The sequence below is a fragment of the Kribbella caucasensis genome (assembly GCF_004361855.1).
In the GTDB taxonomy this organism is placed as follows: domain Bacteria; phylum Actinomycetota; class Actinomycetes; order Propionibacteriales; family Kribbellaceae; genus Kribbella; species Kribbella caucasensis.
The window spans coordinates 1-57,671 of sequence record NZ_SNWQ01000021.1 but is presented as its reverse complement, the minus strand read 5'-3'; the positions used below and the strand labels follow the sequence as shown (position 1 = coordinate 57,671).

The 57,671-nt window shown below is 68.3% G+C and carries 49 protein-coding genes (1 of these 49 running past the window's edge); 23 read left to right on the top strand and 26 right to left on the bottom strand.

Translation table 11 applies throughout. The features are described 5' to 3' along the window. Positions 1–2,513 carry the 5' portion of a discoidin domain-containing protein gene (locus tag EV643_RS33715; RefSeq protein ID WP_133804248.1) on the bottom strand. Its footprint begins 1,075 nt before the window's first position, so 2,513 of the gene's 3,588 nt are visible here — the first part of the coding sequence; its start codon is at positions 2,511–2,513; its stop codon lies beyond the left edge, outside the window. A gap of 146 nt (positions 2,514–2,659) precedes the next feature. Further along, the gene (locus tag EV643_RS33710; RefSeq protein ID WP_133804247.1) at positions 2,660–3,091 is read right to left on the bottom strand and encodes a pyridoxamine 5'-phosphate oxidase family protein; all 432 of its coding nucleotides are present in this window, start codon (positions 3,089–3,091) and stop codon (positions 2,660–2,662) included. A gap of 59 nt (positions 3,092–3,150) precedes the next feature. Between EV643_RS33710 and EV643_RS33705 the strand changes: the two genes are divergently transcribed. After that, the gene (locus EV643_RS33705) at positions 3,151–3,801 is read left to right on the top strand and encodes a winged helix-turn-helix transcriptional regulator (protein ID WP_133804246.1); all 651 of its coding nucleotides are present in this window, start codon (positions 3,151–3,153) and stop codon (positions 3,799–3,801) included. A gap of 3 nt (positions 3,802–3,804) precedes the next feature. Here EV643_RS33705 and EV643_RS33700 read toward each other — a convergent pair whose 3' ends face one another. From EV643_RS33700 to EV643_RS33655, 10 genes are all read right to left on the bottom strand, one after another. Beyond that, positions 3,805–5,448: a monocarboxylic acid transporter gene (locus EV643_RS33700; RefSeq protein WP_133804348.1), complete on the bottom strand. Its 1,644-nt coding sequence runs from the start codon at positions 5,446–5,448 to the stop codon at positions 3,805–3,807. A 5-nt stretch (positions 5,449–5,453) separates the two neighbouring features. Continuing rightward, entirely contained in the window at positions 5,454–5,810 is a 357-nt protein-coding gene (locus EV643_RS33695) for a DUF485 domain-containing protein (protein ID WP_238165978.1), read from the bottom strand. A gap of 48 nt (positions 5,811–5,858) precedes the next feature. After that, positions 5,859–6,668: a class I SAM-dependent methyltransferase gene (locus EV643_RS33690; RefSeq protein WP_133804245.1), complete on the bottom strand. Its 810-nt coding sequence runs from the start codon at positions 6,666–6,668 to the stop codon at positions 5,859–5,861. 38 nt (positions 6,669–6,706) lie between these two features. Next, on the bottom strand, positions 6,707–7,438 hold the full coding sequence (locus tag EV643_RS33685) for a cytidylyltransferase domain-containing protein (RefSeq protein WP_133804244.1): 732 nt from the start codon (positions 7,436–7,438) through the stop codon (positions 6,707–6,709). Further along, entirely contained in the window at positions 7,435–8,271 is an 837-nt protein-coding gene (locus tag EV643_RS33680; RefSeq protein WP_133804243.1) for a hypothetical protein, read from the bottom strand. The genes EV643_RS33685 and EV643_RS33680 overlap by 4 nt, the downstream gene beginning before the upstream one ends. Then, complete coding sequence (locus tag EV643_RS33675) at positions 8,271–9,722, bottom strand: hypothetical protein (protein WP_238165977.1); 1,452 nt, start codon at positions 9,720–9,722, stop codon at positions 8,271–8,273. The genes EV643_RS33680 and EV643_RS33675 overlap by 1 nt, the downstream gene beginning before the upstream one ends. 37 nt (positions 9,723–9,759) lie before the next feature. Next, on the bottom strand, positions 9,760–10,884 hold the full coding sequence (gene pseC, locus EV643_RS33670; RefSeq protein WP_133804242.1) for a UDP-4-amino-4,6-dideoxy-N-acetyl-beta-L-altrosamine transaminase: 1,125 nt from the start codon (positions 10,882–10,884) through the stop codon (positions 9,760–9,762). Beyond that, entirely contained in the window at positions 10,884–11,867 is a 984-nt protein-coding gene (gene pseB, locus EV643_RS33665) for a UDP-N-acetylglucosamine 4,6-dehydratase (inverting) (RefSeq protein ID WP_133804241.1), read from the bottom strand. The genes pseC and pseB overlap by 1 nt, the downstream gene beginning before the upstream one ends. A 142-nt stretch (positions 11,868–12,009) precedes the next feature. Continuing rightward, a complete protein-coding gene (locus tag EV643_RS33660) occupies positions 12,010–12,411 on the bottom strand; it encodes a type II toxin-antitoxin system VapC family toxin (protein WP_238165976.1) in 402 nt (133 codons plus the stop codon). 4 nt (positions 12,412–12,415) lie between these two features. Beyond that, positions 12,416–12,643: an AbrB/MazE/SpoVT family DNA-binding domain-containing protein gene (locus tag EV643_RS33655; RefSeq protein ID WP_133804239.1), complete on the bottom strand. Its 228-nt coding sequence runs from the start codon at positions 12,641–12,643 to the stop codon at positions 12,416–12,418. 59 nt (positions 12,644–12,702) lie between these two features. Here EV643_RS33655 and EV643_RS33650 point away from each other — a divergent pair, with 59 nt between their 5' ends. Beyond that, on the top strand, positions 12,703–13,728 hold the full coding sequence (locus EV643_RS33650) for a PseG/SpsG family protein (RefSeq protein ID WP_238165975.1): 1,026 nt from the start codon (positions 12,703–12,705) through the stop codon (positions 13,726–13,728). Here the strand turns inward: EV643_RS33650 and EV643_RS33645 are convergent. Continuing rightward, on the bottom strand, positions 13,713–15,674 hold the full coding sequence (locus EV643_RS33645; protein WP_133804238.1) for a hypothetical protein: 1,962 nt from the start codon (positions 15,672–15,674) through the stop codon (positions 13,713–13,715). The genes EV643_RS33650 and EV643_RS33645 overlap by 16 nt on opposite strands. Before the next feature lie 56 nt (positions 15,675–15,730). Then, positions 15,731–18,064 carry a hypothetical protein gene (locus EV643_RS33640; protein WP_238165974.1) on the bottom strand — a complete coding sequence of 778 codons (2,334 nt, stop codon included), beginning with the start codon at positions 18,062–18,064 and terminating at the stop codon, positions 15,731–15,733. Positions 18,065–18,122: 58 nt separating this feature from the next. On the opposite strand from EV643_RS33640, the gene EV643_RS33635 reads away from it, so the two are divergent. The 6 genes from EV643_RS33635 (at position 18,123) to EV643_RS33610 (ending at position 26,172) form a co-directional block, all read left to right on the top strand. Beyond that, positions 18,123–19,118 carry a glycosyltransferase family 2 protein gene (locus EV643_RS33635; protein WP_133804237.1) on the top strand — a complete coding sequence of 332 codons (996 nt, stop codon included), beginning with the start codon at positions 18,123–18,125 and terminating at the stop codon, positions 19,116–19,118. A gap of 11 nt (positions 19,119–19,129) precedes the next feature. Beyond that, positions 19,130–20,275: a dTDP-4-amino-4,6-dideoxygalactose transaminase gene (gene rffA / locus EV643_RS33630; protein ID WP_133804236.1), complete on the top strand. Its 1,146-nt coding sequence runs from the start codon at positions 19,130–19,132 to the stop codon at positions 20,273–20,275. Position 20,276: 1 nt separating this feature from the next. Continuing rightward, on the top strand, positions 20,277–21,068 hold the full coding sequence (locus EV643_RS33625) for an N-acetyltransferase (protein ID WP_133804235.1): 792 nt from the start codon (positions 20,277–20,279) through the stop codon (positions 21,066–21,068). 172 nt (positions 21,069–21,240) lie between these two features. Beyond that, the gene (locus EV643_RS33620) at positions 21,241–23,574 is read left to right on the top strand and encodes a glycosyltransferase family 2 protein (RefSeq protein ID WP_166665675.1); all 2,334 of its coding nucleotides are present in this window, start codon (positions 21,241–21,243) and stop codon (positions 23,572–23,574) included. Beyond that, positions 23,574–24,404: a hypothetical protein gene (locus tag EV643_RS33615; protein ID WP_133804233.1), complete on the top strand. Its 831-nt coding sequence runs from the start codon at positions 23,574–23,576 to the stop codon at positions 24,402–24,404. The genes EV643_RS33620 and EV643_RS33615 overlap by 1 nt, the downstream gene beginning before the upstream one ends. Next, positions 24,397–26,172, top strand: a complete 1,776-nt coding sequence (locus EV643_RS33610) for a hypothetical protein (RefSeq protein WP_133804232.1) — start codon at positions 24,397–24,399, stop codon at positions 26,170–26,172. Before EV643_RS33615 ends, EV643_RS33610 begins: the two co-directional genes overlap by 8 nt. 3 nt (positions 26,173–26,175) lie before the next feature. On the opposite strand, the gene EV643_RS33605 is transcribed toward EV643_RS33610, so the two are convergent. Both EV643_RS33605 and EV643_RS33600 read right to left on the bottom strand, forming a co-directional pair. After that, on the bottom strand, positions 26,176–27,660 hold the full coding sequence (locus EV643_RS33605) for a class I SAM-dependent methyltransferase (RefSeq protein WP_133804231.1): 1,485 nt from the start codon (positions 27,658–27,660) through the stop codon (positions 26,176–26,178). A 6-nt stretch (positions 27,661–27,666) separates the two neighbouring features. Beyond that, positions 27,667–28,620, bottom strand: a complete 954-nt coding sequence (locus EV643_RS33600; RefSeq protein ID WP_133804230.1) for a glycosyltransferase family 2 protein — start codon at positions 28,618–28,620, stop codon at positions 27,667–27,669. 45 nt (positions 28,621–28,665) lie between these two features. On the opposite strand from EV643_RS33600, the gene EV643_RS33595 reads away from it, so the two are divergent. Continuing rightward, on the top strand, positions 28,666–29,130 hold the full coding sequence (locus tag EV643_RS33595) for a GtrA family protein (protein ID WP_133804229.1): 465 nt from the start codon (positions 28,666–28,668) through the stop codon (positions 29,128–29,130). 30 nt (positions 29,131–29,160) lie between these two features. Here EV643_RS33595 and pseI read toward each other — a convergent pair whose 3' ends face one another. Both pseI and EV643_RS33585 read right to left on the bottom strand, forming a co-directional pair. Then, positions 29,161–30,216 (bottom strand): pseudaminic acid synthase, encoded by a 1,056-nt coding sequence (pseI, locus tag EV643_RS33590; RefSeq protein ID WP_133804228.1) that lies wholly within the window; start codon positions 30,214–30,216, stop codon positions 29,161–29,163. A 3-nt stretch (positions 30,217–30,219) separates the two neighbouring features. Then, a complete protein-coding gene (locus tag EV643_RS33585; RefSeq protein ID WP_133804227.1) occupies positions 30,220–30,741 on the bottom strand; it encodes a peptide chain release factor 2 in 522 nt (173 codons plus the stop codon). A 185-nt stretch (positions 30,742–30,926) separates the two neighbouring features. On the opposite strand from EV643_RS33585, the gene EV643_RS33580 reads away from it, so the two are divergent. Beyond that, on the top strand, positions 30,927–32,489 hold the full coding sequence (locus EV643_RS33580) for a glycoside hydrolase family 10-like protein (RefSeq protein WP_133804226.1): 1,563 nt from the start codon (positions 30,927–30,929) through the stop codon (positions 32,487–32,489). On the opposite strand, the gene EV643_RS33575 is transcribed toward EV643_RS33580, so the two are convergent. After that, positions 32,486–34,732: a hypothetical protein gene (locus EV643_RS33575; RefSeq protein ID WP_133804225.1), complete on the bottom strand. Its 2,247-nt coding sequence runs from the start codon at positions 34,730–34,732 to the stop codon at positions 32,486–32,488. The genes EV643_RS33580 and EV643_RS33575 overlap by 4 nt on opposite strands. Positions 34,733–34,888: 156 nt before the next feature. Here EV643_RS33575 and EV643_RS44390 point away from each other — a divergent pair, with 156 nt between their 5' ends. The 9 genes from EV643_RS44390 to EV643_RS33535 all read left to right on the top strand — a co-directional run bounded on the left by EV643_RS44390 (position 34,889) and on the right by EV643_RS33535 (position 41,304). Next, positions 34,889–35,059 (top strand): hypothetical protein, encoded by a 171-nt coding sequence (locus EV643_RS44390; protein ID WP_166665674.1) that lies wholly within the window; start codon positions 34,889–34,891, stop codon positions 35,057–35,059. Further along, entirely contained in the window at positions 35,056–35,745 is a 690-nt protein-coding gene (locus tag EV643_RS33570) for a class I SAM-dependent methyltransferase (RefSeq protein WP_166665673.1), read from the top strand. The genes EV643_RS44390 and EV643_RS33570 overlap by 4 nt, the downstream gene beginning before the upstream one ends. A gap of 75 nt (positions 35,746–35,820) precedes the next feature. Further along, positions 35,821–36,072, top strand: a complete 252-nt coding sequence (locus EV643_RS33565; RefSeq protein WP_133804223.1) for a phosphopantetheine-binding protein — start codon at positions 35,821–35,823, stop codon at positions 36,070–36,072. Then, positions 36,069–37,325 carry an AMP-binding protein gene (locus tag EV643_RS33560; RefSeq protein ID WP_133804222.1) on the top strand — a complete coding sequence of 419 codons (1,257 nt, stop codon included), beginning with the start codon at positions 36,069–36,071 and terminating at the stop codon, positions 37,323–37,325. Before EV643_RS33565 ends, EV643_RS33560 begins: the two co-directional genes overlap by 4 nt. Beyond that, the gene (locus EV643_RS33555) at positions 37,318–38,064 is read left to right on the top strand and encodes an SDR family NAD(P)-dependent oxidoreductase (RefSeq protein ID WP_133804221.1); all 747 of its coding nucleotides are present in this window, start codon (positions 37,318–37,320) and stop codon (positions 38,062–38,064) included. Before EV643_RS33560 ends, EV643_RS33555 begins: the two co-directional genes overlap by 8 nt. After that, positions 38,045–38,458 carry a hypothetical protein gene (locus EV643_RS33550; RefSeq protein WP_133804220.1) on the top strand — a complete coding sequence of 138 codons (414 nt, stop codon included), beginning with the start codon at positions 38,045–38,047 and terminating at the stop codon, positions 38,456–38,458. The genes EV643_RS33555 and EV643_RS33550 overlap by 20 nt, the downstream gene beginning before the upstream one ends. Next, complete coding sequence (locus EV643_RS33545; protein ID WP_133804219.1) at positions 38,455–39,180, top strand: class I SAM-dependent methyltransferase; 726 nt, start codon at positions 38,455–38,457, stop codon at positions 39,178–39,180. The genes EV643_RS33550 and EV643_RS33545 overlap by 4 nt, the downstream gene beginning before the upstream one ends. Before the next feature lie 148 nt (positions 39,181–39,328). Further along, positions 39,329–40,345: a glycosyltransferase gene (locus EV643_RS33540; protein ID WP_202869877.1), complete on the top strand. Its 1,017-nt coding sequence runs from the start codon at positions 39,329–39,331 to the stop codon at positions 40,343–40,345. After that, positions 40,342–41,304 carry an NAD-dependent epimerase/dehydratase family protein gene (locus EV643_RS33535; RefSeq protein WP_133804218.1) on the top strand — a complete coding sequence of 321 codons (963 nt, stop codon included), beginning with the start codon at positions 40,342–40,344 and terminating at the stop codon, positions 41,302–41,304. The genes EV643_RS33540 and EV643_RS33535 overlap by 4 nt, the downstream gene beginning before the upstream one ends. Here EV643_RS33535 and EV643_RS33530 read toward each other — a convergent pair. The 4 genes from EV643_RS33530 to EV643_RS33515 all read right to left on the bottom strand — a co-directional run bounded on the left by EV643_RS33530 (position 41,297) and on the right by EV643_RS33515 (position 47,679). Beyond that, entirely contained in the window at positions 41,297–42,277 is a 981-nt protein-coding gene (locus EV643_RS33530) for a hypothetical protein (protein WP_133804217.1), read from the bottom strand. The genes EV643_RS33535 and EV643_RS33530 overlap by 8 nt on opposite strands. Beyond that, positions 42,277–43,593, bottom strand: coding sequence for a hypothetical protein (locus EV643_RS33525; RefSeq protein ID WP_133804216.1), 1,317 nt, complete (start codon positions 43,591–43,593; stop codon positions 42,277–42,279). Before EV643_RS33525 ends, EV643_RS33530 begins: the two co-directional genes overlap by 1 nt. Next, the gene (locus EV643_RS33520; RefSeq protein ID WP_238165973.1) at positions 43,590–45,281 is read right to left on the bottom strand and encodes a hypothetical protein; all 1,692 of its coding nucleotides are present in this window, start codon (positions 45,279–45,281) and stop codon (positions 43,590–43,592) included. Before EV643_RS33520 ends, EV643_RS33525 begins: the two co-directional genes overlap by 4 nt. Before the next feature lie 61 nt (positions 45,282–45,342). After that, positions 45,343–47,679 carry a hypothetical protein gene (locus tag EV643_RS33515; RefSeq protein ID WP_238165972.1) on the bottom strand — a complete coding sequence of 779 codons (2,337 nt, stop codon included), beginning with the start codon at positions 47,677–47,679 and terminating at the stop codon, positions 45,343–45,345. A 314-nt stretch (positions 47,680–47,993) separates the two neighbouring features. Between EV643_RS33515 and EV643_RS33510 the strand changes: the two genes are divergently transcribed. Then, positions 47,994–50,174: a hypothetical protein gene (locus EV643_RS33510; RefSeq protein WP_238165971.1), complete on the top strand. Its 2,181-nt coding sequence runs from the start codon at positions 47,994–47,996 to the stop codon at positions 50,172–50,174. A gap of 70 nt (positions 50,175–50,244) precedes the next feature. On the opposite strand, the gene EV643_RS33505 is transcribed toward EV643_RS33510, so the two are convergent. The 3 genes from EV643_RS33505 to EV643_RS33495 all read right to left on the bottom strand — a co-directional run bounded on the left by EV643_RS33505 (position 50,245) and on the right by EV643_RS33495 (position 53,520). Then, a complete protein-coding gene (locus EV643_RS33505) occupies positions 50,245–51,642 on the bottom strand; it encodes an FAD-binding oxidoreductase (RefSeq protein WP_133804214.1) in 1,398 nt (465 codons plus the stop codon). 99 nt (positions 51,643–51,741) lie between these two features. Continuing rightward, complete coding sequence (locus EV643_RS33500; protein ID WP_133804213.1) at positions 51,742–53,157, bottom strand: FAD-binding oxidoreductase; 1,416 nt, start codon at positions 53,155–53,157, stop codon at positions 51,742–51,744. Positions 53,158–53,232: 75 nt separating this feature from the next. Continuing rightward, positions 53,233–53,520 (bottom strand): hypothetical protein, encoded by a 288-nt coding sequence (locus EV643_RS33495; RefSeq protein ID WP_202869876.1) that lies wholly within the window; start codon positions 53,518–53,520, stop codon positions 53,233–53,235. Between the two features lie 122 nt (positions 53,521–53,642). Here EV643_RS33495 and EV643_RS33490 point away from each other — a divergent pair, with 122 nt between their 5' ends. The 3 genes from EV643_RS33490 (at position 53,643) to EV643_RS33480 (ending at position 57,442) form a co-directional block, all read left to right on the top strand. Next, positions 53,643–55,052, top strand: a complete 1,410-nt coding sequence (locus EV643_RS33490; RefSeq protein WP_133804212.1) for an MFS transporter — start codon at positions 53,643–53,645, stop codon at positions 55,050–55,052. Further along, on the top strand, positions 55,049–55,993 hold the full coding sequence (locus EV643_RS33485; RefSeq protein WP_133804211.1) for a sigma-70 family RNA polymerase sigma factor: 945 nt from the start codon (positions 55,049–55,051) through the stop codon (positions 55,991–55,993). Before EV643_RS33490 ends, EV643_RS33485 begins: the two co-directional genes overlap by 4 nt. A gap of 174 nt (positions 55,994–56,167) precedes the next feature. Next, on the top strand, positions 56,168–57,442 hold the full coding sequence (locus EV643_RS33480; RefSeq protein ID WP_133804210.1) for a DUF2786 domain-containing protein: 1,275 nt from the start codon (positions 56,168–56,170) through the stop codon (positions 57,440–57,442). The last annotated feature ends 229 nt before the right edge of the window (positions 57,443–57,671 follow it).

Sequence of the window (57,671 nt, the reverse complement as noted above, 5' to 3'; positions counted from 1 at the left end):
ACGCCCTGGAGCGAACTGTCCTGGCGGACCCGGTCGAGCGCGTTCTGCACGTCTTGGTGGGTGAAACCGGTCGGAGTCGTGAAACCCGCGCCCGGGTTGGCGATCGGCGTCGCCTCCTCGGTGTTGACGAAGTCGATCGCGTACGTCGTGTCGTTGCCGGGGTCCTTCTGCAGCTTGATCCTCGTCCCGATCGGGAAGGTCGAGTCGAGCATCAACTGAGCCTCGTCGTAGATGTGCCGGGCCGGTCCCGCACCCGGTGAGTTACCCGGACTCGCCTCCGCGCCGTACAGCCAGGCGTACTTCGATGTCAGCGGCAACGTCTTGTGGAAGGAGCCGTTCACGTAGACGTTGATCGACGAGGTGATCCCACCGCCGCCCGGAGCGTCCGGGATCGAGAAGCGCGTGACGAGCGTGTTCGTGCTCGCCGTCGTGGTGAACTCGACGAAAGCGCCGTTGCTGTTCAGCGTGACCGCGCGCCGGCCGGACGCCTCACCGGCGAGATCGCCGACGGTCCGGTTCGGGCCGATCACCTGGGCTCCGCCGCCGACCGCCGCGTCCTCGGCCTCGAGTTGGTCGTACGGCATGTTCGCGCCGCGACCGACGAAGAACGGCCGCTCGCTGGTGTTGTTGGTGCGCTTCACCGGCAGTTCGTTCGCGTCGTCGGCGAGGACCACGCGGACGGAGTACCGGCCGTTGACCGCGGTCCACGTGCCGAGGTTGACCGCCGGAGTGGTCGCGCCCGCGGCGATGGTTCCGGAGTACGAGCCGGTGAGAGTGCGGACGACCGTGCTTCCGTTGAGCACGGTGAGGGTGAGGTTGTGAGCGCCGGTGGCCGAGGCGACGCTGCCCTGGTTCTTGATCGCGACCGAGAACGTGACCGTGTTGCCGGCGGCCGGGTTGCCGGGGGTCCAGTTGACCGCCGAGGCGATCAGGTCGGAGCTGGCGACCGGGGTGACGACCAACGGGCCGGAGGCGTTGGCGGAGTTGTTCGCGTCGTTCTGCTCGATGACGGTGCCGGCCTCGTCGACCTTGGCGCTGAGCGAGTAGCTGCCGGCGTCACGGGTGCCGATCGTCGCCGTGACGGTGGTCGAGGCTCCCGCCGCGATCGCGCTGACAGCCGCCGTACCGACCTTGGTCTCGCCGAGGTAGAAGTTGACGTCGGTCGCCGTGGCGCCCGCGGTACCGGTGTTGTTGACCGTTGCGCGCAAGGTGATCGCATCGGTCTCGACCGGGGACGTCGGTGTCCAGGACACGTTGGACAGCGTGAGATCCGGGTTCGGCGCGGGGACGCCCATCACCTGGAACTCGGCGACCTGACCGGCCGGGGCGCCGGTGTTGGCGGTGAAGTTCAGCCGTACGTCGGCCACGCGCGCGCTGACCGGGATCGTCACCAGGTTGCCGGTCGACGGGCTGAACTCGTACGCCGCGGACCCGACGATGGTGCTGAATGTGGTCGCGCTTTGCTCACGGCCGAGGATCGAGAACGTCTGGGTGCGGTTGCCCCACGCGGCATCCGGGTTGAGCCGGATCACGATCGAGCTCAGGTCCGCGTTCGCGCCGAGCTGGGTGGTCAGCGTGGCGGGGTTGGCGTTGCCCTCCCAGTACGTCGTGACGTTGTCGTCGTTCGCGTTCGTCGCGACGTACGTGTGGACGTAACCGGATGCGGTGATCGGCTTGCCGAGGGCAAGGTTGTTGCCGGGACCGGAGCTGCCTCCTCGGGTGACGCTGTTGCTGTTCGGCGATTGGTTGCCAGCGGCATCCTTCGCGCGGACGAAGTACGTGACCGAGGTGCTGGCCGGCTGGGTGTCCGTAAACGTCGTGGCGGTGCCGGCGACGCTGGTCCTGAGTTGGTTGTTCGCGTAGATGTCGTACCCGGTGACGCCGACGTTGTCGGTCGAGGCGGTCCAGGTGAGCCGGATCTGGCCGGTGCCAGGTTCGGTGAAAGCCAGGTTGCCCGGGGCGGTGGGAGCCTGGGTGTCACCGGTGACCGGGCCGTAGACCTCGAGCTCGGACAGCTGACCCGCGGGCCAGCCGGTGTTGGCGGTGATCTGGATCCGGAGGTACCGCGCGGTGGCCGTGCCGTAGTCGATCGTCGCGGTGTTGGCCGGATTGTCGAAGGCCCGGGACGCCGAGGGGGACAGGTCGGTGAAGTTGGTGCCGTCGGTGCTGCCCTGGACGACGAGAGTCTGGTTACGCGAGCCCCAGCCCGCGGTCGGCAGCTTCAGCACGACCTGGTTGGTGCTCACGGACGAGCCGAGATCCACCTGCACCCACTGCGGGAACGCGTTGTTGGCGCTTTCCCAGTAGGTGGCCTGGTTGCCGTCGGTCACGTTGGCAGCGACGTAGTTCTGCGTGCTGCTGCTCGCGGAAGCGGACTTGCCCGCCGCAAGGTTGGGACCGGCGAGGACGGCGGCCGCGGCCTCCGTCGGCTGGTCGAACGGGGCTGCGGTCAGGGCCAGGCAGCTTGCGAGCACCGCGGCGAGCAGCCGCCACTTTCCAGATCTCGTTCTCATGGCATCCAGGGCCTCTCCTGTGGGCGGGGCGGCTGCCAAGAAGATTGCCGATGTGATCCAAAAATTGCTCAAGTTTGCCAACTTCTTGCGCAGCGCTGGCTCATTGTTACGACAGCGCCACCAGAGCGTCAACGGTTCAGGACCGGTCAGTCGGTGGCGGTGTTCGAGGTGAACCAGCGGGTCGGGCGGAAGGTGAGCAGCGTGACGATGTTGTCCGGATCGCCGAGCTCACCCTGAACGAAGCCCTGGGCGAACTCGTCCGGCATGTACCGCCGGGCGATCGCGAACATCTGGTCGTGGGTGGGCTTGCCGATCTCGACCAGCTCCGCCTCGACGGTGACGTAGGCCATCGGCAGCTCCTCGCGCTGGGCGACCAGGGTGATCCGGCCGGCCTGGCGAATCCGCTCGATCCGCTTCGGCTTCCGTCGCTGGGTGCCGGTGAACATGGTGATCTGCCCGCCCGGCTGGTACGCGTAGAACGTCGGCACGCTGGTCGGCGGCTCGCCGGGCTCGCCCGCGACACTCACCACGCCGACGTGGATGTCGGCCAGAAACTTCTCTCGCTCTTGCTCGCTCATTCGTCCCATGCAGTAAGCTTCATTTAAACAAGTAAACTCTGTCAAGTAGAGTAGGCTTCATGACGACAAAGTCCTATGGCCAGTACTGCGGGGTCGCGCGGGCGATGGAGCTCGTCGGGGAGCGGTGGGCCCTGCTGATCGTCCGGGACCTCCTGGTCGGTCCCAAGCGGTACACGGATCTCCGCGCGGGCCTGCCGAAGATCCCCACCAATGTGCTCGCGACCCGGCTGAAGGAGCTCGAGCAGGGCGGAGTGGTCGCCCGCCGGGTCGAGCCGAGTCCGTCCCGCGCGATCGTGTACGAACTCACGCCGTACGGCGCTGACCTGGACCAGGTCGTCCTCGCCCTCGGCCGGTGGGGTGCCCGGTCGCTCGGCGAACTCCGCCCGGGCGAGATCGTCACCACAGACATCCTGGTGATGGCGCTCCGGTCCACCTTCCGGCCGGACCGGGCGAAGAAGGTGCGGGCGCGAGTGAGCTACGAACTGCGGTTCGGCGACCTGGTCGTCCACGCGCTGGTCGACGACGAGTCCCTCGAGGTCGCCGCCGGCCCCATCGACAAGCCGAACGTGGTGATCGAGGCCCGCGGCCCACTCAGTCCGCTCCTCAACGGCGAGATCGACGGCGAAGCGGCCCTGAAGACCGGCCTGGTCACCACTGACGGCACCGCCGCCGACCTGAACCGCTTCGCCCAGTTCTTCCCGATCCAGTAAGGCTCAGTGCTTGCTAGCGCCCTCCGCGCCTGCGCCGGTCAACGCACGGACCGACAGCTCTTTGTACCGGTCCTCGCTCGACTTGTCCCGGCCCACGTACGTCCCGATCACGCCGAGCAGGAAGCCGAGCGGAATCGACACGATGCCCGGATTGGACAAGGGGAACCAGGAGAAGTCGGCGCCCTTGATCATCGAGTCCTTGGTGCCGGAGACCACCGGGGAGAAGAACACCAGCACCACCGCGGAGATCAGCCCGCCGTAGATGCTCCAGACCGCGCCTGACGTGTTGAACCGCTTCCAGAACAGGTTGAACAGCAGGGCCGGCAGGTTCGCCGAGGCCGCGACCGCGAAGGCGAGTGCGACCAGGAACGCGATGTTCAGCTTCTGCGCCGGGATCGCCAGCCCGATCGCGATCGCGCCGATCCCGATCGCGGCGAACCGGGCGACCCGGAGCTCGCTCTTCTCGTCCACGCGGCGCTTCGCCAGCACGTTCGCGTACAGGTCGTGGGCGAAGGAGGAGGCCGAGGTCAGCGTCAGGCCGGCGACCACGGCCAGGATGGTGGCGAAGGCAACGGCCGCGATCAGCGCGAGCAGGATCGAGCCGCCGACCGAATCGGGTCCACCGCCGACGATCTCGGCCAGCAGCGGCGAGGCCACGTTGCCCTTCGAATCCCGGACGGCACTGCCCTGGCCGGTGTCCAGCAGGGCGGCGGCGCCGAAGCCGAGGGCCAGCGTCATCAGGTAGAAGGCGCCGATCAGGCCGATCGCCCACTGCACGGATCGCCGGGCCGAGCGGGAGTCCGGCACGGTGTAGAAGCGGATCAGGATGTGCGGCAGACCCGCCGTACCGAGGACCAGGGCGAGTCCCAGGGACAGGAAGTCGATCTGGCCGGTCAGGTCCTTGCCGTACAGCAGACCGGGCTGCAGGAACGCCTCGCCCTGACCGGACTTCGACGCGGCCGCGCCGAGCAGCTTGGAGATGTTGAAGTCGAACTTCAGCAGCACCAGGAAGGTGATCAGCACGGTGCCGGACATCAGCAGCACCGCCTTGACGATCTGCACCCAGGTCGTGCCGCGCATCCCGCCGACCGTCACGTAGATGATCATCAGCGCGCCGACCAGGACGATCACGCCTGCCTTCAACTTCGAGTTGGTGACACCGAGCAGCAGGCCGACCAGTGAGCCCGCGCCGACCATCTGGGCGAGCAGGTAGAAGATCGACACGACGATGGTCGAGGTGGCAGCCGCCGTACGGACCGGCCGTTGCTTCATCCGGAACGCGAGCTGGTCGGCCATCGTGAACCGGCCGGAGTTGCGCAGCAGTTCGGCGACCAGCAGCAGCGCGACCAGCCAGGCGACCAGGAAGCCGATCGAGTAGAGGAAGCCGTCGTAGCCGAACAGCGCGATCTGGCCTGAGATACCAAGGAAGGATGCCGCCGACATGTAGTCGCCGGCCACGGCGAGACCGTTCTCCGCGCCGCTGAACGACCGGCCACCGGCGTAGTAGTCGGCCGCGGTCTTGTTCTGCCGGGACGCCCACCAGGTGATGTAGAGCGTCACGGCAACGACCGCGGTGAACAGTGAGATGGTGAGCGCCTGGTTGCCCGGCTCCGCGTCCGCCAGGGGGATCAGACCGGGGATGAGAATGGACGTCACCGGCGACGCTCCCTCTTGTACTTGGCGTTCAGCCCGCTCGCCAGCGGGTCCAGCTTGCGGTTCGCGAACCGGCCGTACAGGGCGGCGATCACGAAGGTGGAGACGAACTGGAGCAGCCCGAAGATCAGCGCCACGTTGATGTGGCCGGCCACCTTGTGACTCATGAAGTCACGCGCCCAGTTGTTGCAGGCGACGTACGCGAGGTACCAGGCCATGAACGCGATCGTCCACGGCACCACGAAGTTGCGGTACCGGCGCTTCAGTTCGGTGAAGTCAGCCGCCTGGTGCACCGCCTCGTACGCGCGGGACTCCCGCTGGCGCACCGGGTCCTCCCCCTCATCCGACACTGCCACACTGCACCCCTCAGGTCAGGAACGCGATCACGGTGCACGTTAGCGCTCTCACAGGGGCGGCGCGACCGGAGCGTCCAGGGCGCGCCGGTAGTTGGCCAGGTCGCTCGGCCTGGTTCGGTAACAGCTGGTGAAATACGGCATCCGCAACGGCTCGGGCGGTCGCGCCGTGCTCTCGTAGATCGCGTTGATCTGCTCCAGCACGGCCTCGCGCCGGGATTCGGTCATCACCGCGACCCGCGAGTGTGACTGGGCCAGCTGCCGAAGCCCGCCGCGGTCCAGGTCGTGCCAGTGCCGGAATCGGGTGGTCTCCGCAGGCGAGAACAGGCCCGACTGCTCCAGGATCGGCACCGGGTCGAACCCGTCGCCCTTCCCACCCAGGAAATCGTCGCCCATGATCGCCCGGTCCAGCCGCCGGACCCACGGCACCACCTTGTCCGCGTAGTTCCAGAGCAGCCCCAGTACGCCGTTCGACCGGAGTACCCGGGCGATCTCGGGCAGCGCGCGGGCGTGTTCGAACCAATGAAACGCCTGACCTACGATCACCGCGTCCACCGAGCCGTGCGCGAGCGGGATCGACTCGGCGGCGCCGACCATCGTGACGACGCCCGGCAACCGGCTGCACAGCGACAGCATCTCCTCGGACGGGTCGACCGCGACCACATCGTGCCCGAGGGCGGCGGCGACCGCGCTGAGCTTGCCCGTTCCGGCGCCCAGATCGAGGATCTGCAGCCGCCCCGGACCCAGGATCCAGGTCAGCGCCTCGGCCGGAAAGGTCGGCCGGGCCGCGTCGTACGCCGCCGCGACAGCGCCGAAGGACTTCGCGCGGGCCGTCTCGGAACCTGGCTCATCGGTGGTCATCACCGTAAATCATGCCGTAGGCACGCCTCGCAGCGCTGTTACTCGCCGAGCTTCTTCTGTTCGATGTGCTCGTTCAGCGCGTGCAGTTCGGGATGCTTCTCCATGATCGCGACCAGATCCGCGCAATTCAGCTCCGCCGCGCCGAAGTCCTCGATCAGCGTCGTGAGCAGATTCCGGTCGTCCTGTGTGTCCAGTGTGAGCCGGTACTTCGACGCGTCGCCGCCGTCGAACGGCAGGTTCAGCAGGCGCATGTCACCGGTCCGGTTCTGGTGCAGGTACGCCGTGACGTGCTCGCGGTCGACCGGCAGGGTCGCGTCCGCGTCGGCCTGCAGCAGCCGGGCGGCGGAGAAGATCTCGTAGTCCATCCCGCGCGGGAAGGTCCGCTCCAGGCAGTTCGACACGTAGAGGTTGTCGTCCGCCTCGGCGCGGAACCGGTCGACGCCCTCGGCAACGACCGCCGCGTCGATCAGCGGGCAGTCCGAGGTGACCCGGACGACGCCGTCCAGCTCGTTCTCGCGGATTGCGCCCGCGAACCGGGACAGCACGTCCAGCTCGCTGCCGCGGAACACCGCGACCCCGGCGGCGCCGGCCTGCTCGACGATCTGCTCGTCGGCCTCGTTCGTGGTGGTCGCCACGATCACCGGCAGCCCGGTCTGCGCCAACCGGTCCAGATGGTGCTGGAGGAACGTTTTACCGCCCGCGGTGAGCAGAACCTTGGCCGGCAACCGCGTGCTGGTCGCCCGGGCCTGGGTGATGATCCCGATCTTCATGAAGCCACCTTGATTGAGTTCCACCGGAACATCTCCCGGATTTCCGTCGGCCCGGCCACGTGCTCGACACCCAGCTCAGTGTCGGTGAACTCACGGGCCACGTCGAGCGGGACGTACGGTTCGTTCAGCTCCGGCCACAGCCGCCGGATCCGGGCCTGTCCGCCGAACGACGGGTGCTCGTTCTCCAGCAGCATCGGGTCGCCGTACACGCCCGGTTGCAAGCCCACCGACGCGCCGTACAGGACGGCGGAGCTGAGCCGGTTGGAGGCGACCCGCTTGTGCTTGCGGAGTTCGCGGAGCTGTTTGAGCAGGAAGTCGCCGTCGGTCTTGCGCCAGTGCAGACCGCGGTACCCGTGCGTGATCACCCGGAACCCGGCGTCGGTGTAGACCTTGCGGATCGCCTCGTTGTCGTACTCGTTCCAGTACAGGCAGACGGTGACCGGCCCGGTCTCGTGTTCGTTGATCGAGGCAACGATCCGGCCGTGGTCGCCGAGCACGTTCTGGCCTTCCCAGCCGTGGAACGGGTAGAAGATCGTGCCGGCCGCGTCGTCGGCGGGGGTGGCCAGCTCGGGGTACACCTTCAGCAGGTAGAGCCAGACGGAACCGATCACCGAGTAGTTGCGCAGGCCCATCGACCAGCCGCGGCGGCGGACGCTGTCCGACCAGACGAACTTCGGCATCCCGTCGACGAAGGCGGTGTTGTACGCGAACCCGTCCAGGATGTTCCAGCCGTGCTGGAGGTAGCCCCAGATCCGCGGCGGCTCGCCGTTGCCGAGCCCGGCGTACTTGGCCATCACGTTCGCGTGGCCGTAGAAGTGGTTGGCGTGGTGCATCAGCGAGTCACTCTGCGGACGCGTTTGACGACGACTCGGGCCGGGTTCAAAACGGCCTGGCCGATCCGGTACGGCCGGGACCGGCGGATCCCGTCCAGCTGGCTCTCGAACCAGGTCGCCTGCGTGTTCGCGTCGGCCAGCTCCTGCGAGAGCCGCGCGATCGTCGCCAGCTGTTCGGCCGCACCCACCGGCTGGGCGGGCTCGTTGCCGTCGGCAACTCCTGCCCAGAGCTCGTCGGTCACGGTGATCCCGGCCATCGACGCCAGCCGCGCGGTCAGGTCACGCAGGCTGCCACCGGCAGGCCATGGTTGCCGTGAGCCCGCTTCGAGTGACCGCCGGACGAACCGGGCCAGCTGCCCGACGAGCAGCGCGTCGCCCTCACCCTCGACCTTCGCGCCGTCACCGAACACCCGGTACGACGAACCGTCGGCGATCACGTTGTCCGCCGAGGCCACGGCCGCGATCGCCGGGTCCTGCGCCCGCAACCACTCGGCGAACGCGAGCACAGTACGACGTACCGCGGCGTGGTCGTCGATCCGCAGAGCGGCGAGCAACTGCTCCTCCAGGAGCACACCGGAGCCCGTCGGCACGGCACCGACTGGCAGAACGGAGGGCAACGAGGGGGCACCGGCGACGAAGTACCAGCCGGGCGCGAGCTCACGGCCCAGCCCCGAGGCGATGGCGTCCTGCGTCGTGCGGTACGGGTCGGTCAAGGTGGGACCGGTGAAACGGGCCGCGATCGAGCGCGCGACCACGGCGGCGGTGAACGGGCCACTGACCTCGGCCAACGCCACCTCGGCCTCGTCGAGGGACGGGTAGACCGCGAAGGTCGCCGTCAGCCCGGCGGACTCCACGACGGCCGAGACCGCCTTGAACCCGGCGGGCGGGGCCACGTCACCGGCGACGTCGCGCGCCCAGGCCTCGTCCCGCGGCACGGTGATCGTGGGGTCGGGCTGGACCAGACGCTCGATGCCGAAGCTGTTCTCGGCAGCCAGCAGTAGGCGGCCCGACGGGGCCAGCCGTGCCTTGAGCGCCGCCAATGCGTCGGTCCAGGTCAGCACCGGGGTATCCGGGCCGACCAGCCGGGCGAATCCGTCGAGCGCCACGACCACGTCGTACGAGTTCTCGCCGTGCTCGGCGCCGAAGTGGTCCAGTGAACCGCAGAAGACGCGCACGTCGAGTGCCTCGGCGATCTCCTCCGCATCCGGTGCGGAGCGGACCAGGACGTCGACGGACTCGGCGCGGTCGGCCACGACCTTCAGCAGGTCGAGCGAGTGAGGGCCCGCGACCAGCACCGAGCCTGCCGAGCCGCCGCCGAGGACTGCCTCGAGCAGGGCGGCCGGTGCGGCGCCGGACAATGCGGGCCGCCCGTCCGACGGGTGCAGGTCGGACCAGTTGAGCATCTCGCCGGCGATCATGATCGACCGAGCATCAGCCTGGTCAGGTGTCACAGTGGTCAATTCTCTGGCTTTCCAGCGAGGTGGCGGGTCAGGACACCAGCTTCGTCAGGGTTTCGATCACCTGGTCGACCTGGGCGTCGGTCAGGTCCGGGAACATCGGCAGCGAGATCTCCTCGCGGTAGTACTGCTCCGCGTTCGGGCACAGACCGCGCTGGTAGCCGGCGTTCGCGAAGACCGGGTGCCAGTAGACCGGGATGTAGTTGACCTGGACGCCGATACCGGCCGCCCGCAGGCCCTCGAAGATCTCCCGGCGACGGCCGCCGAGGATCCGCACCGGGTAGAGGTGCCAGGCCGGGTCCACGTAGTCGCGCTGCGCCGGGACGCGAATCCCGTCCACACCGCTGAACGCCTCGTTGTAGCGGGCGGTGATCTCGCTGCGGCGCTTCTTGAAGTCGGCCAGCCGCTTCAGCTGGGACAGCCCGAGCGCGCTGGCGACGTCGGTGAGCCGGTAGTTCAGGCCGAACTCGTGCACCTCCTGGTGCCACGGGCCCTCGTCGGTGATCTCGAACCGGTCCTTGTCGCGGACCAGGCCGATGAAGTGGAACTCGTGCACCTTCTGCCCGACCGCCGGGTCTTTGGCGACGACCGCGCCGCCCTCGCCGGTGGTGAGGTTCTTGGTCGGGAAGAACGACAGCGTGCTCACGTCGGCCAGGTCGCCGACCGGACGGCCCTTGTACGTGCCGCCGACCGAGTGCGCGGCGTCGTCGAGCGTCTTCGCGCCGATCCGGTCCGCGATCGGCTGGAGCGCGTCGTAGTCCGCGGCGTGGCCGGCGTAGTCGACGGCCGCGATCACCTTGGTCCGATCCGTCACGGCCGCCTCGACGGCAGCCGGGTCGAGCAGCGCGGTGTCCTCCTCGACGTCGGCGAAGACGATCTTCGCGCCGAGGATCGCCGCGCACGACGCGGTCGCCACGAACGTCATCGGCGTGGTGACGACCTCGTCGCCGGGGCCGACCCCGAGACCGGCGTACGCCATGTGCAGGGCCGCCGTGCCGGAGGTGCAGCTGACCGCGCGGTGGCCGCCGGCCAGCTCGGAGATCGCCGTCTCGAACGCGGTGACGGTCGGGCCGGTGGTCAGCCAGTCACCGCGCAGGATCGCGGCGACCGCTTCGATGTCCTCTTCGGAGATGGACTGACGGCCGTACGGAAGCATCAGACGTCGCTCTCCAGGATCTTGGTGATCTCCTCGATCGTGTACCACTGGTCGTTGTTGTCCGACGTGTAGTGGAAGCCGTCCGCCACCGGCGTGCCGTTCGTCGGCGGGGTGTAGCCCCAGGTGGCCAGGTCCGGCTGCAGCACGTACCGGTCGCCGATCGCGAGCGCGCGGCGGCCTTCCTCCGGGCTGATCATCTCTTCGTGCAGCTTCTCGCCCGGGCGCAGGCCCATGTCGTGCATCTTGGCGCCCGGCGCGATCGCCTGGGCCAGGTCGGTGATCTTCATCGACGGGATCCGCGGCACGTACAGCTCGCCGCCCATCATCTGCTCGAACGAGTCGACCACGAACTGGACCGCCTCGGGCAGCGTGATCAGGAACCGGGTGCAGCGCAGATCGGTGATCGGCAGCGACTCACCGGCCTCGTGCAGGGCGCGGAACTTCGGGATGATCGAGCCGCGGCTGCCCATCACGTTGCCGTACCGGACCACGCAGAAGCGGGTGTCGTACGCCGCCGCGTAGTGGTTGCCGGTGATGAACAGCTTGTCGGCGGTGAGCTTGGTCGCGCCGTACAGGTTGATCGGGCTGGACGCCTTGTCGGTGGACAGCGCGACGACCTTCTTCACACCGGAGTCGATGCTGGCCTCGATCACGTTCTGCGACCCGATCACGTTCGTCTTGACGAACTCCCACGGGTTGTACTCCGCAGTGTCGACCTGCTTCAGCGCGGCCGCGTGCACCACGTAGTCGACTTTGTGCATGGCCCGGTCCAGCCGGTCCTTGTCGCGGATGTCGCCGATGAAGAACCGCAGCCGGGGGTCGTCGCCGAACAACTGGCGGACCTCCCACTGCTTCAGCTCGTCCCGGCTGAAGACGATGATCCGGCGCGGGTCCAGGTTGTCCAACGCGTAGCGGATGAACGCCTTGCCGAAGGAGCCAGTGCCTCCGGTGACGAGGATGTCGGAGCCGGTGAGGATGGACACGTCGTATAGGACCCTTCTTCAGGACAGTTTCCGGACCGCCGCGCAGGCGTACACACCCTTGGCGGCAAGTCCGTACGATAGCGGGCTGTTCCACCGAAGCCTCAATCCGCGTCCTCCGCTCGGCCCGGCAGGGGCGTAGACGTCAGTTCGGCAGCAGAAGTTCGACCCCTGGAAAGTATGTCTGGAAACGGGCCTTGTCGCGGGTGATCACGCGATAGCGGTGCACGGCCGCATGAGCGCCGACATAGAAGTCGGGCAGCGGCGAGGTCTTCGTGCCGCCCCGCCGGCGATAGGCGAGGAAGGCCTTGGCGGCCAGGAATCCGGCTTCGTACGGCAGCGGCTCGCGCCGGAAATCCGTCTTGGGCAAGGCGGCGTCGACCTCCTCGATCCGCTCGAAACCGGCCGAGACCTCCGCGTAGATCAAGGGATTGATCACCAGTTCGCCCTGGTCGCGGGCATCGGCGACAGCGGTCGCGGACCAGTCCGCCCAGGTCCGGTTATCGGTCAGGATGTCCAGCAGCACACAGGTGTCGACCAGCGTCACCCGTTCATTCGCCACGCAGCAGCTCCATCAGTTCCTCGGTGCTCATGCCGCTGGTGGCCCGGCCGCGCATCTCGCGCACCAGGCGCTGGCCACGGGTCTCGCTCTGGCTGGCCCGGACGATGCGCAGAGCACCGCCGTCCTCGACCACCTCGACCTCGTCACCCTCGTGCAGATGGTGTCTGCGGCGGAGCTCGGCCGGGATGGTGACCTGCCCCTTGCTGTTCAGGCGCATCGATCCTCCTACGTATTACGTCTCCTACGTATTACATCCTACCCGATACGGTTTGGGGCGTGACTCGGATCGGGATCAGGTGTGATGTGGGGCCCAAGCGGGGGATCGGGCATGTGATGCGGAGTCTGGCGCTGGCGGAGGAGTTGCGCCGGCGTGGGGCCGAGGTGGTGTTCGTGTGTGACAGCCCCACAGTGCCGTGGGCGGACGAGCAGATCAGCGCCCGCGGGATCGGGGTGGAACCGGCCGTGTGGACGGCTGATGAACACCTGGAGTTGTTCGCCCGGCTCGGGCTGGACGCCGTGGTGTTCGACTCGTACGACCTGGACGCCGAGGTCTTCACCGCGGTCCGCAAATCAGGCATCCCCACGCTGGCGATCGTCGACGGTGACCTTCGCGGCGCCGAGGCAGACGTGTTCGTCGACCAGAACCTCGGATCCGAACTGGACCAGCCGGTGCTCCCCGAGGGATCCACCCGGCTCGCGGGTCTCGACTACGTCCTGCTCCGGGACGAGATCCTCCAGCTCCGCCCCACCGAACCACCTCAGCCGCGATCGGGCGCCGTACCGAAGGTCTTCGCGTTCTTCGGCGGCACCGACGCCTTCGGAGCCGGCCCGTACGTCGTCCGCGCGCTCGCCCGGACCGGCGTCGGTTTCGAAGCCCTCGTCGTGGCACCCGGTGACGACCTGGCCGATGCGATCGCCGCTGTCGACCTGGATCCCGGCCAACACGTCGAGGTCATCGGCCCGACCTCCGAACTCGCGAAGGCCGTCGTCGCCTCGGACCTGGTCCTGAGCGCCTCCGGTACGTCGACCTGGGAGCTCCTCTGCCTCGGCGCGACCGCAGGCCTGGTGTGTGTGGTCGACAACCAGGTGATGGGCTACGAACGAACAGTCGCCACGGGTGCCGCCGTCGGTGTTGGCGTCCTCTCCGATCTCAAAGTCGACCCGGACCCCGCGGCCGCCGTACTACGCCCGCTGCTGCGGGACGCCGAGGAACGTGCTCGCATCGCCGGCGAGGGCTGGAAACTCGTCGACGGGCAAGGCCGTTCCCGTGTCGCCGACGCGTTGTTTCACCTGATCTCGTAGATCGTCGCGTCCAACGTCGCGTGCCGGATCCGGACGAACTCCTTCAACTGCGGTGAAACCTCGCCCGCAAGGCGGTCGGCGTACAACCATTTGACTCCGGCCCGGCGCAACCGCTCGACAGCCGGTGCCGACGGGGACACGAACACCGCGTCGTTGATCGCCAGGAGGTCCCGGTTCCAGAACGGCACCTCGAGCGGAGCGGTGCCGGCCGCCATCGCGGTCTTGGTCGCGCGGTTGCTGCCCGACCAGCCCTCGAGCAGGACGGGTCGCTCGGACAACGCCGCGAGCCAGTAGTGCCGGCTGTCGCACCCCGCCTCGGTCTGGGCGATGCAGTGGGCGTTGGTGGCGATCAGCTCGCCCGGACGGCTGTTGTCCCGCAGGAAGCGTGCAGCGGCCGCCTCTGCTTCGGTCGGACCACCGGCCTGAGGCTTGGCGAAGACCGGAAAGACGGTAGCCCCGAGCACGGCCACCGCTACCCCGGTCGCAACCACAGTGCTGGCAGTTCGGACAAGTACGCGACGGTCGAGCACCAGCCTGACCAGGTTCGCCAGACCAGCACAGGCCAGTGCAGCGATGACCGGAAAAGCAGTCCGTAGGAACGGCACCTGACTGGGCGCTGTCTGGGTGGTCATCAGGGTCCCGGCCAGGCCGGCCAAGGCGAAACCGAGCAGGAACACCGCACCCGGATCCCGCCACGGACGCCGCAGGAAGAACACCCCGCAGCACGCGAGCGCCCAGCTCAGCAGCATCCGCCAGTCGGTCAGCAACTGCTCGTTGACCATGAACTGCGTCCCCCAGGTCTGACCGCCGAGGAGCGTCAGCAGAGCCCCGAAGCCGATGGCCACCATCAGCAGTCCGGCGGTCAACGCGGTCCGGGTGGCCCGCTTCGTCGCAGTGAGGATCAGGAACGTCAGCAGAAATCCGCCCGCGGCCAGCGGCAGGATCGTCGCCTTGACGCCGACGGCCACGATCGCCAACCCGATCGGCAGCACCCAGCGGCTGCGCGGCTGCTGCCGCCGGAGCAGATCCACGGCCACCAAGCAGAACGCCGGAGCGATCACCAGGCCAAGCGCCTGCGGCGGACTCAGGTACGCCCAGACCGCCGCCGCCACCTGCCCGGCATCACCTTCCCGCAACGGCCCCCACGTCCCACCCAGCCCCACAACCAGTACTGCGAGTGACCCAGCCCACGAAGCCTTCTCGGTGAACCGTGCGGTCAGGGCGAAAACCAGTGCGCAACCCGCGAGCAGCAGTGGCAGCCAAATGAGCGAATGCACCAGCACAGTCAGGTCGATCCGCGTGATCCAAGCGGTCGCGGCCAGGAACTGGTGGGAGAACGTGTGGTAGCGCATCGGCTCACCACCGAGCCACAACGTGCTGATCGGTACGTCGTACTTGGCGCTCGCGGCCAGGGCTTGATGGAAGGCCAGCGCCGGATCGGATCTGAGCGGGTCGGCGAAGGCGGGCAGGAACCGGGCCGGGCCGTTGCGGTACGTCACGACCAACACGATCGACAACGCCGCGGTGAGGAGCCAGGCCTGCAGCGGCCGCAGGGGTTGTTCCACCGGGCGCCACACCCGGGTACGGGCGTCGCTGTCGACGACGGCGACCACCAGGACGAGCGGAATCCAGACCCAGGACCAGGCCTGCATGCCGACGGAGGCGCTGGCCAGGTAGACGATGATCTGGGCTGCGGCGCCGACGGCGAAACCAGCCGCGGTGTCTTCGACCAGGTTGCGGTGGTAGCCGCCGATCAGGCGCCAGAGGGCGAAGCCCGGGAGGACCACGCCGAGCACGATGAAGGCCAGGAATCGGCCGGTCTCGCTGATCGTCGAGTGGCGGAGCAGCAACACGACCGCGAGGACGATCAAGGGAAAAGCGGCGGCCAGCCCGGTGAGTGAGGGGCCGGCTGTTCTCGGCCCACGCCGCCTTGCCCTCGACCGCATGCAGTCACCTTAATCGGCCTGCAATCGCTCCGTGCGCGGAGTGTCACAAACTGTGGTCAGGGCAGCTCGAATACCAGAGCGTCGGGGGCCTGGTAGCGAAGGGTGGCGAAGGTGCTGAGGTTCTGCGAGACCGCCGTCTGGGAGGGGTCGGCGTAGAGCCAGCGGACGCCGTACTTGGTGCGGAGCAGGCGGAGGTTGTCGCGGGTCGGGGAGGCGAAGGCGCGGTCGTTGTCCTCCTGCTTCTGCTCGTCCCAGAAGGGCAGGCCGTTCGGGCTCCTGCCGGTGGAGGCGACCAGGTCGTTGATGGTATTGGTGTACCCCCAGCCCTCGACCAGGACGTGCCGCTCGGTCAGCGCGGAGATCCAGAAGTGCCGGACGTCGCAGCCGGAGGCGTTCTTCATCGCGCAGTGCGCGTTGGTCGCGATCAGGTCGCCGGGCGCGGTGTGGTCGCGGATCCAGTGGGCCGCCGCGGTCTGGGTGATCGACGGGCCGAGCGGGTACTTGTCGGTCAGCGGCGGCAGGGTGACCTCGCGATAGTTCGCCATCGCCTGGATCGGCAGCAGCAGGCCGGCGCCCATCCCGGCGAGCACGAACGACGCCATCGCGATCCGGGTCGGCCGGCCCCTGCGCCGGGCGAGCTTCCACAACGCGGTGACGATCACGGCAACCGCGGCCAGCAGCCCGACTGTCCACAACCATGGCGTGACCAGGCCGGTCAGCGTCCCGTCGGGGCGCAGGAACGGCCTGCCGTCGGACGGGTGCGCCTTGACGATCGCCCGGGCGGCCGCGGTCGCGCCGGCGCCGCCGAGGACCGAGGCGAGGACGGCGATCCCGGACCGTTTGTCGGCGAACCAGAACACCAGCATCCACGCGCCCGCCGCGGCTAGGGCGGCGATCACCGGGACCGCCGTCCGGTGGAAGTACATCTGGCTGGTTCCCGGCTGGTCGGTCAGCAGCATGCCGCCGAGGCCCGCGATCGCGATGCCCACCCCGAAGATCATCCCGGGATCGCGGAACCACCGGGCCGTCGTACCGGTCAGCACCAGCAGGCCGGCCGCACCCAGAAGCAGGCCCAGGCAGCTGGTGATCCCGCTGATCCACATCGCGCCGTGGTCGTACTCGCCCCAGCCGACCGGTTTCGCCACCAGCGGGTAGATGCCGATCTTGGCGAACGTGACCCACGGCCGGACCGCGAGCCCGGACGAGTGGTTGCCGAAGACGACCACGATCGCGCCGAGGAAGATCGCCCCGAGCACGCCGATCAGCACCAACGCGCCGGCCGCGAACTTCCGGTAGAAGATCCGGATGAAGACGACCAGACCGAAACCGCAGATGATCAGCGGAATCACGGTCGCCTTCGACCCCGAGGCGGCGACGCTGATCAGCACGAACAGCACCCAACTGCCGGGTGCGCTCCGGCCGCGCAGGAGGTCGACCCCGATCAGGGCGAGCAGTGTGATCAGCCCGCCGCCCAGGTTCTGCGTCGGCGAACCCCAGACGTAGTTCGTCAAGCTCTCGGCCGGCAGATTGACGTTCGGGTACGCGTTCACCGTGCCGCCGATCCCGGCCACCGCGATCGCGAGCGGACCGGCCCAGCGCGACCCGGGTGCGATCCGATCGGTCAGCGCGAAGATCAGCGCGCAGCCGGCCAGCAGCAGCGGGATCCAGCCGATCGTGTAGACGAGATCGGTCAGGTCCACCCCGGACGCCCACGACGTCGCCGCGGTGAACTGGTGCCAGAAGTAGTGGTAGTCCATCTTCTCGCCCTGCAGGTACGGCGCTTGCAGGGGGACGTCATACTTCGCACTCGCGGACAGCGCCTGGTGGAAGGCCATGTCCGGCGAGTTCGACCGTGCGTCCGTGTACGGCGCGGGCACTAGGTTTCGGTACCGGCCGACCGCGTAGATGGGCAGCGCACACGCCCCCGCGATCAACCACGCGGCCAGCGGGCTGACCGGTCGCTCCACCCGGCTGAGGCACCGCCTCCGCCACGACGGCACGGACACGGCGACCATCAGCACGGGAGCGGCCCAGAGCCAGGCCCACTGCTGCAGCCCGAGTGGTGCGACGGCCATGTAGACCAGCAGCAGCACCGACACGCCGACCAGCGAGCCGGCCGCGAAGTCCTCGATCAGGTTGTGGCGGAACGGGCTGGCCAATCGCCACAGGATCGTCCCTGGCAGGGTGATCCCGAAGCCCCAGAAGCGCAGCAGGGCCACGATGCTGTCACCGGAGGCGTGCCCGGCCGCCAGCCAGATCAGCAGCCAGGCCAGGGCCACCCCGGCCGCCACCTTCACGAGGTTCGAGCCGAGAGCGCGCCATGGGAACCGCCGTTCGGCACGCTGCGGAGCGCCGAGGCTACTGGGCGCGACGCGCGTGATGGTTGGCACGAAGGAAGGTTAGCGGGGCCGGGGTGCCGAGTAGTCTCGCCGAAGGAAGGTTTGCCAAGTGGAAGCCAGTCAGCCCACCTTGTCCGTCGTCGTACCGATGTACGACGAGGAAGAGGTGCTGCCCATCTTCTTCGAGCGGATGCGCCCACTGCTCGACGGACTCCGCATCAGCTACGAGGTGCTCGTCGTCGATGACGGCAGCCGGGACAACACCGCCGCACTGCTCGCCGTCGCGACCAAGGACTGGCCACAGCTCCGCCTGGTCCGCCTGCTCCGCAACTCCGGTCACCAGGCCGCCCTGTCCGCCGGATTCCGCCGGGCCCGCGGCGAGTATCTGGTCAGCATCGACGCCGACCTACAGGACCCGCCTGAGTTGATCGCGGACCTGCTCGCCACCGCGCGCGACGAGGACGTGGATGTCGTGTACGGCGTCCGCTCCGACCGCTCCAGTGACACGTGGGCCAAGCGGACCACCGCTCGCCTGTACTACCGGTTGATGTGCCGACTGGTCGGCAAGGAGATCCCCTTCGATGCGGGGGACTTCCGGTTGGTCTCCCGGCGGGTGGTCGACGCGGTGAACGCCCTGCCCGAGGACGGTCGCGTGTTCCGGCTGGTGATTCCGTGGTTGGGCTTCCCGAGTGCTGAGGTGACGTACGTACGCGCCGAGCGGGCGGCAGGAACCACGAAGTACAACCTGAGCAAGATGATGCGGCTGGCCTTCGACAGCGTCACGGCGTTCTCGGCGGCACCGCTGCGGCTGGCGACCTGGCTGGGTCTGCTGGGCGGTCTGCTGTCGGTGGCGGTCGTCATCGCGGCACTCATCATCAAGCTGTCCGGCAACAGCATCCCGGGCTGGACGTCGACCGTCCTCGCGGTGGGTGTGATCGGTGCGATCCAGTTGCTTTGTCTCGGCCTGCTGGGGGAGTACGTCGCGCGGTTGTTCCAGTCGAGCCAAAAGCGGCCGCAGTTCCTGGTCGGCTACGACAGTCTCGAGGACCACGGCCACCACACCTTCGCCGAGGCGATCGAGGCCAAGGATCCTGACCACGGGTAGGCTCCCACTCCATGCCGGACCTCTCGCCCATTCCGTTCTGCAAGGCCTACCTGGCGGGCGACGAACTCGCCTACGTCAGTCAGGCCTTCTCCTCGGCCGCAGTGGTCGGGGACGGCCCGTTCACCGCGCGGGCCACCGAGCTGGTCACCAAGCTCACCGGCGGGGTCGGGTCGTTGCTCACCACGTCCTGCACGCACGCGCTGGAGATGACCGCCCTGCTGCTCGACCTGGAGCCGGGCGACGAGGTGATCATGCCCTCGTTCACCTTCGTCTCCACTGCGAACGCGTACGCGCTGCGCGGCGCCGTACCGGTGTTCGTGGACGTCCGGCCGGACACCCTGAACCTGGACGAGACCCAGGTCGAGGCGGCCGTCACCGACCGGACCAAGGCGATCGTGGTGGTGCACTACGCCGGGGTCGCGGTCGCGATGGACGAGATCCTGGCGATCGCCGCGAAGCACGGGATCGCCGTGGTCGAGGACAACGCGCACGGCCTCGGCGGGACGTACAAGGGCCGTCCGCTCGGTTCACTCGGCCTGATGGCGACGCAGTCCTTCCACGGCACCAAGAACGTGCACTGCGGTGAGGGGGGCGCGCTGGTCGTCAACGACATCGATCTGCTGCACCGGGCCGAGATCATCCGGGAGAAGGGCACCAACCGGAGCGCGTTCTTCCGCGGCCAGGTGGACAAGTACCGCTGGGTCGACATCGGCTCCAGCTATCTCCCGGCCGATCCGCTGGCCGCCTTCCTGACCGCCCAGCTGGAGCGGTTCGAGCAGATCCAGGCGCCCCGGTACGCGATCTGGGAGCGGTACGACGAGGAGTTGGCCGACTGGGCCGGGTCGCACGGGATCGCGGTGCCGACGGTCCCTGAAGAGTGCGTGCACCCTGCGCACATGTACTACCTGCTAATGCCGGACCACGAGCACCAGCTCGGCCTGATCGCCCATCTGCGCGAGCGCAACATCACCGCCCCCTTCCACTACGTCCCGCTGCACTCGGCCCCGGCCGGCGAGCGGTACGGCCGGGTCGGGCCGGGCGGTTGTGACGTGACCGAGCGGATCAGCGGGCAACTCGTGCGGCTGCCCCTGTTCAGCCAGCTGACCGAGGACGAGCAGACCCGGGTGATCGACGGCCTGCTCTCGTACCCCATCTGACATGGGCTGGTACGACGCGCTCGAGGCCGGCGAGCTGGCCAGTTCCCCGTCGGAGTACGAATCCAAGCGGTTCGGCGTATCGGTCGACCGGGTCTCCGTCTCCGCTTCAGCCGGTACGCCGCTGAGTGAAGTGCTGGCCGCGGTGGACAAGTCGACGGCCGATGTCGTCGTACTGCGTTATCCGGCGCGCGAGGTGTCCTGGTTCGCAGCCCTGGCGAGTGGTCCACGCAAGGCACTGCTTGCGGACAGCCTCGTCTACTGGTCGCTCCCGGTCGGTAAGGGTCATCGCCCGGCGCCGTTGGCGGGGTTCAACGCCAAGTTGGAGACCGACATCGACGACGACCTGGTGGACGACCTGGTCGGCGACATCTTCGGTGACTACGGCAACCACTACTGCGCCAACCCGTTGTTCGACCGGGCGCTGGCGCTCGCCGGGTACCAGGAGTGGGCCCGGCGCAGCATCGCCGCGGACGGTGCCGTCGTACTGCGCGGCCCCGATCGCCGGGTGCTCGCGCTGGCCACGGTCGACCGGCAGGCGTCCTGGACCGAGATCGAGCTGGCCGGGGTGGTCCCCTCCGAACAGGGCCGCGGCCGGTACGCGCATCTGCTCGCCGCGGTCGAGGACGCGAGCACGGCCCGGCGGCTGGTGATCTCCACCCAGGGGCATAACACCGGTGTGCAAAGAGCCTGGGCACGCTACGGTTTCGAGCCGGTTCACACTCTCTTGACAGTCCATCTCGTAACACCCGGATTACTGCCGGGTGAACGTTTTCCCGCCAGCCCCGCCCGGTGATGCATCCGTCGGGGGTGACCGCCCCCGGTGCTAGGCTGCTCGACGATGGATCACTGGTCGCCGCCCGGACCTTGGTTGCTCCGGAGCGACGTGCCGCAGCAGCATCGGGTAGGCGGGTGAAGCCGACCAGGATGTCGACCTACCGCCGATTGAGCCGAGGAGAATTGCCGTTGTGACGCCGCGGCTGAGTGTCGTTGTGCCCTTCTACAACGTCGGCGACTACATCGGGGAGTGTCTCGATTCGATCGCCCGGCAGACGTGGACCGATTTCGAGGCGATCCTGGTCGACGACGGATCCCCGGACAACAGCGCCGCGATCGCCAAGGAGTTCTGCGACCGCGACTCCAGGTTCCGGATCGTCGAGCAGGAGAACCAGGGTCTCGGCCCGGCCCGCAACACCGGGACCAGGCACGCCGACGGCGAGTACATCACCTTCGTGGACAGCGACGACCTGGTTACCCGGCACGGGTTCGAGAAGCTGATCCGTACCCTGGACGAGACCGGCTCGTCGTTCGCCGGTGGCAACGCGCGCCGGTTCAACAACTCGGCGGGCGTCCGGCCGTCCTGGATCCACCGGCTGCCGTTCGGCCGGGACCGGATCGCCACCCACGTGATCGAGACCCCGGACCTGATCCTGGACCGGATGGTCTGGAACAAGGTCTACCGGCGGTCCTTCTGGGACGAGTACGGCTACGAGTTCCCCGCGATCCGGTACGAGGACTACCCGGTGACGCTGAAGGCGCATCTGGAGGCGGTCACGGTCGACGCCCTCGCCGTACCGGTCTACTACTGGCGCGAGCGCGAGTCCGGCGAGTCGATCACCCAGCAGAAGTTCCAGCTCGGCAACCTCGAGGACCGGGTCCGGTCGGCCGAGCTGGTGATGGACCTGATCGAGACCGGGGACGGGCTGCGGGAGGTCCGCCGCCGGGTGCACTCGCACTTCACCCAGATCGACATGCTCACGCTGATGATGGCGTTCGGCGCGGCCCCGCCGGAGGAGGAGCAGAACCTGCTCAAGCTGGCCCGCCGGCTGATGGACCGGCTGGACGACTCCGTCCTGGCCCGCGCCCACAGCTACGACCGGATCCAGCACTCGGCCCTCGCCGAGGGTGACATCGACCTGCTCCGCCGGCTCGCCCAGTTCCGCAACGACGGCGGCCTGCGCGGCGGCGCCCGGGCGCTGTCCCGGCCCGGCCGGCCATGGCAGTACGAGCACAACTACCCAGGTGTGCAGGACCAGCGCAGTTCGGTACCGCGCGAGCTGTACCGGCTGCCGACGACCGCGCTGAGCCTGGCCACCAGCGTCCAGCAGGTCACCTGGCTCGAGGGCGGCACGCTGTCGGTCAAGGGCACCGCCGAGATCCGGCACCTGGAGACCAAGACGTCGTCCAGCCTGCGGATCGCGATCGTCATCGGCGGGGTCGAGACCCAGCTCGCGGTCCGCCGGTTCGACGCCACCGACACGCACGGCGACCCGGCTCTGGTCGGGTTCGAGGTACGGCTCGACAAGCCGTTGCTGGCCAAGCTCAAGAACACCGCCGCCCCGGCGCACTTCATGGTCCGGATGCGGTCCGGACGGCTCCGCCGGCACGGCAAGCTGCGTGGTCAGCGGCCGGGCAGCCCGGGCTGGCCGCCGGGATCCTGGATCGACGGCACCAGCTGGGTCCAGCCCGGTCCCGGTGCGGACGGCGCCTTCGTGCTCCGGAAGATGGTCGACTCCTGCCGGCTCACCTCGGTCGAGAAGACCGCCGACGCGCTGGTGCTGCACGGCCGGGTGCCGGGTGAGATCGAGGAGCCGAAGCTGCGGATCAGCCGCCCGCTGGCCGGTAAGGACCAGTTGCTGCCGGTCACGCTGAGCGGTGACGGCCGGGACTTCAGCGTCCGGATCCCGATCCGGCCGATCATCGACGACACCAACCCCGACGACCCGTTCACCCAGCGCACCACCTGGGCGTTCCGGCTGACCGGATCCAACGGCGAGGAGAAGCTGCTCCTCTGGACCGCCGGCCAGCGGGCGATGCACCACCTCGACCAGGGCCGGCTGGTGACGCTCACCAGGTCCACCGGTGGCTATGTGAACCTGCACGAGGCGCCGCTCCGGCTGCCCGCCGAGGACGCCGAGATCGTTGCCGACGGCAATGGGCGTGAGCTGCGGATCAGCGGTCCGGTGATGAACGGCGACGACTACACCTTCGCCTGGCGGCGGTACCTGGACGACTCCGACGACCACCTGGACGTCGAGTGCCGGCGGACCGTCGAGGACGGCGAGTGGACCGCGGCGATCGCGGTGCCCGAGCTGATCCCCGCCGACGTGGAGACGAACTCGACCGACCCGCTGGCCAGCCTGGCGGACTGGATCCTGTTCGCCACCGGCCCGGACGGCGTCTCGCATGCGGTCCAGTGCGAGCCGTTCCTGTCCAGCCGGTTGCCGGTCGACACCGAGCTGCACGGCCACTCCGCCACCCTGCGCCCGCACGCCGGCACCCTTCACCTCGAGGTTCGCTGATGCATCACCACAACCACTACTACGGCCAGGCGCACATCCTGGCCCGGTACGCCGGTCTCGACGACCAGTACCCGCCCCGGCTGCGCGGTTACCTGCAGCACGGCTGGAACATCGCCGACGGCTGGAACCCGGTGCACGAGTTCTACGACGGCGCCTGGCGGTTCACCTGGAGCGACGCTCCACGCCGCCGCGGGCACGCGCTAGGCCGGCGGAACTACCACAGCATCGGCGCCCCGTTCCTCTACCTGCTGGACCTCGAGCCCGAGCTCGGCGCGGTCCCGGAGGAGGAGCGCGAAGGCACTCTCTGGTTCCTCTTCCACGGCTGGGAGGGCGGCAAGATCCAGGGTGACCACAAGAAGCTGATCGACGAGATCCGGGAGACCGAGGACGGCCCGGTCACCTTCAGCCTGTACTACACCGAGTACGACCGGCCCGAGGTGCGCAAGTCGTACGAGGACGCCGGGTTCCGGGTGGTCTCGTTCGGCCGCCGCGGCTTCTCCTACGAGGGCACCGACCCGCGCTTCCTGTACAAACAGCTGGCCGAGCTCCGCAAGCACAAGCGGGTGGCGGCGAACCGGCTGTCGACCGCGATCTTCTACGGCATCGCGGCCGGCTGCGAAGCGGCCGTGTACGGCGACCCGATGGAGATGGAGGGCGAGAACCCGCTCTTCGGTGGGCAGCGCCGGATCGAGCGGCTGTGGCCGGAGATGCTGGGCAAGGAGCTCGACCCGGAGGCGGCCAAGGCCACCACCGATCTGGAACTCGGGGTGCCGTGGATGATGCCGCCGGAGGAACTGCGCATGGTTTTCGATTGGAGAGAGCGTGTCTGACAACCAGCTGGCCGTCGAGGTGGTCCGCGGCGAGATGCAGCCGTGGAGCGACTACAGCGGCAAGCGGGGGGCTGCCCAAGGTCCGGTGCTCCGCGCACTGCTGACCGATGTCCTTCCCGATGCTGCGCGCACTCTGATCCTCGGTCCGCATGCCGCGGATCTGGTCGAGGCCGTGATCGCGAAGGCCGCCGAGACGACCGTGCTGGTCCGCTCGGTCTCCGACGCGGGTGAGCTGACCGAGCAGTTCGGCGACAAGCTGCAGGTGGTCGCGGGCGCGCTCGACGGTCTGGTGGACGACAGCCGGCCGCGGTACGACGTGGTCGTCGCGGCGGACGGGCTGGATCGCGTCATCGGCTACGACAGCGACGACCTGAACTGGCAGCAGCGGCTCGACGCGCTGGCCGCGGTGGCATCGCCTGAGGCGGTGCTGGTGCTCGGCGTGGAGAACGAGTTCTCCCTGACGAACCTGCTCGACCGTCGCCCGGCCGACCAGCGCCACGGCGACGACGAGTGGCGACCGCTGCACGAGGACCCGACCCGGCCTGTGTCCGTCGAGCAGCTGACCTCCTCCCTGGAGCGCGTGGGCCGGACCGGTGCCGTTGCGTACGCGTCCTTCGCGGTCAAGGAGACCCCGCTGACGCTGGTGTCCGCCGATGTGGCGGCCGCTGCCCGTCCGGGGCAACTACCCGCGCGGCTGGCTGTCGAAGCACTGGAGGCCTCGGCGGCCGTAGTACCGCTGCTGGCGCCGGTTGCCGAGGGCGCCGAGAGCGCGGCGCGTGCTGGGCTGCTTGCTTCCACGCCGAGTGGGTGGATCGCTGTCGCCGGTGCGGCCGCGAAGCACGCGATCTACGCGCAGACCCCGGGTGCGGAGGCCGTTCTCACCGCTGACGCGGAGGGCGACGGCTGGTCTGTGACTGTCGCTGGTGGTGGTGCAGAGACCGCCGGCGACTTGAAGTTCGACGCCGAGGCTGTCCCGGCGACCGTGCCGGGTGGGGTGACCGCCGAGACGTTGCTGCTCCGTCTGGCCGCGGCCGAGGACGTCCCGGGTTTCCGGGATCTGGCCGCGCGGCTGGGTGACTGGGCGCGGTCCCAGACGAGTTCGCAGGTGCTGCTGCGCTGGGACGACGTGGTCGTCGACGGCGACGGGTTCGCCTTCGGGGTCTCGGCCTGGGCGACCGTGGGCGAGGAGACCGAGAAGGACCGGCTGGCCGCCGCGTGGGCCCGGTTCCACGAGCGGCTGATCGGCGCCCACCGCCGGCACCCGTGGCCGCCGTGGATGGTCGGCGACGACCTGGTCTCGGCCTGGCTGGCGATGTCCGGGATCGAGTCGATCAAGCAGACGCCGGCCGCCGGTCCGGACACCCCGTCGGCCTCGGTCGCAGAGGTTGCGCGTGGCAAGGAACTCGCCGCGGCGCTGAATGTCGCACTGGGTATCCCGGCCGACGCATCGCAGACGCCGGACGTCCGGACGGCGCTGGCGGAGGCCGACGAGGCCCGCAAGGAGAACTTCGAGCTGAAGGGCCAGATCTTCGGCCTGGAACGCACGCTCGGCTTCCGGGACAAGGCGCTGAAGACGCGCGAGACCCGGATCCGCGAGATGCGCACCCAGGTGCAGAAGGCGAACGCCGAGCGCACCAAGCTGAAGAACTCGCGCGCCTACTCCGCGGTCAAGCTGATCCGCAAGGCCGCCCAGATCCGCAACCCCCGCAAGTTCGCCGGCAAGGTCAAGCGCCGCGTCAAGCGCCAACTCAAGAACAAGCTGGGCTGACAGTCAGTGGGCCCGGCGCGCAACCAGCAACTGGTGCGTGTCGGGCCAGTCCACCGCGTCACCTTCAGGGGTCGTGATAGAGGCGACCGGGGTGATGCGGTTGTCGATCACCCAGTCGTTGCGCCAGGGCTTGGATGCCGGGTCGATGATGAATCCTGCTTGGCGGGCGACGGTTGACCAGCCCTCGAAGTTGAGGCCGCAGAACTGTTCGTGGGTTTCGCTGAGCCAGTTGTCGACGTAGTCCTTGCGGGTGAGGAAGTCCATCGCGTCGGCCAGCCGGAGTACCAGTTTGCCCTCACGTTCGGCGTACTCGAAGGGCACGTTCGCGTTGCGGCGGAAGTCCTGGGCGAACTGGAAAAACCGTGCCCTGGTTGACAATCGGGTCACGTGCGCCGCCGGGCCCTGGAGGGCTTCGAGGTCGACCGGGTTCGCGTTCACCCCGTCGCTGTCGTCCAGTTCCAGTACGACGATGCGGTCGGGCTCGGCTGGTCCGCAGACATCGGAGTTGACCCAGACTCCACCGGGAGCCGTGTGCGCGTGGAGCGCGTCGGCGAACCGTTGGACAGTGGCGGGACGCGAGCCGCCGGCGTACGACCAGATCTCGTGGGTGAGCGCGAGCGTGAGCGTGGTGTCGATCGACCGGGGTGGGAAGACGGCCGAGCCGAGCATGTTGCGCTGGTAGAAGTACACGTTCGGGTTCTGGAAGCGGCCCTGTTCCTTCTTGTGCACGCATTCGGCGTACAGGTGCCGGGCGACCTCGACACCGATCAGGTCGGACTCGTGGAACCGCGGATCCGCGTCGACCAGTTGCAGCGTGGCGCCCGTCGCGCAACCGATGTCGAGGATGCGGCCGGGGCGGACGAAGTCCTTGATCTGCTGCCATTTCCGGTCGGCCGCGGTCTCGAAGGCGTCCGCGTAGGTCTTGTAGTCGCGGGTGGTGGTGAGGCCGCCGTCGTCGCCGACCACGGGATCGTTCACGCAGCGCCGGATGTGCGCGTCCAGGTGGTAGCGATCGAAGACGTCGACGGTCGCGGGATGGGCCAGCTCGCGCCACTCGTCGTTGCCTGCGGCAATCATCAGCAGGACGTCCCACGGGCGCGGCTGGTCCGGCGGCTCGACGCCGATGACGGAGTGGCCGAGCTGTTCGTAGAGCTTGGCGACCTCGGGCGTGGAGCAGGCGACGACGGTGTTGTCTGGCGACAGCTGGACCTGGTCGTCGGTACCGGCCTCGATCGCCTTGATCGTGACGTCGGCGAAGTCGTCCGTCGGCGGGGTGTCCGTCACGCCGACCACCAAGGAACGAAGACCGGTCTGCACGCTGAACCGCTCGATCGCCGCTTCCCGCCGGTCGAACGGCACCGGGTTCCGCTTGGTGGTGTGGTGGTTTGACGAGGTCACCGCCCAGACCACGGTTGCGTCCTGTTTCGAGAGGAATTCAGCCTGGAAGTTCGTCAGGACGTGATGCCGCCCCGGAAAGAGCAGGTACACGGGGGTTCAGTCGGTCTCGGTGGTGATGTCCGGGTGCGCGTCCACGTCCGTCCGCTCGCGGATCACGTACGTCGGCCGCCCCATCGATCCGGAATGCAACCGTCCGACGTACTCGCCAAGTACGCCGAGCGCGAGCATCTGGGCACCGGAGAACAACGCCACCATCGACGCGATCGTGGTGAACCCGGCCACCGTGGTCGCGCCGGTCGCGTACTTGTAGATGATGACGCCGAACAACCCGATCCCGAACACCGCGCAGATGAAGCCGAGATAGCCGACCAGTCGCAGCGGTTCGGTGGAGTACCCGGTGATCAGGGTGAGCGCGTGCTTGACCAGCATCCAGGTGGTGTAGTTCGACTTGCCGTCGGCGCGGTCCTCCATCCTGACCGTGGTCTGCGCGATCCGCGTGGTCGACCAGGACAGCGCGACGTCGACCGAGGCGTGCGGCCCGTCCAGCCCGTCGAACCCGTCCCGCAGGAAGGTCCGGAAGGCCCGGAACGCGCTGATGGACTTGGCGTTCTGCACCGAGAGGGTGGACGCCATCGCCGCCTTGACCATGCGGGACGAGAAGCTCCGGAAGACCCCGTGCTCCTCCTCCTTCGGTACGCCGTACACCAGGTCGATGTCGTCGGTCAGCGACCGCAGCAGCACCGGGACCTGGTCGGCCGGGTGCTGGAGGTCGTCGTCCATCGTGACGACCACCTCGTACCGCGCGCTGCGGACGCCGGCGATCAACGCGTTGTGCTGACCGTAGTTCCGGGCCAGCCGGAGGGCGCGGGTCTCCGGGTACTTGTTCGCCAGCTCGCTGGCCACCTGCCAGGTGTCGTCCGGGCTGCCGTCGACCACCAGCACGATCTCGAACCCGGTGGTCACCTCGGGCAGCACGTGGGAGAGATCCTCGACAAGGCGCGGCAGGGTCCTGGCCGACCGATAACATGGCACGACGACGGAGACGAGCACTGCTTGCCCTTCTGACGATGGTCCTGCGGAGGCGGCGGTTCGCCGTTGGCGATTATTCCACTCGAGAGAGGCACTGACATTTCTGTCGCGCAGCTGGGTGCGAAAGCCCTGGATGACCATCGCGTCCGCTACCTGATCGTCGGCGCCGGCACCAATGTCTTGTACTTCGGCCTGTTCTGGCTCGGCTGGCACCTGTTCGAGGGCGCTCTGCCTTATCTGGTCGTCACCGCGATGGCCAACCTGGGCACCGCGGTCGTGATGTATCCGGTCTATCGCGGCTTCGTCTTCGGCTCCAACACGGGCTGGCTGCGCGGTTTCGCCAAGTTCTACACCGTCTACCTGTTCGGCCTCGGCTGCTCCCTGATCGGCATGCCGCTGCTGATCGAGGTCCTGCACCTGGCGGTCCTGCTCGCCCAGGCGCTGATGATCCTGATCGTCCCGGTGATCAGCTACCTGTTGCACCGGTTCTGGACCTTCCGCGACGGTTCCCACACATCAGTTGATGGCTGAACCGGCGCGGAAGTTGCCCAGTCGGTCTACTTAGAGAACGTCCCAGGTGAGCGGGGTGCCCTTCGGGGTGTCGACGCGGAACTCGCGGCCCTCGACCGAGGCGAAGGCGTCGGGGGCCAGACCGCCGGCCGGACGGACCGAGCGGACGTTGTCAGCGGCCACCTTCTCGCCGGCCTTGACGTCGCGGGTCACGTAGAGCGAACGGCGGAACCGGAGCACGTTCTGCTCGGCCTGCTTCGGGCCGATCACCGGCTGGCCGAGCGCCTGCTGGGCGACCTTGGTGCCCTCGACCAGCATCTTCACCTCGTCCGGCTCCAGCGAGAAGGCGGAGTCGACGCCACCGTCGGCGCGGGACAGCGTGACGTGCTTCTCGATCACGGTCGCGCCGAGCGCCACGGCCGCGATCGCCGCGCCGATGCCCATCGTGTGGTCCGACAGACCGACCTGGACGCCGAGCGCATCCCGCAGGACGGGGATCGAGCGGAGGTTGGACTGCTCCGGCGGGGCCGGGTAGCTCGCGGTGCAGGACAGCACGATGATCTGCTCGTTACCGGTCGAGCGGGCCGCGCGAACGGCCGCATCGATGTCGACCAGGGTCGCGGAGCCGGTCGAGATGATGATCGGCTTACCGGTCTCGGCCATCCCGCGGACCAGCGGGAGATCGCCGATCTCGTTCGAGGCGACCTTGTACGCCGGCACGTTCAGCTTCTCCAGGAAGTCGATCGCGGTCGGGTCGAACGGCGACGAGAAGGCCAGCATGCCGAGCGAGTTGGCCAGCTCGAACAGCGGCTCGTGCCACTCCCACGGCGTGTGCGCCTCCTGGTAGAGGTCGTACAGCCGGGCGCCGCCCCACAGTTCGTGCTCCGACGGCAGCCGGAAGGCCGGCAGGTCGACGTCCAGGGTGATCGTGTCGGCGGTGTAGGTCTGCAGCTTCAGCGCCTGCACGCCGGTCTCGGCCATCGCCCGGACGATGTCCTTGGCCCGCTCGATGTCGCCGTTGTGGTTGCCGGACATCTCCGCGATGATGAACGGCTGGTGGTCCGGCCCGACCGGGACATCGCCGAAGTTGATCGTGGTGGCACTCATAGGTCAGTTTCCCTTCGGCTTCCGCCGGTTGAACTTGTTCAGACTGATCGGCAACACGGTGATCTCGCGGCCGTCGGCGTACCGGGTCTCCGGCTCGCCCTCGACGAAGCGGAACCGCCGGTTCATCTGCCGGACGACAGTGTTGTGCTCGAGCACCTCGCCGTAGAGGTCGTCCAGACCGAGGGTGTCGAACGCGTACGACGTCGCGTCCTTCATCACCTCGATCCAGGCCGGCAGGGTCTCGCCCCGCTCGGCCAGCCCATCGGCGTCCAGGAAGAACCCCCAGGCACCGGTCCGCGGCTCGGCCTCGAGCTCGAGGTCGAAGAAGTTGACCACGCCGGCGACCACGCCGTCGCGTTCGTAGATCAGGATCCGGCGGGTCGGGTCGGCACTGGCCTTGGCCCACCAGGCGGCGTGCTCATCGGCCGAGATCTCGTGCGCGTTGATGCTCACGTCCCGGTTCGGCTGCTGGTTGCGCAGGGTCCGGATGATGTCGACGTCGCCGTCGGTGGCCGTGCGCAGCACTGTCTGACCTTCCGTTCTCCGATGATCCGGCCACCACGGTACCGGCTGGCCGAGGCAGGCTGCGATCCGGTGGCGAGACCGGATGTGGATAACGTCATCAACGAATCGAATCGAGCCCTTCTGCTCGGGGTGCCGGATGTGTGACTATCTTTCGAAATCTTTCCCTGGATTGGTCGGAGAGTGACATGGGTGGCTGGCGGATGGTCGGCATTGTGGGTGCGACAGCGGGGCTGCTGTTCGGCGTACTACCTGGTACCGCGGGGGCCGCTGAGCCGGGCGAATCGTGCGAGCCCAGCCCCAGTACGCCGCTGCGGCAGTTCCGCGCCAGCTGGGTCGCGTCGGTGGTCAACATCGACTGGCCGTCCCGGACCGGGCTGACCGCGGCCCAGCAGCAGGCCGAGTTGCTCGGCTGGTTCGACGACGCGGTCCGGCAGAACCACAACGCCGTGATCCTGCAGGTCCGGCCCACCGCGGACGCCTTCTGGCCGTCAACGGTGGAGCCGTGGTCGCGCTACCTGACCGGCACGCAGGGTGGGGACCCCGGCTACGACCCGCTGGCGTTCGCCGTCGCCGAGGCGCACAAGCGGAACCTCGAGCTGCACGCCTGGTTCAACCCGTACCGCCTGTCCATGAACACGGACCTCACCGCGCTCGTCCCGGAGCACCCCGCAAGACAGCACCCCGACTGGGTGGTCCCGTACGGCGGCAAGCTCTACTACAACCCGGGGATCCCCGCGGCTCGCAAACTGGTCGAGGACGCGATCATGGATGCGGTCTCCCGGTACGACATCGACGGCGTCCACTTCGACGACTACTTCTACCCGTATCCCGTTGCGGGTCAGGTGTTCGACGACGCGGCCACCTACGCGCAGTACGGGGCCGGCTTCCCGACAGTGGCCGAGTGGCGACGGAACAACATCAACCTGTTGATCCAGGAGTTGCAGCAGCGGATCAAGGCGGCCAAGCCGTGGGTGAAGTTCGGCATCTCCCCGTTCGCAGTCTGGCGGAACAAGGGGACCGATCCGCTCGGGTCCGACACGACCGCCGGCGTACAGACGTATGACGATCTCTCCGCGGACACCCGTCGCTGGGTCCGGGAGGAGTGGATCGACTACATCGTCCCGCAGGTCTACTGGGCAGGCGGATTCGCTCCGGCTGACTACAACAAGATCGTGCCGTGGTGGGCCGAGCAGGTCCGCGGTACCGACGTCCACCTGTACGTCGGTCACGCCACCTACAAGGTCGGCACGTCGACACAGTCGCCCGACTGGTCGGACCCGGCCGAGCTGAGTGACCAGTTGGGCTTCAACAGCACGATTCCCGAGGTCAAGGGCGACATCTACTTCTCCGCGAAGGACGTGCGCGCCGATCGGCTCGGTGCGACCACACTGCTGAACACGACGTGGTACTCACGTCCCGCACTGGTCCCGGCAAGCCCGTCGCTGGACAACCGTGCTCCACTGCCCGTGCAGGATCTCCGTGCGCGCAAGGCGAGTGACGGCGTTCAGTTGCAGTGGCGAGCCACGTCCGCCGACACCACGTCGTACGCGATCTACCGTCGTGACCTGACCGGTGGCGACTGGTGCCCTGACAATGACGCGCGCAACCTGCTGGCGACTATGCGTTCCACTGGTGGGCTGCAGACGTACGTCGACACCACGGCCGAGCGGGGCCACCACTACGTCTACTTCGTCAGCGCGCTCGACCGGAGCTGGAACGAAAGCCTCCGACTCCCCGCTGTGAGTTAGGGCGTTTCCCTAGGGCCCTGGGGAGTTCGGGGCGGGTAGAGCTGGTACACGCGAACCGTGCCGGACTGGAAACGCAGTTCGGCCAGTTTGGCCAGCTCTTCCGGCACTTCATTGACCCGTTCGTCGGCGAGCAACCAGCGCACGCCGTACTGCGTGCGCAGCGTTTCCAGGCCGTCCCTGGTCGGCGCGGTGAAGGCAGCGTCGTTGATCCGGAGCTTCGCCTGATCCCAGAACGGCCCGTACACCGCGTCGGTCGAGGTGTGCACGTTGTTCGCCTGCGCCGTGTACGCCCAGCCTTCGACGAGCACCCGGCGTTCGGCGTACCCGGGGATCCAGAACGAGCCGCTGTGACACCGCGATCCGGTCGGCGCGTGGCAGTGGATGTTGGTCGCGATCAGGTCGTCGGGCCCGGACTGCCGCCGGATGAACCGGGCGGCCTCGATCCCACCGGGCGCGATCGAGTCGTATGTCGTCTGCGGGGGGAACGCGAACTTCCGCAGGCTCACGATCGTCGGCGACACCGTCAACCCGAGCAGAGCGGCCACTGCGATCGCAGCCCAGGTACGACGTGAACCGCGGATCAGGAGCCCTAGGACGAGGACACCGGCGGCCGTGAGGATCAACGCGTACACCAGTGGTTCCGCGAAGATCCTGTCCAGGCAGGCGGTGTCGCGGCAGTCGCGGATCAGGCCGTCTGTTCTGGATCGGCCGACGTAGATCGCGGTGACGCCTAGGGCCAATGCGGGCGCGACTGCGAAGTACTGGCGGCGCTCCAGCGAGGACAGACCCCATGCAGCGAGCAGAACGCCGTACACGAAGGCGGTTCGGGCGAAGAAGACCTGCGCCTGGCTGTAGTGGTGGAGCACGCTTGCAGCGGCGACCGCCCCGATCAGCCCGGCCAGGAGCATCACGGCCATCGGATCGCGGGGGAGGCGACGACGGATCAGCAGGATGCCTGCGCCGGGTAGCAGCCAGCCGATGAGGACCGCGGCGGTGACGATCGGCAGGAGGTCCGGGCCTTGCTGCACGGAGGGGTCGACACCGGTCAGCATCGTGTTGAGCATGTTGCGGAACGTCTTGCCTGGTTCGACTTCCATGCCGTGGCTGGCGGCGCGCAGTACGACGAAGAAGTTCACCGTGTAGGTGGTGCCGACCAGGACACCGAGCACCAGGGCGCGGACGTTGAGGCGGCGGTCCTTGATCGTCAGGTAGAGCCATGCTGCCGCGATACCTGCTGCGTAGACCGGTAGTGCAGTGGCCTTGCTGATCGACAGGACGGTGATCAGGATCGTCGCGGTCAGGAAGAGGCCGGCCAGTCGGCGCTTGGACTGATCGGCTTTGCGCCGCAACAGCAGGGCAGTGACGGCGATGAGCGGCAGCATGATCACCGTGGAGTAGGCCTGCGTCGGGCTGATCATCTGCCCCATCGACAACGGGCTGTCGTGGTACAGGGTGTGCGTCACGGTCCAGGACCACGGACTGAGGTCTCCGGCCAGCACGGTGAGTCCGGCGGCGATCGGTGCGGCCACAGCCCGACCGGTGAGCACCATGCCGACCGCGGCCGCCCCGAGCGCGGTCAACAACAGGAACGCGAACGGGACCACGCGCTGGGTCAGTACATCGAGCTCGATGCCGGTGATCCAGTGCGCGGACGCGATGTGGTTGTAGGCCATCCAGTGGTAGGTCAGCGGCTCACCAGCGACGTACGGGACCTGCGGGGGGAAGTGGTGCGTGAGTTCGGCGGCCAGTGACAGTTGGAAGGGCGAGTCCGAGTTCGGCCGGAGCGCTGACGGGCCGTCCACTGGGATTAACCGTGAACCGACCCGGACGAACCAGGCCGCGACCACTCCCGCCGACACCATCACACCAGCGACGGCCCACCACGGTGTCGGTCGGTCGTCCCGGGACTTGCGTGGCAGGGCGAGGAACAGACCGAGCGCTAGGGCGGGCATCACGAGTGCGATCAGAGGTAGATCCAGCCACCTGCCCAGTGGGTAGATCAGGGCCTCGCACGCCAGCCCGAACGTCGTACCGAGCACCGCGTCGACCAGGAACCAGCCGGAGCCGCCCGTGAGCCGGCGCCAGAACATCGTGCCGGGGATCGCGATCACGACGAGCAGGTAGCCGAGGTACGCGGCCGGGATCCAGGCCGGTTGCGCTTGCAGACCGACGAACCAGCCGAGCGGCAGCACCGGCAAACTGGCCAACGCGGCCAGCCCCGTCACCCGTCCCGCTCGGCTCACCTGATCGTCCCCCGTTTCCCTCTGCACACGGAGAGAGGGCCGTGAGCGCCGAAAAGTTCAGCCCCACGGTAATGCGCGTCCGAGCCGTTTACCCGCCGAGCCCGGCCGTTTACCCTGAGTAGGCGAACTCCTCCGGTCCGGTCACTGGGAGGTACGATGTCCGCCCAACACATCGCCGGTCTGCCGGTCGAAGAGCTCCTGGTAGCCGCCATCGCCGCGGCCAGCCCACTGATCGCCTTGATCGGCTGGGAAATCCGCGACCGGGTACGACGCTTCCGCCGTCTCATCCGCCGCGACAGACCGGACTCATCCCTGGACGTGCAGTGATCCCACCCGGTCGGCAGGAGACGCTCCGCTACCACCGGGACTTCTACGCCCACCACCAGCTCAACGTCCCTGGCAGCTGGCTGCACCGCCCATCACCCTTCGTCCTGCGAGCCCTGCCGCGGCTGACCCCACCGGCTGCCGCCCTCGTGGTCGACCTCGGCGCCGGTGTCGGCCGCCACGCGATCCCGGCCGCCCAGGCGGTTCCGCCGGATTCCCGCGTCCTCGGCGTGGATCTGCTCCCCGAGGCGGCCAAGATCCTCGGCGCCAACGCGGTGGCAGCCGGTTTCGGCCCGACCATCCGGCCGGTGGTCGCCGACATCGAGAACTTCGGCATCAACGCCGCCGCCGACCTGGTCATCGCCTGCTCGGCGCTGGAGCACCTGTCCGGTCGCACCGCCATCGAACGCGTGGTCCGCGAGTGGCAGGGGACCACCAAGGTGAACGGCCTGCATTGCTTGGTGATCGGCGTCGACCGGACCGAGGTTCATCCGGGCGGTGTGGTTCGTGCGGCCGAGGTCGAATGTCCGCTCAGCCGGGTGGAAGTGGAGGGCCTGCTGCGGCGGTGGTACTCGGACTGGGACTGGCTGGAGCACTCGGTGGGTGGATACGGGGTGGCGGAGGATCGGGACGGTGTGCCGTACGTCCTTAACGCCGTGTGCGTACGACTGCTGGCCCGCCGTACGTGACCCGACGTGACTTGGGCCACGGGTTTGACAACGCGAATCGTGCCGGGAAGGGCGCAGCCGCTAGGCTCTGGGCTCATGAGTGAGTTGACGCGCGACCAGATCCGGGACCTGATGGGCGAGGTGATGAAGGCGCAGGGCAAGGTGCTGCCGAGCGACGACAGCGCCGACCTGCGGGAGATCGGCTTCCGGTCCCTGGACTTCTCCGAGCTGGCCCTGCGGGTCGAGGACGAGATCGGTGACGAGCTGAACTTCGACGCACCCGGTCTGCGCCAGATCGCCAAGGTCGGCGACGTTCTCGACTTCATCGAGCAGCTCCAGTCGGCGTGACCGGCCAGCGGCGTACGACGGCCCTGATCGGCGACGACAACCGCGTCGTCGTCGGGGGCAAGACGCTGACCTGGCGGACCCTGCACAAGCTGCCGCAGCTCCCGTCGCCGGCCGCCGTGCTGGTCGACAACGGCGCCGACGCGCTGGCCGCCGTCCGGCATCACGCCGTGCACGGCACCGAGCTGCTGGTCGCCACCTCGTCCCGGGTCGATCTCGCCATGCGCGAGGAGCTGGGCGAGTCGGGCTTCGCCGTCGTGATCGCCGGAGGCGACGAGCACTCCGTCACCCCCGCGAAACTCAAGCGGGTGGAGGAATCCGGCCGTGTCTGGCTGCTCACCTCTGGTTCGACCGGCCGGCCGAAGCGGATCGGGCACACCCTGGAGACCCTCACCACCGTCCGCGGCAAGCAGCAGCCGCGCACCTGGCTGGTCCCGTACTCCCCGGGCACGTATGCCTGGTGGCAGGTCGTGACGCTCTCGCTGACCCAGGCCGACCAGGGCCTGGTCGTGATCGAGCCGTCCGAGCTGGAGACCTGGCCGATGATCGCCGCCGAGCACGGCGTCACCGCCGCCTCCGGCACACCGACCTTCTGGCGGCAGACGATCTACCGCGACACCGAGGCGCTCGCCAAGGTCCCGCTGGAGCAGATCACCCTCGGTGGTGAGCCGGTCGATCAGGCGATCCTGGACCGGCTGCAGGAGATCTTCCCGCAGGCCCGGATCTCCTGGATCTACGCGTCTTCCGAGGTCGGCGCCTCGATCGTCGTGCACGACGGCAAGGCCGGTTTCCCGAAGGCCTGGCTGGACCGGGAGCCCGATCCCGAGGGCGAGCGGCCGATCCTGTCCGTCGACGGTGACGAGCTGGTGATCAGCTCGCCGCACCACGGCGCGGGACTCGAGGGCGCGCACCGGACCGGTGACCGGGTCGAGTTCGTCGGCGACCGGGTACTGATCACCGGCCGGCTGGACACCGACGAGATCAACGTCGGCGGTTCGAAGGTGTCGGCCGGCCTGGTCCGCAACGTGCTGATGGACCACCCCGCCGTCGCGTGGGCCCGGGTGTTCGCCCGCAAGGCCCCGCTGGTCGGCCGGATGGTCGCCGCCGAGGTGGTGCTCGACAACGACCTCGGTCCGATCACCGACGCCGATCTGGTGCAGTGGTGCACGAACAGGCTGCCGGACTACGGCGTACCGCGCCGGATCCGCTTCCTGGCCGAGATTCCGCAGAAGGAGACCCTGAAAAGCGATGTCTGACCCCACTCACGTGCCGCCGTCAAAGGTGGTCCTCGTCTCCGGCGGTTCCCGCGGCCTCGGCCTGGCCATCGTCACCGACCTGATCGACTCGGGCGTCAAGGTCGCCGCCTTCGCCCGGACCGTGACGCCCGAGCTGACCGCGCTGGCCGAGAAGTACCCCGACCAGGTGCACGTCGGCCCGGTCGACATCAACGACGAGAAGGCCGGTCAGGCGTTCGTCAAGGAGGTCGAGGGCAAGCTCGGCCCGATCGACGGCATCGTCAACAACGCCGCGGTCGGTCAGGACTCGCTGCACGTGCACACCTCGGCCGAGCAGATCGCCAACATCATCCAGACGAACCTGACCGCGCCGCTGGTGCTGACCCGGTTCGTGCTGCGCCGGATGATGGCGAAGGGCCTGAAGGGCCGGATCGTCAATGTCACCTCGATCTGTGCCCAGCGCGGCTACCCCGGCCTGGTCGCGTACTCCGCCACCAAGGGCGGGATGGACGCGGCGACCCGGTCGATGGCCCGCGAGCTCGGTGGTCGCGTGCTGGCCAACGCGGTCGCGCCCGGCTTCTTCGCCTCCGAGATGTCCGCCGTCCTCGGCCAGACCCAGCTCGACCAGATCGTCCGGCGTACCCCGACCGGTCACCTGACCGAGCCGGAGGAGGTCGTCCCGGTGGTCCGGATGCTGCTGCTGGAGAACACCAACATCAACGGCCAGGTCATCGTCATCGATGGCGCTGCCGGGATCTGACCTGCTCGCCCAGGCCGAGTCGTACCTGCGGGTCGGCTCGGCCGAGGAGATGTCGGACGCGGTCACCCGGTCACACCTGCCCGACTTCCGCTGCGTCGGCTGGTACGCCGAACCCCCGGCCGGCTGGTCGGTCGTGATCGACGCCGAGTACGCCGATCAGGTGATCCCGGAACCACTGGTGCGCCGGTTCGGCGTCGAGGCGTTCTGGGAACGGTGGACCCGGTCCGAGTGCCTTTGCAAGCTGGCAGATGTCCCGATGCTGGCGTGGTGGCCCGAGCACGGCCTCGACGTACCGGCTGACTTCGGCGGACGGTGGCGGACGCTGACCCTTCCATCGGCTGCGGGCGACCTCATCGTGTCCGTTGCCATTGATCTCAGTAGGGTGTGCCAATGACCGAAGCAGGATCCCCGTCGATCCAGAGCCCCGACTACTGGTGGTACCGCGCGCGCGCCTACCTCCTTGAGACGGTACTGAGCGAGCACGTCGGGGAGCCGCGTCGGCTCCTGGATGTCGGCAGCGCGGACGGCCCCAGCGTGTCCTGGCTCCGCGGGCACGGTAAGCAGGTCGCGTTGGACGTCGACCCGCGCGGACTGGGCCCCGGCGGAGTCTGCGGCTCGGCGCTCGAGCTACCGTTCGGCGACGAGGTGTTCGACGTCGTCGCTGCCTTCGACGTGATCGAGCACTGCGAGCCCGAGGACCAAGCCCTCGGCGAGGTATTCCGCGTACTGTCTCCCGGTGGGCGCTTCCTGATGTCGGTGCCCGCCTACCAGTGGGCCTGGACGCACTTCGACGACCACAACCATCACTTCCGGCGGTACACGCGGTCGCGCGCGACCCGGGCGCTGAGGGCGAGCGGTTTCGAGATCATGCGCGCGACGTACATCTTCGGCTCGACGTTCCCGTTGTTCGCGGCAGATCGGCTGCGCACCCGGTTGAAGGAGCGGGGCCGCAACGTCGCGACCCTGGATCCGGAGGCCGTGCCCGGGCTGCCCGACGTCTCGCCGGCCGTGGAGAAGGCGCTGCTGGGGCTCGCGGACCTTGATCGGAAGGTCCTGCGTTCCCGCAGCCTGCCGTTCGGGTCCTCGGTCGTGGTGGCGGCGCGGAAGCCCTACTGAGCAACCTTCGCGGACTCAGCGTTGGTGCGGTGCAGCCAGAACGCACAGAGGATGGCGACCGCCTAGGAACCGACGAGACACGCCATGCACCCGGCGTGCTGCCCGATCGTCAGGTAGCCCGCCGAGAAACAGACTATAGTCCGTGCACGTGAGTGACGTCGACGAGCACGGTCAGGCTCCTGCGCACGATGTGTCCGTCGTGATCCCGGTGTACCGAGGCGAGCACAGCCTGCCCGCTCTACTCGAGGAGATCGTGCCGCTCCACGAGGAGTTCGTCACTCCTGGTGGTCATCAGGTGCGGGTGGCCGAGGTTGTCCTCGTGCACGACCACGGTCCGGACGACTCGGCCCGGGTGATCCGTGAGCTCGCGGCAAAGTACGACTTTGTGCATCCGGTCTGGCTGAGCCGGAACTTCGGACAGCATGCCGCGACGCTGGCTGGGATGGCGTCGTCGGGCGGGGACTGGATCCTCACCATCGACGAGGACGGTCAGTACGACCCGGCCTTCCTCGGTGCGATGGTGGACACCGCGCTCGCCGAGCAGGCCACCGTCGTCTACGCCAAGCCGAGCAACCCGGCACCTCATGGCCTGCTGCGCAACCTCGCCTCCAAGATGGCGAAGACCTTCATCGAGAGCGTGCTCGGCAGCCGTGGCACGTCGGTGTTCCACAGCTTCCGGCTGGTACTGGGAGAGGTCGGCCGGAGTGTCGCGGCCTACTCCGGGGCCGGCGTCTACCTCGACATCGCACTCGGGTGGGTGGCGGGAGACATCGCGACCTGCCCGGTGGAGCTGCGCGGCGAGGCGGACCGGCCATCCGGCTACAACCTGCGCAGCCTGGCGTCGCACTTCTGGCGGATGGTGCTCACCAGCGGCACCCGGCTGCTCCGCGTGGTCAGTGTCATCGGGGCGCTGACCGCACTGTTCGGGATGCTGGTCGCGCTGGTACTGATCGGAAACCAGCTCTTCGGCGCCGACCTGCTACGCGGCTGGACCTCGACCATGGTTGTCGTGCTGCTCAGCACGGGGGCGATCCTCTTCTCCCTGGGTGTGGTGGCCGAGTACCTCGGTGTCGCGGTGAACATGGCGATGGGCAAGCCGCTCTACTTGATCGTCTCCGATCCCGAGCAGGGGCCGCTGGGCCGCCGGCGGGAAACGAGGCAATGACCGGGCCCGCCGTCACCTGGGTCGTCGGTGCCAGCGGCCTGCTCGGCCGTCAGGTGGTGCGCCGGCTGCGGGACCGCCGCCATGAGGTCGTGACGGCCGACATCCCGTGGCACGAGCCCGACGCCTGTGCGGGTGCGCTGCAGGACGGGCTCGCCGAGCTGGTCTCCCGCTCCGACGGCGGCGAGTGGAACATCGCGTGGTGCGCCGGCGCCGGCGTCGTCGCCAGTTCTGCCGAGCTGCTCCAGGAGGAGGGCGAGACCTACTCCCGATTCCTCCGCCATGTCGGCGACCAGCAGGATGTCGGTGCCAGGGGTGCCTTTTTCCTGGCGTCCTCGGCTGGAGGCCTGTACGCCGGGTCCACCGATCGTCCCCCGTTCACCGAGAACAGCGAGCCACGACCGCTCGCGCCGTACGGGCAGCTGAAGCTGGCGATGGAGCAGCAGTTGGGCGCGCTGTCCCGGGCGACCGGGATGCCGGCGCTCGTCGGTCGGATCGCGAACCTGTATGGCCCCGGGCAGAACGTCGACAAGCCGCAGGGCCTGGTGTCTCACCTGTGCAAGGCGAACCTCACCGGGCAGCCGCTGTCCATCTACGTCCCGCTGGACACGCTCCGCGACTACCTGCTGGTGACCGACTGCGCCGCCATGGTCACCGCCGGCCTGGGAGACGTACGACGGGTCGCTCGGTCGGCCGCAGACCCGGTGGTGGTGAAGGTGATGGCATCCGGGCGCGGAACCTCCATCGGTGCCCTGATCGCCGAGTCGACTCGGGTGTTCCGCCGCCGGCCCCGGATCGTGCTTGGCTCCTCCCCGCTGGCGTCGGTCCAGTCGCGCGACCTCCGGTTGCGGTCGGTGCGCTGGCCGGAGCTCGACTGCTACGCCCGCTCGACCCTCGCCGCCGGTATCGCCTCTACCGCGCGGGACCTCGGTCGGCAGCTCCGCAGCTCAGCGGTCACGTAAGCACGCGGACGTCGTTGAGGTCCACCGAGCCGGCGTCTTCGACCACGATCGGCCTGCGTCCCTGCCGGGGCGGGCGGCTGCCGACCATGACTGGCAGTGGCCGGACCGTCACGTCGCGAAGACCGAGGTCGACGAACGCTCGGGTGGTGACGGCTCCGTCGACCTCGCTCCGGCCCCAGCCAGCGACCCGGATCGCGTAGAGGTCGCCGCACCAGCCGATGTCACAGTTGTGGATCAACAGCCGCTGGTTGATGCCCGAGTCGGCGCCGTTCTCGTTGTAGCGGTCGGTGTTGTCGCCGGGCAACAACCGGAATCCGATCTCCACCCCTTCGCACTGCACGTTCCGCACCTCGACGTCATGCACCGAGCTGAGACAGAACGCCTCGAACGCGTCGTACACCCGCAGGCCGTCGACTTGGAAGTGGTGAGGGTGCAGCGAGTGCCCGGTGATGTCACTGACTCCGTTGCCGACGGCACCCCAATGCGCGATGAAGGCGGTGCCGCCCCCGTGCACTTGGAGATTCGTAAATCGCGCGTCCCGGACCGCCCCGATCAGGGTGATGTTGTTCGCAGCGCACCGACCGACACGCCGGACCACTACCCGGTCGACGGTGATCCGTTCGATCCACTGCGGCTTGTCGGTGTAGAAGTACCGGCCGATCGTGATGGCGGTCCACTCGGCTCCGTCGTGCGGACCGGGCGAGGAGTCGGGGAGTTCGAGGGTGAGGTCGGTGACCGCTACGCCCGATCCTAGGATGTGGATCAGGGCCGCCTGCTCGGCCTCCGCCCGCCACAGCGTCGCACCGGAACCGGACAGGGACCACGAATCGGTGAGTACCAGGCCTCCGCTGATCGGGTACGACCCGGCCGGCAGGACCAGGCGGCCGGGTTCGGACTCGTTCAGCAGAGCCCGGAGCAGGGCGCCGTTCTTGTCGCCGTCGCCACCCAGCTGAGGCCGGTACTCGGTGACCATCAGGACTCGGCCCGGACGACCAGATCCCAGCGCACCGTCCTGTCGTCGACCCCCGGCACCTCGCGCAGGACCGCTGGGTCGATCGACAGCCGGATCAGCGCCGGACCCGTCAGCGGACCGTCGGTGACGATCTCGATCTCGGCGTCCTCGCGTGCCCGCACCTGCACGCCGGGCGTCGCGCCAGGTTCGACCCCGACCAGCTCCACCTGGACAAGGTTTCGGCTGACCAGGTCGGCCATCGCATCGGCGAGTGGGTTCGGAGGCGGTCCGGGCGGCGCCGGAGGAGTAGGTGGCGGAGGCGGCGGAGGCGGTGGGGTGGGCGGGATGGCGCTCACCGGGGACGCGGAACCGGCCGACGGCCGCTTGGCCGCTCGCAGGACCCTGCGCTCAAGAACCGCCGCGCGCTTGCTCAATCTCCTCGCCACCGGAACGGCGGCCAGTGGGACGACCCAGCGGGCGGCGCGCCTGACCCCGCGTTTGACCCTGCGCTTGATGCCACGGGACGCCCTCGGCAGGCTCTCGACGGGCTCGACCCCCTGCTCCGCGACCGGCGCGACGGGCTCGACGACCGGCACGACGGGCTCGACGACCGGCACGGCCTTGGGGCTCGGCACCAGAGGTTCGACCACAGTCGCCCGAGCGATCCAGCTCCGCGGCTCGTCTCCGTCGTTCGGATTCGCCACGTAGTACTCGCCGCTGAGCGGCAGCGTGCCACTCTTCGGGTCGACCGGCAGCTGGCCGGTGGAGGCCAGGCCGATCTCTCGATCACCGTCCACTTCGGTGAACTCGATCGCCCACAGCATGATGCCGATCGAACCGGCCACCGCGGCCTGCGCCCACGCCGGCCGGCCCTCGTCGATGCTGACCACCTCGAGGACGAACAGCCCCTCCGCGGTCAACTCCTCCGGCCGGAGGTCGAAGCTGACGACCCCGGTTGCCGCTCTGGTGAAACCTGCTGCCGGCCGGATCAGCAGGACGGCGCCGCGCGTCCTGCCCTGTGCACGCACCACGAACAGCCGCGGCGCGACGGCACCGGGCCCTGCTGTCGTGATGCGTTCGTCCCACCACTCCAGCGACATACTGTCGAAGCTGAAGTGCGCGGTGACCCGGAGGGGATGGCCGGTCGGCCGCACCTTGACGCCGATCAGTCCCGCCGAGGCGATGAAGCGGCCGATCACGGCGACGCCACGGACCAGTTGGTCGACCGTGGTCAGCTCAGGGGTCTCCCCCGACCTCAGTTCGCCGGGCAGCGTCAGCGGCTCGACCACCCGATCGAATGCGGTCTGGAACCGCGGCGCGGTGAAAGCCCTGGTCATAGGTGGCCCACCCCACCCATCGCCATCGTGAACTCCTCGGGGGACGACGTCATGTCGATGCGGGTCAGGAAGGGATCCTTGCGGGCCCACATCCTGCGGATGGCGGTGAAGGCCGGGTCGGCGTCTGCCTCGACGTGCTGCATCGCCACCCTGACGGCGAGCAGCAGATGATCGGTCCGGCCCATCTCCCAGTGCTGTACCAGTTGGCTCGAGACGTCCGTTGCGCCGCGGTAGAACCATGCCCAGAGCCGGGCCCGCTCGATCTGCTGATCGGTGAGCAGCGGGCGCCCATCCAGCAGGCTCTCGATCGATTCGTCCAGCCGTGCCCAGTAGTCGTCGGCGTCCTTCGCCACGATGGTGAACCCGCAGTGGCTCCACTCCGACCAGCCGGCCTGGATGGCCGGGATGCCGAACGCGGGCAGCTCGTTGCTGATGCTGCCGCGGACCGTGATGCCGAGATCGACCAGGCTCCACATCACGTTCTTGCTCAGCTCGAGGCTGGGCAGGAAGACCAGCGGCGAGCCGGCGTGCCGCTCCTTCAGGCTGTCGAAGAATCCGGTCCCGTCGTACAGGTACTGGTTCGGATGGTCGATGAAGAGCCAGTTCACGTCCTCGTGCTTGGCCGCGTACTCCGCCGTCGCCTCGTACCAGGCGGCCAGATCGTCGAAGATCTCGAAGTTCGTGCGGGGCGCGTCGGAGATGGCGTGGTTGAATACCGCGACCACCGGCTTGTCAGAGTCGAAGCCGAATCTGGCTAGGGCGTGCTCGCGCACCGACAACCGCTCCTGCGGGGTCTGCAGCTCGATCGCCGACATCGAACCACCACGCCACCACGACGGCTTGCCCCAGTTGCCCTTCAGCCGCCAGGCGGTCAGCTCGGCGCTGGACCGCAACCGGTCCCGGTTCGACCAGACGTATTGCTCGAAGAACTCGGCGATCTGATGGGTGAGCTCGGCTCGGAACGTCGCGGCGCCGCGCCGGCTCTCGGGGAAGAGCGCATACGCCTTGAGGCTGCCGGTGCTCTGGACGTGCACCGTGGGCACGTTGAACCGGGTGGCCGTCTCGACCGCCAGCCCCCAGTGGTTGTAGTCGACATGACTGGTCACCAGGGCGACCGGGTCGAGGCCGGTGAACAGGGCGTCGTAGATGTCCGAGAACTGCGCGCTGCGCTGCCGCACCTCGGCGTACTTCGCACCGGCGCTGATCTCGTCGGTCACGCGCGGGATCTTGAGCACCCGGCAGACCGTCGCGCGGACGATCTCCTCCAGCACGGCCGGCTCGATTCCCGATCCGGCCACCGGCAGGTCCTTCCCGGCGACGTGCAGATCCCCGGGCTCGGGATTGTCGATCCGGCTGTCCACCAGGTCGTGGATGTCAATCACGTCGACCGCGCCGTACGCGCGAGAGATGGCCGACAGCGCCTCGGAGTCGAAGAAGGTCCAGGCGATCTCGTTCCAGTCGTCGTCCGCGCCGGTGAAGACGACCAGCTTGGCCGGGATGAACCGGCGCAGTGCGTTCGCCACGGTGAGATTACGCAGCGTCACGCGGATATCTTGGCTCATCGCTTCGACCAGGATCACCCGCTCGCCATCGGGGAGCAGGTTCCGCTGCCAGAATTCGAAGGCCGTCGTGCAGAAGAGCAGAAATTCGGGAGAATCCGTCAGCCGCTCTTGACCTGTGGCTGTCACCAGAGAGTTATACCAGCCTTTCGATATGCGCCTGAACCCGGCGAAAGCCCGGTTCGGCCTTTCACGGCCCGGCGAGTTCGTAGATCTGTACCCGGGATTGCCGGTGGCGGAGCACGGCGAGGTCGTCCAGCTTCGCCGAAATCGGCCCGTCGCGGAGGTCCGCGTAGATCCAGCGCACGCCGTACCGCGACCGCATTTCGGTCAGCAGTTGGGCGGTCGGGGCGGTGAGGACCCGGTTGGTCAGCTCGACCCGATCCGGCCACGGCGAGGGCTGGACGGTGTACTTCCGGCCGTTCACACCGTGCGTCGCCAACGCCTGCTGCGTATAGGCCCAGCCCTCCAGGAGCGTGCGGCGACCGGCGATGCCGCTCACGATGTATCCCCGGGCGTCGCAACCGGGCCGCTGCGCGCCAGCCGGCCGGCAGAAGGTGTTGGTGGCCACGACATCGTCCGGGGACGAGTTCCTCGCCAGCCACCGAGCCGCGGCGACCTCGTCGGGGTAGATCCGCCAGAACGTCGAAACGTAACCCCCCGAGCCGGGGTCGTCACGCACCGACCAGGCGTCTGCGGCGGTCGAGCCGATCGGCAGTCCGATCACCATGAGCATCGCGAAAGCCGTTCCAAGTCCGGCGAGGCCTCGCCGGAGGCGCGCCGTCGGCAGCCATACCGCCAGCACCAGCACGGCAAGCCCAACGGCCACCAGCACAGGCCGGGCCAGGACCTCGATCTGGGCGGCCCGCGACCCGGTGGCGGATTCTGTGACCAGGTCCGCGCACGCCGCAATCGCGGCACCAGTCGCCAGCCCGGCCAGGCTCACGCGCAGGATCGTGCGCCGGCTACGACCTCGGACCGCGGCAGCGACCAGCCAGGCGACCGCTGCGGCCGCGAACGGTACGCAGGAGCGGAGGAAGTAATACTCACTCGCGGACGGGTGATCCACCCAGCACAGCCCAAGCCAGGAAGCGGTCAGCGCGCCGACCAGCCACCACGCAACCGGGTCGTGCCGCACCGCCTTGACCTTGCTCAGCGCGAAACCGGCCAGCAGGCCGGCATGCGCGAGCGCCAGGGCAGCGAGCGTCACCACGGCTCCCGCCACCGCAAGCCGGTCCCCGGTCAGGGACGGAAGCAACAGTCCGCCCGTGCCGGCCATCGAACCGTCACCGGTGGACCCGCGATAACCAGGCTGGAACTTCGCGATCGCGAAGAGCTGGACGTTGGACCCGCTGGTGCTCCCGGCCACGGTGAGCATCGTTCCGACGGCTATCGCGGCCAGCAGACCACCGATCAGGACGGACCGCCAGGGGATCCGACGGTCCCTCAGCAGCAGGTACAACGCCGACACTCCCACTCCACCGAGCAGGATGGGCAGCACAGTCGGCTTCGAGCCACCGCCGACGATCGCCATGGCTACCGCGAGCACCCAGACACCCCTGCCCCCGCCGCGATAGAGCGCGGCGATGACGAAGCACGCTGCCGCGGTGACCGCCACGGTCGCCAAGGTCTGCGAGGGACTCAGAAGGCTCACCGGGCCGATCGGGTCCACCTGGGGCCAAGCAGGCACCAGGAAGCCCAGATGCGGTACGACGAAGATGAAGCCGACCACCAGGCCGGTCCACCACACCCGGCTGACCTGACGGGCCAAAGCGGCTCCGGCCAGCAGGGCGGCGAACGTCAACGGCAGCATCGACAGCCGGTACAGCACCAGGACCGGTGAAAGCCCGGTGATGTCGACGGCGCCCGCGATGTCGGCATCGGAGAACCAGTGGTACTCCAACGCCTCCCCCGCCACCTGGGGCAGTTGCGGCGGGACGCTGCGGAGCAGTTCGTTCACCATCGACAGGTGGTAGAGCAGGTCGGGATAGTATGAGACGCCACGAGGTGGTGGCACGTGATCCGCCATCAGGCCCAGCGTGATCGCCAGCGCGAGCAGGCTCATGCAGATCGACAGGCCCCATGACCACGCCATCGGCAACGGCTCGGGCTCGGCGATCCGCCAGTACGGCCGCAGCCTCGGCACCAGTGCGAAACACAGCAGGACCAGGACCGGCCAGACGACCAAAACCTGCTGCCAGCCCAGCCAGGTGAACAGAGCCCACCCCGCAAGCTGGTAAGCAATGCCGACCCCGGATCCCAACCCGACGTCCTCGGCCCAGCTGCCAGTACTACGCCACAACGCCCGCATCAACAAGACGCCGGGCAGGGCCACGCAGGCCACGAAATAAGCGGCATAGCGGACGATCGCGCCGAGCGGCACGTCAATCATCAGCAGCCCGACCACCGAGGCCAGCGGCGGGAACAGCCACGGCAGCACCGTCAACGACAAACTCCGAGCCCGGACAGCCCGGCGCGGCTCGGCGGGCGGTGCGGGTGCTTGCCGGCGTTGGATCACCGACATCATGAGCGGCTTTTCACAGGCTGAGGCTCACCCCTGTGCTCGGATTCGTTCAGGTGATAGTCCGTTTCCCGCATGTTCCCTCCGGCGCTCGGGGCGACCCTACTACCTGCCGGCCAGCGCCACGCGGCGTCACGAGCTCGGGAATCGGCAGGCTCCGCCAGGTGGGAGTTGCACCGTGCTCAAATAGGCCGGTGAGCACCGCAGAAGAGCGATCAGGCGTGACGGCGATCGAACGGAGGGAGGCAACCGTTGCGACGCGTCCTCGCGCGCCCGGGCTTGCGAATGTTGTCCGGCTTGTTCCGTGGCTTTTTCCGGCTGTGGCCGGCATTGGCGGACTGCTCGCTATCGACGTGCCGTTGCCCGCCATCGTCAGGTACGGCCTCTATTTCGGCTGCTGTGTCGTCGTACCCGGCGTACTGCTGCTGCGGGTTGCGTGGCGAAGCACCGGAAACTGGGCCGAGGACGTCGGCCTCGGTGCAGCGGTCGGGATGGCTTACCAATTGCTGGGCTGGGCGATCTTCACGGCGCTGGGACTGCCATCCTGGTTGCTGGCCTGGCCACTGCTCGTTCTGGCCGCCTTCGCGTCGGTGCCCCAGCTGCGGCCGTGCTGGCGGATCGCGGCGCCGGCTCCGCTGCCAGTGGCCTGGTCCTGGGGCGTGGCGATCTGCGCGACCGTGCTGGTCGTCATCGTCACTTTCAACGTGCTTTCCGATCACAAGCCGCCACCGAGCGGTACGTCCTATTACCCGGACCTGCTGTTTCACCTGTCGATGGTGCAGGAGCTGGTACGGTCGGTGCCGCCGCAGTTGCCGCAGGTGGCTGGTGAACCGCTGGAGTACCACTGGTTCGCCAACGCTGACATGGCCGGTGCGGTGGACATCACTCGCATCTCGCCGGCCTTGGTGTATTTCCGACTCTGGCTGCTGCCGCAGGCGTTTGTCGTGCTGCTCGTGTCCGCCTCCCTGGCCCGGCAGGTCAGCAAGGTGTGGTGGACCGGAGTGCTGGCCGCACTGGCGGTCCTGCCGACCGGATCTGCGAGTCTGCTCAGCCCTTCCCTGACATTCAGCATCGTCACCGGGGCCGCGGCGGCGATCCTCCTCGTCGACGCCTTGTTCCATCGCAGCGGCGGCCGTGGCGCCTGGGTGCTCGCCGCCGCGCTGGCGGCCGTCAGCGGTGGATCGAAACCGTCTTCCTTGCCGATCCTGATCGGCGGAGTCGGATTGGCCGCGCTGTTCGTACTGATCCGGGACCGGAAGCTGCCTTGGCGTTCGGTCAGTGCTGGCCTGATCCTGGTCCTCGCCATGATCGGCACTTTGCGTTTTGTCGCCGGGAGCACCAGCGGATCAGGATTCCAGTTCTTGGCAATCGCCAAGTTTCAGCCCGACTACCGCGCGATAACCGGCGACTCGTCGCTGCCAGGCACTGGCGGCTTGCTACCGCCGCCGCTGACCTTCGGTGACTCGACGGCGATCGCCGGGCTCGCGGTCCTGCTGGGACTAATCCTGTTGTCTTCTGCCGGACTGCTGACCGGTTTCGGTTTGCTTCTGGTCCGGTCGACCAGGCGCGATCCGGTCGCCTGGCTGCTGGTCGGTGCCCTCGCGGGCGCTTGGGCGGGCATGTTGTTGGTCAACCACCCGGGGGCGAGCGAGCAGTACTTCCTCCGCAGCGTCGTACCGTTCGCGGCCGCGGCGGCGGGTTGGCTGGTGGCCGTCGCGTTCGAAGGCCGTAGCCGCCGGACGATGGTGCTGGTCAGCGTGTCCGCACTGGTGCTCGGCGTCGTGTTCTACAAGGCCACCGAACAACCCAGGTTCCGAACCGGTGATTCCAGAGATGCTCAGGTCGAGGCGCTGGCTCGGCCACTGCTGGTGGCCGCCGTACTGACCGCGCTGTTGGTCTCCGGGTGGCTATTGAGTAGGCGCCGCTGGGCGAAACAGCCGGGACTCGGCTTCGCGGTGCCCGTCCTCGTGGTGATCGCGCTGTCTCTCGCGGGCATGGCCAGGTACTCGTACTACGCTTTCCGGACGGACGGGAACTATCGCGCGGTGACCGGGCTGGTCCATCCGGACGAGCAGGCGGCGGCAGTGTGGCTCGGGGCGCACTCCGCGCCGACGGACGTAGTGGTCACCGGCAGTTGGTGCCAGTCGGGCGGTCCCCGGACCCCCGATTGCGATGCGCGAGGATATCTCGTCAGCGGGATCGCGGGTCGCCGAACCCTGATGGAGGGCTGGGCCTACACCCAGCAGTCGCTGACCTCCAACGGAGTCGGGGGCAAGAGCTTCAGGTTTCAGGCGTCTCCGTGGCCGGACCGGGTCCAGCTCACCCTCCGGATACTGACGGCGCCGACCCCACAGTTGCTGGAGGAGGTTCACCGGCAGTACGGCGCACGCTGGATCTACGCTGACCGGCGGGCCGGACCGGTGTCCGCGAAGCTGGACGAGTTGGCGGTGTTGCGTTATCAGGAAGGCGAGGTCAGGATCTACGAGCTCGGTGCACGCTGACGGCCACGTGGCCGGACCCGGATCCTCGGCGAGGATCCGGTTCCGCTCATCGTCTCCGTGGCGCTGGCCCCTACCGAGCGGGCTTGATGTTGGCGTTGCGGTGGAACACGTTGTCCGGGTCGTACTGCGCCTTGATCGCGGCCAGCCGGTCGTACTTCGCGCCGTACGAGGCCTTTACCCGGTCGTCGACGTTGTCGTCACTGATCGCGTTGACGTAGCTCCCGATCCCCCGGCTGTACGGGACAAGTGCGTCCCAGAAGGAGCGGACCCAGACCCGGTCGTGCTCGAGCAGCTCCGGTGTCGGGCAGACCGCGATGATGAAGACCGCGTAGCCGGGCTCGCGGGTGCCGCTGAACGCGGTGGCGTCCTCGGCGACCTCCGTGTAGGCCTGGTCGAGGCGGTACATCAGCATGACGGAACCGGGTGACTGCTTGAGTGGCGCGTGCTCGGTCATCACCTGGATCGCCTCGTCCGACAGGTCGTCGAGGTAGACGCCCTTGTCGTAGGCATGGAATCCCCACGCGTTCGCGTCGTCCAGCATCTGCTGAAGAGCCGTGTACGGCATCGGGCTGGCGAACTCGAACAGCGGCGGCAGCGCTGTGCGGATCTCTGCCAGTACGTCCGCGTGCTCCTCGGCGGACCCGAAACCAGTGACCACCATGATGTAGCCCGGCTGGAAGTGGTACTGCTCGGGGACGAAGGGGGCCGGCGGGGCGCTCACGGCTCCGTGGATGATGTTCACCTCGGCCGGGAGCTTCGCGATCACCTCACGGGCCACGCGGAACATCTCGGTGCCCTTGGACAGGTCCCAGAAGAGCATGCCCAACTGGACCATCGGCCCGACCTCGTGCAGCCGGAACTCGAACTCCGTGACCACGCCGAAGTTGCCGCCGCCACCACGGATCGCCCAGAACAGGTCAGGGTTCTCGTCCTCGGAGGCCCGCCGGATCTGCCCGTCGGCGGTGACGATCTCGACCGAGACGATGTTGTCGATGCTGAGCCCGTGCTTGCGGCTCAGCCAGCCCATCCCGCCGCCGAGGGTGAGCCCGCCGACGCCGGTGTGGCTGACCATCCCGGCGGGCGTGGCCAGGCCGTGGGCTTGCGCGGCCGCGTCGAGATCTCCGAGCAGCGCGCCGCCACCCACCCGGGCCCGCTTCGCCTCAGGGTCGATCGTCACCTGGTTGAGCAGGCTCAGATCGATCACCATGCCGTCTTCGACGGAACTCGAGCCCCCAGGGCTGTGCGCGCCGCCCCGGACGGCGATCTCCAGACCGTTCTCACGGGCGAACGCGATGGCCTTACTGACGTCTTCGGCACTCCGGCATTGGGCGATCACCCCCGGGCGCCGGTCGATGGCCGCGTTCCACAGTTTGCGGGCCTCGTCGTACCCGGGATCGGCCGGTGCGAGCACCGGCCCACCGATCACACTCCGCAACTCGTCGATGCCGGTTCCTGCTGTCTGAGTCATGGTTACCTCCCCGATGTGCGGTTGCTGTCACCCTGAGTGCGCATTCCCCCAGTGACACTGTTGTTTCCGGCAACCTTTCACGTTCCTCTTCAGGAAGGCTTAAATCAATCGCGAGCCGATCCGGGCGGGGTGGATGTTGGCGTTGCGGTGGAAGACGTTGTCGGGGTCGAACTCCGCCTTGACCCTGGCCAGCCGCTCGTACTTCTCGCCGTACGACGCCCGCACCCGGTCGTCCTCGATCTCGCCCATCGAGTTCACGTAGCTGCCGATCCCGAGCGAGTGCGGGACGAGGGCGCTCCAGAACGACCGGGCCCACTCCCGTTCGACGGGCAGCAGCTCCGGGACTCCGCAGACGCCGACGATGAAGGTCGCGAAGCGCGGCGACCGGCCCCCACTGAACGCGGTGGCGTCGTCGGCGACCTCGGAGTAGGCGTTGTCCAGCCGGTAGTAGAGGTTGATCGACATCGGCGACTGCTTGCGCGGCAGGTGTTCGGTGATCACCGCGATCACGTCGTCGGTCAGCTCCTCGAGGTACGCGCCCTTCTCGTAGTTGTACTTGCCCCAGCCGTTCGCCTCGTCGATCAGCTGCTGGACCGCGGTGTACGGCATCGGCGTCGCGAACTCGAACAGCGGCGGCAGCGCCGTCCGCAGCCGGTCCATCAGCTCCGCGTGCTGCTCGGCGGATCCGAATCCGTTCACCAGCAACGCGTAGCCCAGCTGGAAGTGCAGGTGCTCCGGCACGAACGGCGCCGGCGGGGCGTTCAGCCCGGCGATCGCGACATTGATCTCGCGCGGGAGATCCGCGAAGAGCTCGCGCGCCAGCTTGAACACCTCCGGGCCCTGCGCCTGGTCCCAGAACAGCATGCCGTGATGGACGATCGGCCCGACCTCGTGCAACCGGAACTCGAACTCGGTGACTACGCCGAAGTTGCCGCCGCCCCCGCGGATCGCCCAGAACAGGTCCGGGTTCTCGTCCTCGGCGGCCCGCAGTACCCGGCCGTCGGCGGTGACCAGCTGGGCCGAGACAAGGTTGTCGATGCTGAGCCCGTGCATCCGGGTCAGCCAGCCCATCCCGCCGCCGAGCGTGAGCCCGCCGACGCCGGTGTGGCTGACCATGCCGGCCGGTACGGCGAGCCCGTACTCCTGGGTGGCCGCGTCCAGGTCGCCCAGCAGGCCGCCGCCGCCGATCTTGGCCCGCTTCGCCTCGGCGTCGACGGTGACCTCGTTGAGCTTGCTGAGGTCGATCACCAGCCCGTCGTCGATGGCCGAATCGCCGGCCACGCTGTGCGCGCCGCCCCGGACCGCGATCTCGAGATCGTGCTCGGTCGCGAATCCGATCGCCGTCCGGACGTCCTCGGTGCTCTCACACCGGGCGACCACGGCCGGCCGTCGGTCGTGAACCGCGTTCCACACCCGGCGGGCGTCGTCGTACCCGGGATCCTCGGGTCCGAAGACCTCGCCTTGGAAAGTCTTCCGCAGTTCGTCGATGGTGCCGGTTCCGGCTGTTTGAGTCATAGCTGTCCTCCCCGAGATGTGTTGTCACTCTAAGTGCTCGGGGTGGTGTCATACAGTGTCCTTTTGGGCAGACCTTCAGCCCGCGTACCGCCCGATCAGGCCTGCGTCCTCTCGGTCCGGGCCGGCTTCGAGGCGGTCGCCCAGAGTGCGCTGGAACTCCTTGAACGCGGTAAGCGCGGTCAGGCCGGCGTCGTCGCCGCTGAAGACGTGGACGAAGGAAACGCCGTCCGCCAGCCGGAAGCTGGCGTAGCTCAGGCCCTCCGGTGCCGTCTCGGCCAGCTCGGCGAAGACGTTCTCGATCAGCTTTTGGTTCTCGTCGGCCGCCGTCGGCTTGGTCCGGTAGCGGATCACTGCTGCGTTCATGAAGTCCTCCAGGGTCGTGTTCTCACTGCTGCAGACAGTTGGGAAGGCGAGAACTCATCGCTGCGATGAATCCGGGCTCCGGCCGCTGTCAGTACCTGTGACAGCGAAATCCTGGAGGCGAAGTGAGCAAGCAGGTGACTACGGTCGAGCAGCGGTGGGTGCTGGCGTTGACCTCGATCGGTTCGGTGATGGTCGCCCTCGACGTCCTGGTCGTGGCGGCCGCGCTGACCACGATCCGGCGCGACCTGGGCGCCTCGATCGAGCAACTCGAGTGGACCGTGAACGCATACAGCCTGAGTTTCGCGATGCTGCTGATGACGGCGGCCGCAATCGGCGATCGGTGGGGTCGCCGCCGGACCTTCGCGGCCGGGCTCGCCCTGTTCACGGTCGCGTCGATCGGCTGCGCGCTGGCGACGTCCGTGCCGTGGCTGATCGCGGCCCGGACGGTGCAGGGCATCGGGGCGGCCGCGGTGATGCCGCTCGCGATGGGACTGCTCGGCGCGGCGTTCCCGCCTGAGCGCCGCGGCTGGGCGACCGGCATCTTCAGCGGCGTCACCGGCCTGGCCGTGCTCGGCGGCCCGGTGGTCGGCGGTGTCGTCACCGAGGGTCTGGCCTGGCAGTGGATCTTCTGGATCAACGTGCCGGTCGGCGTGCTGACGATCCCGTTGGTGCTGCGCTGGATCCCGGAGAGCAGGGGAGTCGCCCGCCGGGTGGATCTGGCTGGAGCCACCTTGATCACGCTCGCGGTTCTCGGCCTCGTTTGGGGTGTGGTCCGGGGTGAGGTGGCTGGCTGGGCGAGCCTTGAGGTGATCGGGTCGATGGTCGTGGGAGCCCTGCTGTTGCTGGGGTTCCTCGCCTGGGAGGGGCGGGCCCGCGAGCCGATGGTGCCGTTGGGCTTCTTCCGGGTGCCGGCCTTCTCCGCGGCGAACACCGCGAGCTTCTTCCTCACCGCAGCCCTGCTGGGGGCGGTGTTCTTCCTGGCCCAGTTCATGCAGGTAGTGCTCGGTTCCGGGCCGCTGAAAGCCGGTCTGCAGTTGCTGCCGTGGACCGCGACGCTCTTCCTGGTCGCGCCGATCGCTGGTCGGCTGGTGGACAGGTTCGGCGAGCGGCCGTTCGTGGTGACCGGCCTGACACTGCAGGCCGTGGGAATGAGTTGGATCGCACTGGTCGCCGGTCCGGGGATGCAGTACTACGAGTTCGTGGCGCCCCTGATCGTCGCGGGCTGCGGTGTTTCCATGGCGATGCCGGCCGCTCAGAGCGCCGCAATCGGGTCCCTGCCTCGTGAGTCGGTCGGAATCGCTTCCGGCATCTACGGGATGGGGCGCCAGGTCGGCGGTGTCGCCGGAGTGGCGATCGCGGCCGCGGTGTTCGCCGCCGCTGGTGGCTACCAGTCCTTCGACGGCGGATTCACCCGCGCGATGGCGGTCTGCGGCGTACTGTCGTTGGCCGGGGGACTAGCCGGACTCGGGATCAGCGCGCGGCGTAGTACGGACGTTGTGGTGGTCACGGGACAAGTCGAGGAGCGGGTGTGAACCTGGAGGACGAGTTCGCGCAGTACCGGGGTGAGCTGGTCGCGCACTGCTACCGGATGCTCGGGTCGCTGCACGACGCGGAGGACGCCGTGCAGGAGACGTACCTGCGCGCGTGGAAGGGGTTCGCGGCCTTCGAGGGGCGCTCGTCGGTCAAGACCTGGCTCTACCGGATCGCGACGAACGTGTGCCTGAACGCCTTGCAGCACAGCAGTCGCCGGGTGGTCCCGTCCGCACTGGGAGCCCCCGGCAACGACCCGTACGACCTGGAGGCACAGGCGCTCGAGATCAGCTGGCTGGAGCCTTTCCCGGACCTCCTCGACCCTGCCCTGGTGGTGGGGAACCGGCAGAGCCTGCGACTGGCGATGGTGGCGGCTCTGCAGCACCTCCCGCCGCGGCAGCGCGCAGTACTGATCCTGCGGGACGTGCTGGCGTGGCAGGCGGCTGAGGTGGCCGAACTGCTCGACACCACGTCAGCTGCCGTGAACAGCTCGCTCCAGCGTGCTCGTGCGGAGCTGGCCCGGCTCGCGCCCGCCGAGGAACACCTGAGTGAACCCGATGAGCCCGTACGCCGTGCGCTGCTCGACCAGTACGCCGTCGCCTTCGAACGGGCCGACCTGGTCACGCTGGAGGGACTGCTCACCGAGGACACCCGGTGGGAGATGCCGCCGATCCCGACCTGGTTCAGCGGTCGTCCCGATGTGATGCGCTTGCTCGAGGCTCGGCTGCCGCGTGGGGAGGGCCGACGGATCATGGTGGAGACGTCGGCCAACGGTGCTCCGGCGTTCGCCTTCTATGTCCGGGGTGACGATGGCTTCTTCCATGCGCACTCGCTCCAGACGCTGACGGTGACCAAGGCGGGGATCTCCGCGGTTCTGGCATTCCACAAACCGTCGCTCTTCACCGCCTTCGGGCTCCCGCTCAGCCGGGCCGGTGGTGAGTAGTTTGCGGCGTATATCCGTTTTGCTGGTTTGCCCGGTGTGATGTTTTCCCCTTGTGGATAAGGGGAAATAGCGTCTTGGCGATTCGCTTTGGTGGTCGGGGTGGAGGTAATCTCGAACGCATGTTCGGGCGATGTGGCTTTGGTCGCATCCACCTCACCACCGAAGGAGCGGGGTATGTACAGGACTGAGTTCGGGGGCCGTGGCGGGTTGTCCTCGGGTGCGAGACTTCTCGGCGTGGATGATCAGGAGATCCTGCGACTGCTGCCATCGGCCGCCGCCGCGGTGACAGCCGGCGTCGGCGCGGCGGACGGTTACCTTGCGCGCCTCGGCTCGTACGACGAGCAGGATCAGGCGCAGGTCGATCGCTGCCTGCGTGGATTCCTGGTCGGACTGATCCGATCATCTTGGGAGCGCGGCTGGGCTCCCGCAGACGTGGTCCAACATGGCCGCCGCAAGCTCGAGGCCGGCGCGGAACCGTTGCTGCTCGCCGTGATCGCCGCCGAACACCGCTCCTACAAGGCCTCCACTCTCGACCCGCGCTGGCGGGATCAATTGGCGGACTTCAGCATCAGCACCCCTTTCGCCGATCTCGACCTGACCGGCTGGGCCGCCACCCAACGACTCGGCCGCTACCTGACCCTGCACACGTCCCTCGCCCTGGCCGGCTTCCTCCAAACGCTTCCGGCCCTGGCCCGCCTCTTCCCCCTCCCCGGTACGGCGCACCACATGCGCGCCGGATCCGCACCGCCAGCGGACCAGAAGATCCTCGCGCGCATCCGGGCACTGCTGGCGAAGGCGGAGGGGACCGAGTTCCCAGAAGAGGCGGAGGCGTTGTCGGCCAAGGCGCAGGAGCTGATGGCGAAGTTCTCCCTCGACCAAGCGTTGGTGGAGGCCGCGCCATCGGTGGAGATCCCCGACGACTCCGGCGCGCGCCGGATCTGGGTCGAAACCCCTTACGTCTCAGCGAAAGCGCAACTCGTCGGTGCCGTCGCAAACGCCAACCGCTGCCGCACCGTCAGCCTCGACCAGCTGGCCGTCGTCACCGTCGTCGGCGCCGAGCTCGACCTGCACCTGACCGAACTCCTCGCCACCTCCCTGCTGGTCCAGGCCAACCGGGCAATGCTTGCCGCCGGCAAACACCTCGGCCGCCGCGGCGAGTCCCGCACCCGCTCCTTCCGCCAGTCCTTCCTGATGGCCTACGCCCACCGCATCGGCGAACGCCTCGAGGCCGCCACCACCGCCACCCAGGCCGCCGTCTCCGCCGCCGACCGGGACCGCCTGCTCCCCGTCCTCACCCAACGAGACCACCAGGTCGAAGCCCTCTTCACCAAACTCTTCCCCCAAACCACCACCCGCCGCACCCGAATCACCAACGGCGAAGGCTGGCACGCCGGCCTGACAGCCGCCAACCAAGCCACCCTCCCCACCCACCCCAACCTCACCCCCTAACCACCCCGGCTCCCACCGGTACTGCGAATGTCCCCAGTAGCGGGGACATTCGCAGTATCCGCACGCGGTACGACACCGCCCGCCGTCCGCTAGGGGGTTGCCGTGCCACTAGCGGTCTGTCGCGCCGCTAGCCCGTTGTAGAGCCTGTTGGGAAATGGGCGTGGCGGTGATGTGGATAACCGGGTGGGTGTTCGAGTATTGGGATATGGCGAATTCGTATCGGCCGGTT

What these genes read in the sequence shown, in the direction of transcription:
- EV643_RS33710 (WP_133804247.1), bottom strand. Translation starts at nt 3,091, where the DNA reads ATGAGCGAGCAAGAGCGAGAGAAGTTTCTGGCCGACATCCACGTCGGC.
- EV643_RS33705 (WP_133804246.1), top strand. Translation starts at nt 3,151, where the DNA reads ATGACGACAAAGTCCTATGGCCAGTACTGCGGGGTCGCGCGGGCGATG.
- EV643_RS33690 (WP_133804245.1), bottom strand. Translation starts at nt 6,668, where the DNA reads ATGACCACCGATGAGCCAGGTTCCGAGACGGCCCGCGCGAAGTCCTTC.
- EV643_RS33685 (WP_133804244.1), bottom strand. Translation starts at nt 7,438, where the DNA reads ATGAAGATCGGGATCATCACCCAGGCCCGGGCGACCAGCACGCGGTTG.
- EV643_RS33680 (WP_133804243.1), bottom strand. Translation starts at nt 8,271, where the DNA reads ATGCACCACGCCAACCACTTCTACGGCCACGCGAACGTGATGGCCAAG.
- pseC (WP_133804242.1), bottom strand. Translation starts at nt 10,884, where the DNA reads ATGCTTCCGTACGGCCGTCAGTCCATCTCCGAAGAGGACATCGAAGCG.
- EV643_RS33655 (WP_133804239.1), bottom strand. Translation starts at nt 12,643, where the DNA reads ATGCGCCTGAACAGCAAGGGGCAGGTCACCATCCCGGCCGAGCTCCGC.
- EV643_RS33645 (WP_133804238.1), bottom strand. Translation starts at nt 15,674, where the DNA reads ATGCGGTCGAGGGCAAGGCGGCGTGGGCCGAGAACAGCCGGCCCCTCA.
- rffA (WP_133804236.1), top strand. Translation starts at nt 19,130, where the DNA reads ATGCCGGACCTCTCGCCCATTCCGTTCTGCAAGGCCTACCTGGCGGGC.
- EV643_RS33625 (WP_133804235.1), top strand. Translation starts at nt 20,277, where the DNA reads ATGGGCTGGTACGACGCGCTCGAGGCCGGCGAGCTGGCCAGTTCCCCG.
- EV643_RS33615 (WP_133804233.1), top strand. Translation starts at nt 23,574, where the DNA reads ATGCATCACCACAACCACTACTACGGCCAGGCGCACATCCTGGCCCGG.
- pseI (WP_133804228.1), bottom strand. Translation starts at nt 30,216, where the DNA reads ATGAGTGCCACCACGATCAACTTCGGCGATGTCCCGGTCGGGCCGGAC.
- EV643_RS33580 (WP_133804226.1), top strand. Translation starts at nt 30,927, where the DNA reads ATGGGTGGCTGGCGGATGGTCGGCATTGTGGGTGCGACAGCGGGGCTG.
- EV643_RS44390 (WP_166665674.1), top strand. Translation starts at nt 34,889, where the DNA reads ATGTCCGCCCAACACATCGCCGGTCTGCCGGTCGAAGAGCTCCTGGTA.
- EV643_RS33565 (WP_133804223.1), top strand. Translation starts at nt 35,821, where the DNA reads ATGAGTGAGTTGACGCGCGACCAGATCCGGGACCTGATGGGCGAGGTG.
- EV643_RS33555 (WP_133804221.1), top strand. Translation starts at nt 37,318, where the DNA reads ATGTCTGACCCCACTCACGTGCCGCCGTCAAAGGTGGTCCTCGTCTCC.
- EV643_RS33550 (WP_133804220.1), top strand. Translation starts at nt 38,045, where the DNA reads ATGGCGCTGCCGGGATCTGACCTGCTCGCCCAGGCCGAGTCGTACCTG.
- EV643_RS33545 (WP_133804219.1), top strand. Translation starts at nt 38,455, where the DNA reads ATGACCGAAGCAGGATCCCCGTCGATCCAGAGCCCCGACTACTGGTGG.
- EV643_RS33535 (WP_133804218.1), top strand. Translation starts at nt 40,342, where the DNA reads ATGACCGGGCCCGCCGTCACCTGGGTCGTCGGTGCCAGCGGCCTGCTC.
- EV643_RS33530 (WP_133804217.1), bottom strand. Translation starts at nt 42,277, where the DNA reads ATGGTCACCGAGTACCGGCCTCAGCTGGGTGGCGACGGCGACAAGAAC.
- EV643_RS33525 (WP_133804216.1), bottom strand. Translation starts at nt 43,593, where the DNA reads ATGACCAGGGCTTTCACCGCGCCGCGGTTCCAGACCGCATTCGATCGG.
- EV643_RS33515 (WP_238165972.1), bottom strand. Translation starts at nt 47,679, where the DNA reads ATGATGTCGGTGATCCAACGCCGGCAAGCACCCGCACCGCCCGCCGAG.
- EV643_RS33505 (WP_133804214.1), bottom strand. Translation starts at nt 51,642, where the DNA reads ATGACTCAGACAGCAGGAACCGGCATCGACGAGTTGCGGAGTGTGATC.
- EV643_RS33500 (WP_133804213.1), bottom strand. Translation starts at nt 53,157, where the DNA reads ATGACTCAAACAGCCGGAACCGGCACCATCGACGAACTGCGGAAGACT.
- EV643_RS33495 (WP_202869876.1), bottom strand. Translation starts at nt 53,520, where the DNA reads ATGAACGCAGCAGTGATCCGCTACCGGACCAAGCCGACGGCGGCCGAC.
- EV643_RS33480 (WP_133804210.1), top strand. Translation starts at nt 56,168, where the DNA reads ATGTACAGGACTGAGTTCGGGGGCCGTGGCGGGTTGTCCTCGGGTGCG.